This is a genomic window from Cupriavidus ulmosensis (assembly GCF_977008105.1).
The window spans coordinates 1,174,600-1,230,764 of the sequence record NZ_CDRMWP010000001.1 but is presented as its reverse complement, the minus strand read 5'-3'; the positions used below and the strand labels follow the sequence as shown (position 1 = coordinate 1,230,764).

Below are 56,165 nucleotides of genomic sequence, written 5' to 3'. Positions count from 1 at the left end.
GCCGGTGCGCCAGCGTGAGGAACACGTTGGGAACGAAGCCGGCCTTGTCCTGGACCTCCAGGATGCGCGCGCGGATGTCGTCGGGCAGATTGGCGAGCGCGGGCACGGGATAGCGGCTGATCGGGGAAACGGGCTGGCTCATGTCATCCTCTCGGCTGTGGTTTGCCTGCCATTCTAGCCAAGTCGGCCGGCGGCACCGGCAAACCCCGGCGGGAGGATGTGGCGCCGCCTGCCCGCGGCGCCGGTGCCGCGCTCAGTGCGTGGCGAACTGGATCTTGTGCAGCCCGGCGTAGAGCCCCTCGGCCGACAGCAGCTCCTCGTGGCTGCCGTGCTCGGCCACGCGCCCGTGGTCCAGCACCACGATGCGGTCGGCGTTCTCGATGGTGGACAGGCGGTGCGCGATCACCAGCGTGGTGCGGCCGACCATCAGCGCCTCCAGCGCGGCCTGGACCTGGCGCTCCGACTCCGAATCCAGCGCCGAGGTGGCCTCGTCGAGGATCAGGATCGGCGCGTCCTTGTAGATCGCGCGCGCGATCGCCAGCCGCTGGCGCTGGCCGCCCGACAGCTTCATGCCGTTGTCGCCGATATTGGTCTCGAGGCCCTGCGGCAGGCCCTTGACCATGTCGGTCAGGTAGGCCGCCGCCAGCGCGCGCTCGACGCGCGCGATGTCGATGTCCTGCGCGTCGTGCACGCCGTAGGCGACGTTGGCCGCCACGGTGCCGTTGAACAGCACCACGTCCTGGCTGACGAAGGCGATCTGGGTGCGCAGGTCCTTGAGCGTGAACACGTCGATCGGCTGGCCGTCGAGCAGGATGCGGCCCTCGGTCGGGTCGAAGAAGCGCGGCACCAGGTTGACCAGCGTGGTCTTGCCGCTGCCCGACGGCCCCACCAGCGCCACCACCTCGCCTGCGCTGGCGTGGAAGCTGACCTTGTCCAGCGCCGGCCGGCCGGCGTCGCCGTAGCGGAAGCTCACCTTGTCGAACACCAGGTCGCCGCGCGCGCGCGCCAGCGGCAGGCCGCCCTCCTGGCGCTCGACCGGCTCGTCGATCAGGCCGAAGATCATCTCGGCCGCGGTCAGGCCGCGCTGCAGCGGCTGGTTGAGGTCGGTCAGGTGCTTGAGCGGCGAGATCAGCAGCAGCATCGCCATCACGAAGCCGGTGAAGCTGCCCACCGTAGTCTGGTTGGACTGCGACTGGATCATGGCGATGGTCAGGATCACCGACAGCGCCAGCGAGGCCAGGAAGGCCGTGACCGGCTGGTTCAGCCCGCCCGCCACCGCCATGCGCATCGAATAGCCGCGCAGGCGCTCGGCCATCGCGGCGAAGCGCCGGGTCTCGTACTGTTCGCCGCCGTGCAGCTTGACCACCTTGTAGCCGCCCACCGCTTCCTCGACCACGTAGGCCGCGCTGTTGGTCAGCGCCTGGTGGTCGCGGTTCAGGCGGCGCAGGCGCCGGTTGACCTTGGACATCACGAAGCCGATCACCGGCAGGATCACCGCCACCACCAGCGTCAGCCGCCAGTTGGTGTAGAACAGGTAGACCAGCAGCGCCAGCACCGTCAGCGAATCGCGCACCAGCGTGATCAGCACGCCGGTCAGGATCTGCATGACCTGGTTGACCTCGAAGATCACCGCGTTGATGAGCGAGGCCGCGGTATTGCGGTGGAAAAACAGCGCCGGCGCGTGCAGCATGCGCTCGAACATCTGCATGCGCATCTTCAGCAGCACGCGGTTGGAGATCAGGCTCAGCAGGTAGCCGGAGGCGAACTGCGCCACGCCGCGGATCAGCGCCACGCCGGTCAGCAGTGCCGGCACGTGCCAGAGCTTGCCGACGTAGGCGCCGCCGAACCCCTTGTCGAGCAGGTCGTTGACGACCTTGGGGATCAGGCCTTCCGCGCCCGCCACCACCGCCATCGCGATGATGGCGACGACGAAGACGCGCATCTCCGGGCGCAGGTAGGCCCAGACGCGCTTCAGGGTATCGGCCTCGCGGCCGTGGGGGGCGTGTTGTTCTCGAACGTTCACAGGTTCTCCACCCCGCCGGCGCGGGGATGTCTTGCTTGTAGGGCAGCCAGGCCGAGCAGCAGCCCGACGATGCCGGCGTAGAACACGATGTTGGCCTGGTGCGCCATCGTCACCTGGGTCAGGCCGCTGATCAGGCTGGCCAGGACCACGCCGATGCCGGACGCGCTGAGGCTGACGCCAAGCCCGTTGGCGTTGCGGCAACTGGTGCGGAACAGCCGCCAGAACAGCATGCCCGGCACGAAAAACAAACCCAGCAGCGCCAACACCCCGGGCACGCCCATCGTGGCGGCCGCCTCGAATATGTCATTGTGCGCGTGCTCGAGCCGGCAGATCGGCGACGGGTGTTGCCGGCAGAACTCGGAAGCGCGCAGGACCCGGGCAAACTGCCCCACGCCGACGCCCATCCACGGATGGACACGAACCGAATCGATGGCGATCTCCCAGATCTTCAGGCGTGCGCCGACCGAAGTCTCGTTGTCGCCGTGCTGGAATCCCTTGATCTCGGTGCGGACCTGATCGACACGCTGCTCGACCGGACTGCTCGGCACGAGGTACAGGCCGATGCCCAGCAGCCCGATCAGCGAGATCGCAGTGACGAAGCGCCACGGCTTCAGGCCGGGGTAGCGCACCAGCAGCAGCGGCAGCATGGTGACGAGCAGCGCCAGCAGCGCGCCCCGCGTGCCGTTCAGGGCCAGGATGGCGATGGCCAGCGCCAGGTTGAGCCAGGCCACCACATGCGCGCGCCGGTCGGTGCCCGGCCTCACGAATCCGATGATGCCCAGCGCCGCCACCATGTTGGCGAACGCGATGGCCTGGGTCCAGGCCGCCGGGCGCGGCTCCTGCAGGACAAAGTACTGGTACGCCACGATGGCGAAGCCAGCCGCCAGGGCGATCGTGATGCCTCGCCAGAGCACGCGCGGGTCGGGCGCGGTGTGCAGGATGACCAGGCAAGCCAGCAGCGCCAACAGGCTCCGGGAGGGATTATCAATCACGTTCCACGGCACGCCGAAGACCAGCTTCGAGCCCAGGTAGACGATCGTCAGGGCTAGAATAGCGAGCCCCAGCGGATACAGCACACCGCGCCCCTCGGACCAGGTAGTGCGGATGCCATGCCCGCTCCACAGCGCGAGTCCTACCACGCCGGCGAGGAAGATCCCGGCCCCTTTGGGGATGCACAGCACCAGGATCGGAAATGCCAGGACGAGGACATTGGCAAATGAAGTCGGCTTTATCGCACGAAACACCATAAACAAGCTCTATGAAAATCTCAGTCGTACTGATTACGAAAAACGAGGCACACAACATCCGGGCCTGCCTGGAAAGCGTGTCCTGGTGCGACCGCGCGATTATAGTGGATTCGGGTAGCCGGGACGGCACGGTCGAGCTGGCCCGCGGCCTCGGCGCCGAGGTGTTCGAAACCGAGCACTGGCCGGGCTTCGGCGCCCAGAAGAACCTGGCCGTGTCCAAGGCCGACACCGAGTGGGTGTTCTCGCTCGACGCCGACGAGCGCGTCACGCCCGAGCTGCGCGACGAGATCCTGGCGGCGGTCGCGTCCGGCCAGGCCGACGCCTACGAGATGCCGCGCCTGTCGCGCTTCTGCGGCCGCTTCATCCGCCACGGCGGCTGGTATCCTGACTACGTCACACGGCTGTTCAGGCGCGGCCATGCCCGCTTTACCGACGACCTCGTGCACGAGCGCGTGGTCGCCGACGGCCCGGTCGGCAAGCTGGCCTCGCCGCTGCTGCACTACACCTACGACGACTTCTCGCAGGTGCTGCGCAAGGTCGACCAGTACTCCACGCTGGGCGCGCAGCAGGGCTTCGCGCGCGGCAAGTCGGCCTCGCCCGCCGGCGCCGTGCTGCATGGCGCCTGGGCCTTCCTGCGCACCTACCTGATGCGCCGCGGCTTCCTCGACGGCGCGCAGGGGCTGGGCGTGGCGCTGATGAACGGCCAGGCCAGCTATTACAAGTACATCAAGCTGTGGTACCTGCGGCAGAAGACGCAGCCGCAGGAGCCGCGGGGCTAGCGCCGGGTGCCGCGGCCGGCGGCGCGCCCAGCAGGTCGTCCACGCAGGCCGCAAAGGCGGCCGAGGTCGGGCCGAACCCCATCTGCTCGATGTGGGTGGCGGCGAAGGCCAGCAGCCGCGCGCGCAGCGGCGCGTCTTCCAGCCCGCGCCGGATCGCCTCGGCCAGCGCGTGCACGTCGCCGACCGGCGTGAGCAGGCCGGCCTTGCCGTCGGCCAGGATCTCGCGCGGGCCCACCGGGCAGTCGGTGCTCACCACCAGCTGGCCGAGCGCCATGCCTTCGAGCAGCACGTTGGGCAGCCCTTCCATCTTCGAGCTGAACGCCATCAGCCGCGCGTGGCGGATCCATGCGTAGGGATTGGCCTGGAAGCCGGCGAACGTCACCCGCTCGCTGACGCCCAGCTCGCGCGCCAGCGCCTCGAGCCGCGCGCGCGAGGCGCCGTCGCCCACCAGCACCAAGCGCTCGCGCAGGCCGGTGCCGCGCACCAGCGCGGCGTAGGCGTGCAGCAGCGTGGTGAAATCCTTCTGGCTTTCTTCCAGGCGCCCCACCGAAACGATGTAAGGATGGGCCGGCGGCGTGAACGGCGCGTTGCCGAGCGCGCGGATGCGGTCCAGGTCGGTGGCGTTGTACAGGCGCACGAACTTGGCCGCGGCCTCGGGAATCAGCGCGCGCGCGTCGGCCAGCATGCTGTCGTTGAGCACCACGATGCGGTCGTAGTGCTCGCGGCACTGGCGCCGCAGCTTGCGCAGCTTGCGCGGGTTGTCTCGCTCCAGGTGCGCCACGCTGAAGTGCTGGTAGCCGATCATCGGTATCGGCAGGCGGCCGGTCAGCCGCGACAGCGACATGTCGTAGTCGATGGCAAGGTCGTAGCCGCGCGCGATCGCGCGAAAGCGCCGGTTGACCAGCGGCTTGCGCACCGGCGGCAGCAACACTTCCTCGTAGATCTTGCCCAGCGGGCCGAGCTTGCCGGCCTTCTTCTTCTGCCGGAAATGCGACAGCCAGCGCTCCGGCGCCAGGATGTGGATCTTCACGTCCGGCGGCAGCATGGCGCGGAAATGCGTCTCCAGCGCCTCGGTCGGATAGGTCAGCGTCAGGCCGAGCTCGAAGCGCTCCCGGTCCAGCGAGGCCAGCAGCGACACCAGCGAGGTCTCGATGCCGCCGCGCAGGAAGTGGGTCAGGTGAAAGAGGATGCGTTGCTTGGCCATGCGGGGGCGTGGTGGATCCAGGGGATGACGGACTGCCGGCAACTGCGGATCAGCCGTACAGCATGCGCACGCTGTCGCCGGACAGCGCCGCGCGGAAGCTTGCGAGCGCGTCGTCCGACGGCGTGACCAGCCACTGCCGCCCGAGCTCGGCCTCGCAGCGCGCGCCGCTGGTAGCGTAGCTCACGCGCACGGGCAGGCCCGGCGTGTTGGCCACGGTGGCGAGATACGGCGTGAGCAGCTCGCGCAGCAGCTCGGTCGAGGCGTTGCCGTTGAAGGCCAGCCCCACGGCCTCGGCATAGCGGGCGCGCGCGGCCACCAGGTCCATCACCGATTCGGCGGTGAAGCGCACGCCGCCGGTGAAGGTGTCGTGGCGCGCGTTGCCCTGCACGATCACCAGCTCGTCGTCGCGGAACATGTGGCGGTTGGCGTCGAACAGCTCGTTGAACACCGTCATCTCGATCTGCGCGGTGCCGTCGTCGAGCATCACGATCAGCATCTTGCCGCGCTGCGTCATCTGCGTGCGCATGCCGGTGATGACGCCGGCGATGACCTTGCCGCGCACGTCGCGCCCGTAGCCGCCGCCATTGCCCTGCACTTCCTTTTCCAGCCCGGCCAGCGTGCCCTTGAGGAAGCGCCCGACCTCGTCGCGGTAGGCGTCGAACAGGTGGCCCGAGAAGTAGTAGCCGAGCGCCTGCTTCTCCTCCTGCAGCGTGCGCTTGGGCGGCCAGCGCGGCTCGTCGACCAGTTCGGGGCGGTGCGACGCGCCGGCGTCGGCCATCAGGTCGAACAGCGAGACCTGGTTGGCCGATTCGGCCTTCTGCTCGGCCGCTTCCATCGCGCGCGACACCGAGGCCAGCAACTGGCCGCGGTTGTCGTTGAGGCTGTCGAACGCGCCGGCGCGGATCAGCGCCTCGATGGTGCGGCGGTTGACCTGACGGCGGTCGACGCGCTCGCAGAAATCGAACAGGTCGGCGAACGGCTTTTCCTCGCGCGCGCGCAGGATGTCCTCGATGGCGCCCTGGCCCGAGCCCTTGATGCCGCCGAGGCCGTAGCGGATGGTCCTGGCGTCGGTCGGCGCGAAGCGGTATTCGCTGGCGTTGACGTCGGGCGGCAGCACCTTGAGGCCATTGAGCTTGCAGTCCTCGTAGAGGATCTTGACCTTGTCGGTGTCGTCCATCGCCAGCGACATGTTGGCTGCCATGAATTCGGCCGGATGGTGCGCCTTGAGCCACGCCGTGTAGTAGGCCAGCAGCGCATAGGCGGCCGCGTGCGACTTGTTGAAGCCGTAGCCGGCGAACTTCTCCATCAGGTCGAAGATGTCGTCGGCCTGCCCGGCGGTCAGCCCGTTCTTGTCGGCGCCCTCGCGGAACATGACGCGGTGCTGCGCCATTTCCTCGGGCTTCTTCTTGCCCATCGCGCGGCGCAGCAGGTCGGCGCCGCCGAGCGAGTAGCCGCCGATGATCTGCGCCATCTGCATCACCTGCTCCTGGTAGACCATGATGCCGTAGGTCTCCTTGAGCACCGGCTCGACGCGCGGGTCCGGGTACTCCACCTTCTCGCGGCCATGCTTGCGCGCGCAGAAGCTGGGGATCAGGTCCATCGGGCCCGGGCGGTAGAGCGCCACCAGCGCGATGATGTCCTCGAAGCGGTCGGGCTTGGCGTCTTTCAGCATGCCCTGCATGCCGCGGCTTTCCAGCTGGAACACGGCCACCGTGTTGGCGGTCTTGAGGATGTCGAAGGCGGGGCCGTCGTCGAGCGGGATGTGGCTGCAGTTCCAGTCCGCCCTGGACGGGTCGAGCCGGCGGATGTAGCGCTCGGCCCAGTCGAGGATGGTCAGCGTGGTCAGGCCCAAGAAGTCGAACTTGACCAGGCCGGCCGCTTCCACGTCGTCCTTGTCGTACTGGCTGACCACGCCGCTCATGCCGTCGTTCTGGCCGCCCTGGGTGTAGAGCGGGCAGAAGTCGGTGAGCTTGCCGGGCGCGATCAGCACGCCGCCGGCGTGCATGCCGACGTTGCGGGTCATGCCCTCGACGCGCTGCGCCAGCTCCAGCAGCTGGCGCACTTCCTCCTCGTTGTTCTCGCGCTCGGTCAGCAGCGGCTCTTCCTTCTTGGCCTCCTCGATGGTGACCAGCTTGCCGGGCTTGAACGGGATCAGCTTGGCGATGCTGTCGACGAAGCCGTAGCCGAGGTCGAGCACGCGGCCCACGTCGCGCACGGCGGCCTTGGCCGCCATCGTGCCGAAGGTGGCGATCTGCGAGACCGCGTCCTTGCCGTACTTCTCCTTCACGTAGGTGATGACACGGTCGCGCCCGTGCTGGCAGAAGTCGATGTCGAAGTCGGGCATCGAGACCCGTTCCGGGTTCAGGAAACGCTCGAACAGCAGCGCGTACTTGAGCGGGTCGAGGTCGGTGATGCCGAGCGCGTAGGCCACCAGCGAGCCGGCGCCGGAGCCCCGCCCCGGGCCCACCGGCACGCCGTTGTTCTTGGCCCAGTTGATGAAGTCCGCCACGATCAGGAAGTAGCCGGGGAAGCCCATCTTGATGATGGTGCCGGTCTCGAATTCCAGCCGCGCGTAGTACTCGGCGCGCCGGGACTCGCGCTCGGCCTCGTCCGGGAACAGCACGGCCATGCGCTTTTCCAGGCCTTCCTTGGCGAGGTGGACGAGGTAGTCGTCGAGCGACATGCCGTCCGGCGTGGGGAACAGCGGCAGGCGCGGCTTGCCCAGCTCGAGCGTGAGGTTGCAGCGGCGCGCGATCTGCACCGCGTTCTCGAGCGCGGACGGGATGTCGGCGAACAGCGCGCACATCTCGTCCTGCGTCTTGAAATACTGGTCGGTGGTGAAGCGCCGCGTGCGCCGCGGGTTGGCCAGCAGCTCGCCCTCGGCGATGCAGGTGCGGGCCTCGTGCGCGGTGAAGTCGTCGGCGGTCATGAACTGCACCGGGTGCGTCGCCACCACCGGCAGGCGCAGCTTGGCCGCCAGCTGCACGGCCTGCTGCACGTAGGCGTCGGTGCCGGGATGGCCGGCGCGCTGCAGCTCGACGTAGAAGCGCTGCGGGAACACCCGGGCCCAGTGCGCGGCGGCGCGCTCGGCCGCGGCGTCGTTGCCGTTGGCCAGCGCCATGCCGATGTCGCCGCTCATGGCGCCGGACAGCGCGATCAGTCCGGTGGCCAGCGGCAGGCCCTCCTCGCCGGGCTCGTCGAACCAGCCGTGCTCGATCTCGGCGCGGCCGCGGTGCTGGTTGGACAACCACGCGCGCGACAGCAGCATGCACAGGTTGAGATAGCCGCGCCGGTCCTGCACCAGCAGCAGCAGGCGCGCCGGCTTGTCGCGGTCTTCGGCGTTGGTGAGCCAGACGTCGGCGCCGACCACCGGCTTGACGCCGCCGCCGCGCGCTTCCTTGTAGAAGCGGATCAGGCCGAAGGCGTTGGCGAGGTCGGTCAGGGCGAGCGCGCCCATGCCGTCGGCCGCGGCGGCCTCGACGGCGGCATCAAGGCGCACGATCCCGTCGACGACGGAGTATTCGGAATGGAGGCGGAGATGAACGAAGCGAGGTGCAGACATGGACGTGATTGTACCGGCTCGGCATGGCCGCGCCTGCCTTCTTTGCAGGCGCGCCGCGCCGGCATGCCCGAGCGGGGCGCTCGGGCAAGGCCGCCGCGCGGCCTCCGAGGCGCTATAATTTCGCCTTTCCAATCAGGCAGTTACCGCGCGGCCGCAAGGCGCGCGGCCGGGCGCGCCTCCGCTATGCAGATCGTCAACATCTCCGCTTATAAATTCGTCACGCTGGACGATATTCCGGCCCTGCGCCCGGACATGCGCGCGCGCTGCGAGGCCCTGGGCCTGAAGGGCACCATCCTGCTCGCGCCGGAGGGCATCAACATGTTCCTGGCGGGCAGCCGCGCGGCCATCGACGGCTTCATGGGCTGGCTGCACGCCGATCCGCGCTTCGCCGACATCGCGCCCAAGGAAAGCCTGTCGGAGAGCCAGCCCTTCAAGCGCATGCTGGTGCGCGAGAAGAAGGAAATCATCACCATGAAGATGCCGCTGATCCGCCCCGAAGCCGGGCGCGCGCCGGCGGTGCGGCCGGTGGACCTGAAGCGCTGGCTCGACCAGGGCCACGACGATGCCGGCCGCCCCGTGGTGATGCTCGACACCCGCAACGATTTCGAGGTGGCGGTCGGCACCTTCACCCACGCGGTGGACTACGACATCGCCAAGTTCAGCGACTTCCCGCCCGCCATCGCCGCGCACAAGGCGGAATTCGAGGGCAAGACCGTGGTGTCGTTCTGCACCGGCGGCATCCGCTGCGAGAAGGCCGCCATCCACATGCAGGAAGCCGGCATCGAGCATGTCTACCAGCTCGAGGGCGGCATCCTGAAATATTTCGAAGAAGTGGGCGGCAGCCACTACCGGGGCGACTGCTTCGTGTTCGACTACCGCACCGCGCTGAATCCCAGCCTGGAGCCGGCCGGCCCCAAGCAGTGCTTCGCCTGCCGCGCCGTGGTCACGCCCGAGGAACAGCAGAGCCCGCACTACGTGGTGGGCAAGAGCTGCCCCCACTGCATCGCGCAGCGGCAGGCGGCGGCCTGAACCGAACGCGGGCGGCTTCAGGCCGCCAGCAGGTGGTAGAGATTGCGCAGCATGCCGGCGGTGGCGCCCCAGATGAAGCGGTAGCCGCCGTTCTCGCGCGGGAACGGCATGGCGTAGAACAGCCGTTCGCCGTCGACCCAGCGGAACAGGCGCCGCTGGTGATGGGATGGGTCCATCAGGAAGCCGAGCGGCACCTCGAACACGTCCGCCACCTCGCGCGCGTCGGGGCGCAGCGTGAAGCCGCTGCGGACCAGCCCGACCACGGGGCTGACGTGGAATCCGGTGCCCGTGATGTAGTCGGGCAGCGCGCCCAGCACCTCCACGTAGTCCCGCACCAGCCCCACTTCTTCTTCGGTCTCGCGCAGCGCGGTGTCCACCCGGTCGACATCCGACGGCTCGTGGCGCCCGCCCGGAAAGCTGATCTGCCCCGCGTGGGCGCTGAGGTTGGCGTTGCGCTGCGTGAGCAGCACCGTCAGGCCGTGCTCGCGCTCCACCAGCGGCACCAGCACGGCGGCGTCGCGCAGCGCCACGCTGCGGTCGTAGATGCGCGATTCGTCGGTCAGCTCGGGCGCCCACGCCGGCGGCGACTTGAGCCGGTGGCGCACGAAGTCCGGCCGCAGGCGCACCTCGGGCAGGGCCGGATGGCCGCTATCGGTGGAGACGATGGGTAGGGTTTCGGGATCGAAGGCGGGACGCATATCGCCTCGCAGTATGACAGATGACGGGCAAAACCGTCTTTGCGCGATGCAACAGGACGCTTTGCAACGCGGCTTGCGCGGACCCATGCAAAAAGGGCACCCGGAGGTGCCCTTCTTGCGCAGCCACGGCCGGCGGACCGGCCACGGCAACCGGCTTACTCGGCTGCTGCCGCCTTGGCGGGCGCTGCCTTGTATGCCAGCTTTTCCTTGATACGCGCGGACTTGCCCGAACGCTCACGCAGGTAGTACAGCTTGGCGCGGCGGACGTCGCCGCGGCGCTTCACTTCGATACCGGCGATCAGCGGCGAGTACAGCTGGAACGTGCGTTCCACGCCTTCACCCGAGGAAATCTTGCGCACGATGAAGGACGAGTTCAGGCCGCGGTTGCGCTTGGCAATCACGACGCCTTCGTAGGCCTGCACGCGCTTGCGGTTACCTTCCACCACGTTCACGCTGACGATCACGGTGTCGCCGGGTGCGAATGCGGGGATGGTCTTGTTCGCGGTCAGGCGCGCGATTTCGTCTTTCTCGATCAGCTCGATGAGGTTCATCGTTTCTTCTCCTTGTCCATCATGCCGGCGTTGTATGCCCCGGGCGTTGCCCGGGCCCCGGCAGAGGATGGGGTTTCACTTGACGGGAGCGAACTCCCGCCCTTCATTCGCCAGCCACGCCGACAGGAATTTCTCGTCGGCGCGGCTGAGCAAACCTGCGCTGCGGGCGGCCCCGATCAGGTCGGGGCGCTTCCTCGCAGTGTTGGCGAGCGCCTGCTGGCGCCGCCACTTCTCGATCTCGGCATGATGGCCCCCGAGCAGTATCTCGGGCACCCGCATGCCTTCGTATTCTTCCGGCCGCGTGTAGTGCGGGCAATCCAGCAGGCCGTTGACGAAGCTGTCCTGCACCGCCGACTGCGCGTCGCCGAGCACGCCGGGCAGATGCCTGACCACCGCGTCGATCACCGCCATCGCCGGCAGCTCGCCGCCCGACAGCACGAAATCGCCGAGGCTGATTTCCTCGTCCACGCGCCGCTCGATCAGGCGCTGGTCGATGGCCTCGTAGCGCCCGCACAGCAGCACCAGCCCGGGGCGCTGCGCCAGCGACATCACCTTCGCGTGCGTCAGCGGCGCGCCCTGCGGCGACATCAGCACCACGTGCGGCTTCACCGTATCCGCCGCATCCGCCTGGGCATCGGCCCGCGCCGCCTGCTGGGCCGCGCAAGCCGCGTCGATGGCGTCCTCGAGCGGCCTGGCCAGCATCACCATGCCAGGGCCGCCGCCATACGGGCGGTCGTCGATGGTACGGTAGTTGTCGGTGGTGAAATCGCGCGGATTCCAGGTGCGCAGCGCATAGCGCTGCTGCTTCGCCGCCCGGCTGGTAATGCCCCAGTCGGTCAGCGCGCGGAACATCTCGGGAAACAGCGTGATCACATCGAACTGCATCCGCCTCTCCCTTGGCTTGCCCACCGGGCCCGGCCCGGCGCCTGTCACCAGGCGCTCAGTAATCCAGCCCCCAGTCGACCACCACCTGCCGGGCCTTGATATCGACCGAGCGCAGGAAGGCATCGACAAACGGGATCAGGCGCTCGCCGGTCTTGCCGTCGGGCAAGGCATGCGCCACCTGCAGGATCTGGTGAGCCCCGTTGTCGATCAGGCCGGACACTTCGCCCAGCAGCTCGCCCTGTTCGTTGGACACGGCGCAGCCGATCAGATCGACCCAGTAAAACTCGTTCTCGTCCGGCGCGGGGAAATCCTCGCGGCGGATCCATACACGACGGCCCTTGAGCGCTTCGGAGTGGCTGCGGTCGGACACGCCGACCGCCTGCGCCACCACCGTACCGCTATGCTCGCGGGACTGCGCGATCTTCACGCACAGGGCTTCGGCGCTCACCGCGCCCGCCGCGCCCAGCACGCCGGCCGGCGGCTTGAGCAGCCACCAGCGGCGCGCGTGCAGCAGCGCGCTGGCATCGTCGGCGTGCGGCTGGATCTTGATCCAGCCCCGGATTCCGTATGCGGCGCCGACGTAACCGACTTCGATCAGGTCGTCCGGCAACGCGTCGGTGTACGCCAGCGCGGCCGGCAATCCGGCCTGCGGCCTGGGCGCCGGCTTCTGGCCGGCGGACTGCGGACGGGCCGCGGGTTCCAGCGGCACATTCAGCGGCCGCCGCGCCGGGGCGCCTTGCTTACGTTCGGTCACGTGTCGTCTGCCACGCGTCGCGAAACGCGCGTCACAGCAATCAGGCAGCGGCCTTGGCGGCGTTCTGCTTGACCAGGCGGGCCACGGTCGGCGACATCTGGGCGCCAACGCCGGTCCAGTAGGTCAGGCGGTCCTGCACCAGGCGCAGGCCTTCTTCGCTGGCGCCGGCCAGGGGATTGTAGAAACCGATACGCTCGATGAAACGGCCATCGCGACGGTTGCGCGAGTCAGCGGCGACGATGTTGAAGAACGGGCGCTTCTTGCTGCCACCGCGAGCCAGACGGATTACGACCATGGGTGTGATTCCTCAGAAAACTTGATGTTCGAACACGAAACGCAAGAGTATAGCCCAAATCCCGAGGCCAAACAAACACTTAGAGCGATTGACGCGACACCCCGCCACGGGCATCGTGGCGAAAACCCCGACAGGAGAGCATCGCATGCGTTCCTACCTTCACATTCGTGCCCGCCGCGCCCTGCTGGCGGGCTGGCTTGCCGCCGGCGCCTGGCTCGGGCATGCGGCCGCCGCCGGCGCCGCCGAGGCCTTGCCGCTGGACCGCATCAAGCTGCCGCCCGGCTTTCGCATCGAAGTGCTGAGCCAGGCGGTGCCCGAGGCGCGCGGCATGACCATGTCGCCGGCCGGCACGCTGTTCGTGGGCACGCGCGGCGAAGGCAAGGTGTACGCCATCGCCGCGCCACTCGCCGGCAACCCGCAGGTGCGCACCGTCGCCACCGGGCTGACCATGCCGGTCGGCGTGGCGTTCCGCGACGGCGCGCTCTATGCGTCCTCGACCTCGCGCATCGTGCGCATCGACGGCGTGGAGGCCCGCCTGGACAATCCGCCCGCGCCCGTCGTGGTGAGCGACCGCTTTCCCGGCGAAACGCACCACGGCTGGAAGTTCATCGCGTTCGGCCCGGACGGCTATCTCTACGTGCCGGTCGGCGCGCCGTGCAATATCTGCAAGCCGGACGAGAACCGCTACGCCAACATCATGAAGATGAAGCCCGACGGCAGCGACCTGCAGGTGGTGGCGCGCGGCGTGCGCAACACGGTCGGCTTCGACTGGCAGCCCGGCACGCGCGAGCTCTGGTTCACCGACAACGGCCGCGACAACCTCGGCGACGACGTGCCCGACGACGAGCTCAACCACCTCGCCCGCGCCGGCCAGCACTTCGGCTATCCGTACTGCCATGCCGGCGACATCGCCGACCCGGAATTCGGCAAGCAGCGCGCCTGCGCCGAGTTCGCGCCGCCGGCGGCCAGGCTCGGCGCCCACGTTGCCGCGCTCGGCATGCGCTTCTATGCCGGATCGCAATTTCCTGCCGAATATCGCAACAATATCTTTATTGCCGAACATGGCAGCTGGAACCGCAGCCAGCCGGTCGGCTACCGCGTGGTCCGGGTGGTGCTCGACGGGCGCGGCCAGGCCGTGCGCAGCGAGGTATTCGCGCAAGGCTGGCTGCAGGACGGCCGGCCGTGGGGCCGGCCGGTCGACGTGCAGGTGGCGCCCGATGGCTCGCTGCTGGTCAGCGACGACATGGCGGGCGCGATCTACCGCATCCGCTATGCGCCATGAAATGGGCGCCGCGAAATAAGCGCCGCCAAATGAAGCACGCCGGGGTTTCATCGCTGCGTCATGACGCGGCGGCGGGGGCGAAACAATCCGTTACACCGGTAACGGCTTTTGCATAGGCGCGCCGGATGCGCGTGCGTACCATGATTCCATCTTCCGACAACATCGCCGCGCGACAGGAAACTGGGATTCCGCATGTTCCCCCGCACTCTCCTGCGCGACCCGGTGGCGGGCATCCTGCTGGCCGTGCTTCTGCTCGGCCTCAGCGGCGCCGGCCATGCCCAGGTCGCGTTCTGGCAACATAGCCGACCCGACGGCCGGAGCCTGGCCAATGCCCGCGCGCAGGCGGGCCAGGGCGGCTGGGAAATGGCCAGCGTGCGCGCCGAACGGCAGGATCACGTGCGCGCCCAGATCGAACGCATGGAAGCGCGCGCGCGCGCCGACGACCGCCTCAGCGGCCGCGCGCTGCCGCCCCAGGAACGCGAGGACGAGCGCGCCCGCCCGTCCGAGCGCAGCGCGCAGGCGGACCCGGTGCGCGGCGAGCAGCGCAACTCCGGCGTCGGCCCCGGCTGGCAGGCGCGCGGACGCGACGGCGGCCGCTAGCCGGATCGCCGGATCGGGCGCCGCGCCCGGATTTTCCCGCTTTTGCGCCCGCTTTTGCGCCCTTCCCCCGATTGCCGATCCGCCCCGCGCGCGCCGCGGCGGCGGCGCGCCCGTGCGGCATCGTGCGCATTGCCGGCGTCATGCGGCGGCGTACAATGAGCGCCGGCGCCAGCACGGCTGGCCCGTGACCGCCCCCGCCGGCAGGTTCCGCCGGCCCTCACTTCGTCGCCGCCCATGCCCGTCGCCACCCAAGTCCCCGCCGCCGCCAAGACCGCCGCCACCGGCAAATCCAAGCTGGCCACGGTCGCCCTGGCCTTCCTGTGCGGCAGCCTCGGGCTGCACCGCTTCTACCTGGGCGGGCTGCGCGACAAATTCGGCTGGGCCCACCTGCTGGCCACGCTGGCCGGCGCCACCGGCGTGGCGTCGATGCAGACCGGGGCCGGCTCGCCCGCGCTGAACTGGACCTTCGCGGTGGCCGGCGGCGCCTCGCTGATCGCCGCCTTCCTCACCGCCATCGTGTACGGGCTGCGCGCCGACGACAAATGGGACGCGCGCTTCAACCCGCACGGCCAGCCCACCCGCTCGGGCTGGCCGGTGGTGATCCTGGTCATCCTGTCGCTGCTGATCGGCACCGGCCTGCTGATGGCCGGCCTCGCCATCAGCTTCCAGACCTTTTTCGAATCCCAGGTCGAGGCGGCGCGGGCGCTCTCGCAGTAACCGCGGCCACGCGGCCCGCCGCCCAACGCGGCCATGCGCCGCGCCTTCCCGTTCCAGCCAGCCACGCGGCGGCCCGCCGCCGCCATGACGCCGCCATGCCGTCGGTTCGCCACGGTTTGCGCCACATCAGCAAGCCGCCGCGCGATGCGCCTATGATGCCAACGCCGGCGCGCGACAGGCGCGCGCGTGGCTCAACCGAAAGGAGCGCCGCCGAATGGACCGTCACGAACCCGCGCAGGGCGAAACCCATCAGCACGTCCATCCGCCCCAGGACGGCGGCATGGGCGCCGGCGGCCATCCGCACGACCACGACCATCACCACCATCACGCCCATGCGCCGGCGCCCGGCCCCCGGCAATCCCCGGACGCCGCGCCGGCGCAGGAAGGCACCATCTACACCTGCCCCATGCATCCGGAGATCCGGCAGGATCATCCCGGCAACTGCCCGAAATGCGGCATGACGCTCGAGCCGCTGATGCCGGAACTGGAAGCGGAGGAGAACCCCGAGCTGGCTGACTTCCAGCGGCGCTTCTGGTGGACCCTGCCGCTGACCGCCGTGGTGTTCGTGCTGGCCATGTTCGGGCACCAGCTCGGCTGGATGGCGGCCGCGACGCAAAGCTGGGTCGAGCTGGCGCTGTCCACGCCGGTCGTGCTGTGGGCGGGGTATCCGTTCCTGGCGCGCTGCGTGCGCTCGTTCGCGCAGCGCAGCCCCAACATGTGGACGCTGATCGGCCTCGGCACCGGCGCGGCCTACGTCTACAGCGTCGTCGCCACGGTGGCGCCGGGGCTGTTCCCGCAGGACTTCGCCATGCATGGCCGCATCGGCGTGTATTTCGAGGCCGCCGCGGTCATCATCTCGCTGACGCTGGTCGGCCAGCTGCTGGAGCTCAAGGCCCGCTCGCAGACTTCGGCGGCGATCCGCTCGCTGCTCGGCCTCGCGCCGAAGACGGCGCGCCGCCTCAACGCCGACGGCAGCGAGGAGGATGTGCCGCTGGCCCACGTGCACGTGGGCGACCGCCTGCGCGTGCGGCCGGGCGAGAAGGTGCCGGTCGACGGCGTGGTGGCCGAAGGCGGCAGCTCGGTCGACGAGTCGATGATCACCGGGGAGCCGATGCCCGTGACCAAGCGCGCCGGCGACCACGTCATCGGCGCGACCATGAACGCCACCGGCAGCCTGGTCATCGTGTCCGAGAAAATCGGCTCCCAGACCGTGCTGTCGCAGATCGTGCAGATGGTGGCGCAGGCGCAGCGCTCGAAGGCGCCGATGCAGCGCATGGCGGACAAGGTGGCCGGCGTGTTCGTGGCCGTGGTCATCGCCGTCGCCGTGCTCACGTTCCTGGCGTGGGGATTGTGGGGCCCGCAGCCAGGCTGGGTGTACGGCCTCATCAACGCCGTCGCGGTGCTGATCATCGCCTGCCCGTGCGCGCTCGGGCTGGCGACCCCGATGTCCATCATGGTCGCCAGCGGCAAGGGCGCGTCGAACGGCGTGCTGTTCCGCGATGCGTCGGCCATCGAGAACCTGCGCAAGGTCGACACGCTGATCGTCGACAAGACCGGGACGCTCACGGAAGGCCGCCCGGCCTTCGAGCGCGGCCTCGGCATCAACGGATTCTCCGACCAGGAAGTGCTGCGCCTGGCGGCCAGCCTCGACCAGGGCAGCGAACATCCGCTGGCGGCCGCGCTGGTGGAGGCGGCGCGCCGGCAGAACCTGCCGCTCGACACGGCCGCGGATTTCGAGTCGGGCACCGGCATCGGCGTGCGGGGCACCGTGGCGGGCCGCAAACTCGCGCTCGGCAATACCGTGCTGATGGCGGCCGCGGGCGTCTCCGCCGCCGCCCTGAGCGAGGCCGGCGACGCCCTGCGCACGCAGGGCGCGAGCGTCATGTACCTGGCCGTCGACGGCACGCTGGCCGGCCTGCTGGCGGTGTCGGATCCGATCAAGGCGACCACGCCGGAAGCGCTGCGCAGCCTGCAGGCGCAGGGCATCCGCGTGGTGATGGCCACCGGCGACGGCGTGGCCACGGCCCGGGCCGTGGCCGGCAAGCTGGGGATCGGCGAATACCACGGCGAGGTCAGGCCGGCGGACAAGCTGGCGCTGGTCGCCCGGCTCCAGCAGGAAGGCCGCGTGGTGGCGATGGCCGGGGACGGCATCAACGATGCGCCGGCGCTGGCCAAGGCCGACGTCGGCATCGCGATGGGCACCGGCACGGACGTGGCCATGAACAGCGCCCAGGTCACGCTGGTGAAGGGCGACCTGCGCGGCATCGCCCGCGCCCGCAAGCTGTCCGAGGCGACCATCCGCAACATGAAGCAGAACCTCGGCTTTGCCTTCGTCTACAACGCGCTGGGCGTGCCGCTGGCGGCCGGCGTCCTGTATGGCGCGACCGGGATGCTGCTGTCGCCGATGTTCGCCGCGCTGGCCATGAGCCTGAGCTCGGTGTCGGTGGTCTCCAATGCGCTGCGCCTGCGGCGCGCGGCGGTGTAGGCCAGCGAGGGCGGACACCGCGCGCAGCGCTTCAGAACAGCAACTGCTGCGCGGACGGCGGCTCCGGCACGCGGAACAGGTCGGCCCGCAAGGGCGGGCGCTGCTGGTTGAGCCCGAAGCGGCGGCAAGCCTGCGCGAAGCGCTTGCCGACCAGCTCGGCGAAGATGCCGGTGCCGCGCATGCGCTGGCCGAATTCGGACTGGTTGTGCTTGCCGTCGCGGATCTGCTCGATCAGGCTCATGACGTGGCGGCGCCGCCCCGGGTAGTGCTGCTCCAGCCATTCGACGAAGAGGTCCCGCACCTCCAGCGGCAGGCGCAGCATGACGTAGCCGGCCGCCCCGGCGCCGGCCCCGGCGGCGGTCTCGAGCACGCGCTCGATGTCGAAGTCCGTCAGCGCCGGAATGATCGGCGCCACGATGACGCCGGTGGGAATGCCCTGCCCGGCCAGGCGCCGCACGCCCTCCATGCGCCTGGCCGGCGTATTGGCGCGCGGCTCGAGCCGCCGGGCGATGTCCGCGTCGAGCGTGCCGATCGAGACGTAGACCCGGGCCAGGCCCCTGGCCGCCATGCGGGCGAGGATGTCGGCGTCGCGCGTGACCAGCGACGATTTGGTCGTGATGGCCACCGGATGGTTGAATTCCTCCAGCACCTCCAGGATGGCGCGCGTCAGCCGGTGCTCCCGCTCGATCGGCTGGTAAGGGTCGGTATTGGTGCCGAGCGCGATCACCGAGGGCACGTAGTGCTTCTTGCTCAGTTCCCGCCGCAGCAGCTCGGCCGCGTTCGGCTTGGCGAACAGTTGCGTCTCGAAGTCCAGCCCCGGCGACAGCCCGAGGTAGGCGTGGGTCGGGCGCGCGAAGCAGTACGAGCAGCCGTGCTCGCAGCCGCGGTAGACGTTGATCGACTGGTCGAACGGGATGTCGGGCGACTGGTTGCGCGTGATGATCGATTTCGCCGCCTCGAGGACCACGATGGTCTTGCGCGGGGGCAGTTCGCCGTGGGCTTCCAGGACCGCCGCGAGGCCGTCGTCGTCGGGCTCGCGCGACCAGCCGTCGAAGCGGGATTCGACGTTGGAAAGCGCCCCGCGGCCGCGCTGGAAACCGGTCTTGAGTGACGCCATGACAACTCCTGCTGCGCGTTACGATGTACTGTATAAATATACAGTATCGAGGCGCCGCATGCAGGTTTTCCGGGGGCGTGGCGGCGCGCGGGAAAGCGCCGCGGGCTGGCGGGCCGCCCTCAGGCGAGCGGCGCCTTTTCGTCGACGGCGATCGCCAGTGTCTCCTTGATCTCCTCCATCACCACGTAGCTCTTGGACTGCGCGGCGCCGGGCAGCTGCAGCAGGATGTCGCCGAGCAGGCGGCGGTACTCGCCGATCTCGCGGATGCGCGCCTTGATGAGGTAGTCGAAATCGCCGGACACCAGATGGCATTCGAGCACTTCCGGGATGCGCGAGACCTCGCGGCGGAACTGCTCGAACATGTTGCCGGACTTGTTGCCCAGCGAGATCTCCACGAACACCAGCAGGCCGCTGCCCAGCAGGGCCGGATTGAGCCGCGCGTAGTAGCCCATGATCACGCCGTCGCGCTCCATGCGCTTGACCCGCTCGATGCAGGGCGTGATGGTCAGCCCGACGGCCTCGGCCAGCTCTTTCATCGACATCCGCCCGTCGGCCTGGAGCAGCGCCAGTATCTTGCGGTCCAGCCGGTCGAGGCTACGCACCGGTTGCCGGCTCGTTCTCATGAGTAGTTCCTGTTTCCTTGAAAATTACGATAACTATGACTGCATATATTTAAATAGTATAGAGAGAATTACTTTATCCACCCTCTTTTTTGGTTTCGAGCCCCCGACTATGCGAGTTCTCGTCCTTGGCAGCGGTGTAATCGGCGTGACAAGCGCCTGGTATCTGGCCCGCGCCGGCCACGAAGTCACCGTGATCGACCGCGAGGCCGCGCCCGCGCTCGGCACCAGTTTCGCCAACGCCGGGCAGATCTCGCCCGGCTACGCATCGCCGTGGGCCGCGCCCGGGGTGCCGCTCAAGGCCATCAAGTGGATGTTCCAGGAACACGCGCCGCTGTCGGTGCGCCCGGACGGCACGCTGTTCCAGCTGCAGTGGATGTGGCAGATGCTGATGAACTGCTCGGCCGAGCGCTACGCCACCAACAAGGAACGCATGGTGCGGCTGGCCGAGTACAGCCGCGACTGCATCCGCGCGCTGCGCGCCGATACCGGCATCGCCTACGAAGGCCGCCAGCAAGGCACGCTGCAGGTCTTCCGCACGCAGGAGCAGCTCGACGGCGCCGCCAAGGACATCGCCGTGCTCGAGCAGGCCGGCGTACCCTACCAGTTGCTGTCGCGCGGGGATCTCGCCGCCAGCGAACCGGCGCTGGCCGCGGTCAGCCACAAGCTGAGCGGCGGCCTGCGGCTGCCCAACGACGAGACCGGCGACTGCCAGTTGTTCACCACCCAGCTCGCGGCGATGGCCGAGGGCCTCGGCGTGAAGTTCCACTACGACCGCACCATCGACGGGCTGCTGACCCGCGGCGACACCGTCACCGGCGCGATGATCGGCGGCCAGCCGGTGACGGCCGACCTCGTGGTGGTGGCGCTGGGAAGCTGGTCGACGCCGTTCCTGAAGAACATCCTGCCGGGCCTCTCGAACCTGCCGGTCTACCCGCTCAAGGGTTTCTCCATCACCGTGCCGATGGCCGACGCGGAGCGCAGCCCGGTGTCGACCGTGCTCGACGAAACCTACAAGGTCGCCATCACGCGCTTCGACGACCGCATCCGCGTGGGCGGCATGGCCCAGATCGTCGGCTACGACCGTTCGCTGGACCCGTCCAAGCGCCGCACGCTCGAGCACGTGGTGACCGACCTGTTCCCGGGCGCCGGCGACGTCAGCCGCGCCACCTTCTGGACCGGCCTGCGCCCGATGACGCCGGACGGCACGCCCATCGTCGGCCCCACGCCGCTCAAGGGCCTGTGGCTCAATACCGGCCACGGCACGCTGGGCTGGACCATGGCCTGCGGCTCGGGCAAGCTGCTGTCGGACCTGGTGTCCGGCACCTCGCCGGCCATCCGCGCCGACGACCTGTCGGTGACGCGCTACCTCAAGCAGCCGGGCGCGCGCGCCGCGCACCGCCCCGCGGTGGCCTGAGCGGCCGGCCAGGCCGGCTTGCGGTCTTCCTTCTCCGGTCTGCACGCCGCGTGCGGGAAAGGGGAGCAACCCCTCGGCACGCGGCGCGTTAAACGGCGCTTTATCAGCAAAAAGGGCGACCCTTTCGGGGCCGCCCTTTTTGCCTCTGCTTCACTACCGTCAGAACTGCGCTTCGCTCAAGGCGTTGACCGGCGCCGCGCCGGCCACGATGGCATCGCGCAAACCCGACGCCTGCGACAGGATATGCTCGGCGAAGAAATGCGCCGTGGCGATCTTGGCGCCGTGGAACGCCGCGTCCTCGCCGTGCTTCGCCTGCGCGGCCAGCATCGCGCGGGCGAGCTGCCAGCCCGAGAACACGATGCCGCACAGCTTCAGGTAAGGCACGCTGCCGGCGAACACCGCGTTGGGGTCCGTCTTGGCATGGCCGGCCACGAACGCCACCGCGGCTTCGAGCGCTGCGCGGCCCCGCGCCAGTTGCGCCTGCACCGCCACGAAGGCCGCGCCGCCCTGCTTACCCAGCGCGGCCTCGGTCTCGGCGATCTGCGCGCAGATCGCGCGCGCGGTCGCGCCGCCGTCGCGCGCGGTCTTGCGCCCGACCAGGTCGTTGGCCTGGATGGCGGTGGTGCCTTCGTAGATCGGCAGGATGCGCGCGTCGCGGTAGTGCTGCGCGGCGCCGGTCTCCTCGATGAAGCCCATGCCGCCGTGCACCTGCACGCCGAGGCTGGTGACTTCGATCGACAGCTCGGTGCTCCAGCCCTTGACGACGGGAACCAGGAACTCGTAGAAGGCCTGGGACTGCCGGCGCACGGCCTCGTCCGGGTGCCGGTGCGCGGTGTCGCACGCGCCCGCGGCCACGTAGGCCACCGCGCGCGCGCCTTCGGTCAGCGCGCGCATGGTCATCAGCATGCGCTTGACGTCGGGATGGTGGATGATGGTGACCGCCTCGCGCGCGGAGCCGTCGACCGGGCGGCTCTGCACGCGCTCGCGGGCGAAGGCCACGGCCTGCTGGTAGGCGCGCTCGGACACCGCCACGCCCTGCATGCCGACCGAGAAGCGCGCCGAGTTCATCATGATGAACATGTACTCGAGGCCGCGGTTCTCCTCGCCCACCAGCGTGCCGATGGCGCCGCCGTGGTCGCCGAACTGCAGCACGGCGGTGGGGCTGGCCTTGATGCCGAGCTTGTGCTCGATCGACACGCAGTGCACGTCGTTGCGCGCGCCGGTGGAGCCGTCTTCGTTGACCAGGAACTTGGGCACGATGAACAGCGAGATGCCCTTCACGCCCTCGGGCGCATCGGGCGTGCGCGCCAGCACGAGATGGACGATGTTCTGCGCCATGTCGTGCTCGCCGTAGGTGATGAAGATCTTGGTGCCGAACACCTTGTAGGTGCCGTCGCCCTGCGGCTCGGCGCGCGTGCGCACCGCGGCCAGGTCCGAGCCGGCCTGCGGCTCGGTCAGGTTCATGGTGCCGGTCCACTCGCCCGAGATCAGCCTGGGCAGGAAGACGGCCTTCTGCGCGTCGCTGCCGGCGGTGAGCAGCGCCTCGATGGCGCCGTCGGTCAGCAGCGGGCACAGCGCGAACGACAGGTTGGCGCTGTTGAGCATCTCGTTGCAGGCGGTGGCGATCAGCTTGGGCAGGCCCTGGCCGCCGAAGTCCGGCGAATGCAGCACGCCCTGCCAGCCGCCTTCGGCGAACTGGCGGAAGGCTTCCTTGAAGCCGGCCGTGGTCGTCACCACGCCGTCCTTCCAGCTGCTGGGGGCGGTGTCGCCGATGCGGTTGAGCGGCGCCACCACCTGCTCGTTGAACTTGGCCGCCTCGTCGAGCACCGCCTGCGCCGTCTCCGGCGTGGCGTCCTCGAAACCGGGCAGCTTGCTGACTGCGTCGAGGCCAGCCAGTTCGTTCATCACGAACAGCATGTCCTTGAGCGGGGCACGATAGGTCATCGATGTCTCCGGGTATGTATGAAAAAGCCGTTCGCGGACGGACCCGGAACGGCTTGCACTTTCTGGCCGGGCCCTGCGGGCCCGCGCGATCAGCCCAGCGCCGCCACCAGTTCCGGCACGACGGTGTTCAGGTCGCCGACCAGGCCGTAGTCGGCCACCGAGAAGATCGGCGCCTCGGCGTCCTTGTTGATCGCCACGATCACCTTGGAGTCCTTCATGCCGGCCAGATGCTGGATCGCGCCCGAGATGCCGACGGCGATGTACAGCTGCGGCGCAACGATCTTGCCGGTCTGCCCGACCTGGTAGTCGTTCGGCACGAAGCCGGCGTCCACCGCGGCGCGCGAGGCGCCCATCGCGGCGTTCAGCTTGTCGGCCAGCGGCGTCAGCACCTTGGTGTAGTTCTCGCCCGAGCCCACGCCGCGGCCGCCGGACACGATGATCTTGGCGGCGGTCAGTTCCGGGCGGTCGCTCTTGGTGACTTCGCGCGAGACGAATTGCGAGATGCCCGTGTCGGCCACGGCCGGCAGGTTCTCCACGGCGGCCGAGCCGCCTTCGGCGGCGGCGGCGTCGAAGCCGGTGCCGCGCACGGTGATGACCTTGACCTTGTCCGACGACTGCACGATCGAGATCGCGTTGCCGGCGTAGATCGGGCGCTCGAAGGTGTCCGGGCTGTCGACCTTGGTGATGTCCGACAGTTGGGCCACGTCCAGCTTGGCGGCCACGCGCGGCAGGATGTTCTTGCCGTAGGCGGTGGCGGGCGCCAGGATGTGGCTGTAGTCGCTGGCGATGGCCAGCACCTGCTCGGCGATGTTCTCGGCCAGGCCGTCGCCGAAGTACGGCGCGTCGGCCAGCAGCACCTTGGCCACGCCGGCGATCTTGGCGGCGGCCTCGGCGGCGGCCTTGGCATTGGCGCCGGCAACCAGCACGTGGACGTCGCCGCCGCACTGGACGGCCGCGGTCACGGTGTTCAGCGTGGCCGACTTGATGGATTGGTTGTCGTGTTCAGCAATGACGAGTGCAGTCATGTTTTATCTCCTGGCGCTCAGATGACCTTGGCTTCGTTCTTCAGCTTCTGCACCAGCGTCGCGACGTCCGGCACCATCACACCCGCGCTGCGCTTGGGCGGCTCGACGACCTTGACGGTCTTCAGGCGCGGCGCGACGTCGACGCCGAGGTCCTCGGGCTTGACGGTCTCGAGCGGCTTCTTCTTGGCCTTCATGATGTTGGGCAGCGTGACGTAGCGCGGCTCGTTCAGGCGCAGGTCGGTGGTGACCACCGCCGGCAGCTTGAGCGACAGCGTTTCCAGGCCGCCGTCCACTTCGCGCGTCACCGAGGCCCGGCCATCGGCGACCGTCACCTTGGAGGCGAAGGTGGCTTGCGGCAGGCCCGCCAGCGCGGCCAGCATCTGGCCGGTCTGGTTGGAGTCGTCGTCGATGGCCTGCTTGCCCAGGATCACCAGTTGCGGCTGTTCCTTCTCGACCAGTGCCTTGAGCAGCTTGGCCACGGCCAGCGGCTGCAGGTCTTCGTTCGACTCGACCAGGATGCCGCGGTCGGCGCCGATCGCCATCGCGGTGCGCAGGGTTTCCTGGCATTGCGCCACGCCGCACGACACGGCGATCACCTCGGTCGCCACGCCGGCTTCCTTCAGGCGCACCGCTTCTTCCACGGCGATTTCGTCAAACGGGTTCATGCTCATCTTGACGTTGGCCAGATCCACGCCCGTGCCGTCCGACTTGACCCGGACCTTGACGTTGTAATCCACCACGCGCTTGACTGCGACGAGTACTTTCATGCGCTCACTCCACTGATAGTCGATAGTCAGAAATTTGGTTCGCCCGCCATTATAACCACCGGGTCGGCGGCCTTCTTGTTTTTCGAACGGTCGTACTATTTTATCGGCAAAGAATTGCCGGGCATAGCCCGGCAGCGTGAAAACCTCGCGCCATTGTGCCGCGGACTGCCCAGCGGCACGCCGGTCTGCGGGTTTTTCTCCAACTTACCAGGCGGTAATCACCGAATCCTTGTACGTGCTCAGCACGTACTGCTTGACCTCGGGCGAGTGGTAGGCCTTCACCAGCTTGGCCACCCACGGCTTGTTCCGGTCGGCCTCGCGGATGGCGATCAGGTTGGCGTAGGGGCCCTTCGGGCCTTCCATCGCGATCGCGTCCTTGGTCGGCGACAGGCCGGCGGACTCGGCATAGTTGCCGTTGATGGCGGCGGCGTCGAGGTCGTCCAGCGAGCGCGGCAACTGGGCCGCGTCGAGTTCCACGATCCTGATCTTCTTCGGGTTGGACACGATGTCCAGCGGCGTGGCCTTCAGGCCGGCATCCGGGCGCAGCTTGATGATGCCCTTGCTCTGCAGCAGCAGCAGGCCGCGGCCGCCGTTGGTGGGGTCGTTGGGCACGCCCACGCGCGCGCCGTCCTTGAGCTGGTCGAGCGACTTGAGCTTCTTCGAGTACACGCCCATCGGGAAGGTCACGGTGAAGCCGACGTGGGTGAACTTGTAGCCGCGGTCCTTGATCTGCGCTTCCAGGTACGGCAGGTGCTGGTAGCTGTTGGCGTCGAGGTCGCCCGCGGCCAGCGCGGCGTTGGGCTGGATGTAGTCGCTGAACTCCACCAGCTGGATGTTGAGGCCGTCCCTGGCCGCGACCTTCTTCACCTGCTCCATGATCTGGGCGTGCGGGCCGCCCGTGACGCCGACCTTGATCGGCTTTTCCTGCGCGATGGCGCCGGTGGCGAAGGCGGCGCCGATGGCGGCGCCGGCGATCCATTGCAGCACGTTGCGACGTTGCATGACTGGCTTCCTTGTTTCCCGAATGCTCTGATTGCCGGTTTTCTTCCGCGTGTCCCGGCGCTGACTTATTGCTTACTTATGGCTGATGCGCCGCACCAGCCAGTCGCCGAAGCTCTGCACCGCCTGCACGAAGACGATCAGGATCAGCACCACCGCCACCATCACCTCGGTGATGTAGCGCTGGTAGCCGTAGCGGATGCCGAGGTCGCCCAGCCCGCCGCCGCCGATGGCGCCGGCCATCGCCGAGTAGCCCACCAGGCTGACGAAGGTGATGGTCAGGCCCGCCACGATGCCGGGCATGGCCTCGGGCAGCAGCACCTTCATGACGATCTGGCCGGTGGTCGCGCCCATCGACTGGGCCGCTTCCACCAGGCCCTTGTCGACCTCGCGCAGCGCGCTTTCCACCAGCCGCGCGATGAACGGGATCGCGGCGATGGTCAGCGGCACCACGGCCGCCGTGGTGCCGATCGACGAGCCGACGATGAAGCGCGTAAACGGGATCACCACCACCAGCAGGATGATGAACGGAATCGAGCGCACCGCGTTGACCACCACGCCGATGGTGCGGTTGAACAGCGGGTGCGACAGCACGCCGCCGCGGTTGGTCAGGTGCAGCAGCACGCCCAGCGGCACGCCGAACAGCGCCCCGACCACGCCCGAGATGCCCACCATCAGCAGGGTCTCGTTGAACGAGGTCAGGAACAGGTCAAACATTTCAGACCACATGCTCGATCTCCTCCACTACCACGCCTTGCTCCTGCAGGAAGGCCATCGCGGCCTTGACGTCGGCCGGCTCGCCGGTGGCCATGATGGCCAGCGAGCCGAAGGCCTGCCCCTGGATCTCGTCGATGTGCCCGTGCAGGATGTTGAAGTCCAGCCCGTGGCGGCGGATGGCCTGGGCCAGCACCGGCTGGTCCACGCCGGCGCCGGTGAAGGCGAGGCGGTAGACGTGGTCGCGGCCGTTGCCGAGCCGGCTTTCCACGCGCTTGAGCACGCTCGCCGGCAGCTCCTGCGCGATCACGTCGCCGATCATGGCGCGCGTGACCTCGTGCTGCGGGCGCAGGAAGACGTCGATCACGCGGCCGCTTTCCACCACCTGCCCGGCTTCGAGCACGGCCACGCGGTCGCACACCTGTTTGATCACTTCCATCTGGTGCGTGATCATGACGATGGTCAGGCCCAGGTCGCGGTTGATCTGGCGCAGCAGTTCCAGGATGGCGCGCGTGGTTTCCGGGTCGAGCGCCGAGGTGGCCTCGTCGGACAGCAGCACCTTGGGCTTGCTCGCCAGCGCGCGGGCAATGCCCACGCGCTGCTTCTGCCCGCCGCTGATCTGGGCGGGATAACGGTCCTTCAGCGCCGACAGGCCGACCAGATCCAGCAGCGGCAGCACCGTCGCGGAGATCTCGCTCCTGGACTTGCCGGCCAGCTCCAGCGGCAGCGCCACGTTGTCGTACACAGTGCGCGACGACAGCAGGTTGAAATGCTGGAAGATCATGCCGATGTCGCGGCGGGCCTGGCGCAGCGCGCCGCTGCCGAGCGCGGTCAGGTCCTGGCCGGCGACGATCACGCGGCCGGCGCTGGGCCGGTTGAGCAGGTTGATGGCGCGCACCAGCGTGCTCTTGCCGGCGCCGCTGCGGCCGATGATGCCGAAGACCTCGCCGGGGGCGATGGACAGGCTGACATCCCGCAATGCATGCACTTCGCCCGACCCGCCGGGAAAGCGCTGCGATAGACCTTGCAGTTCGATCATGTGAAATGAAAACGGCAACAGGCGAGAAATGTCTCAAGCGCTGTTGCCGCATCTTGTTTTTTTTGGCGAAGCTCGCATTTTAAGCGATCCGCTTCATACCAGAAACGACTTTTTGCCGATGTCTTTATATGTTCACGGCATATGGAACGGCAAAAAGCTGCTTAGGCGCCCCGCCACGAAGGGGGCCGCTTGTCCAGGAAGGCCTGCACGCCTTCCAGTGCCGCGTCGTCCATCATGTTGCAGGCCATCGTCTGGCCGGCCAGCTGGTAGGCCGCCTCGATGCCCATCTCCAGCTGGCGGTAGAACAGCCCCTTGCCGGCGGCCACCGCCGCGGCCGGCTTGGCGCAGATGCTGGCGGCCAGGCGCACGACCTCGGCGTCGAGCGCGTCGGCCGGCACCACGCGGTTGACCAGGCCGCGCTCGCGCGCCTGTGCCGCATCGATCATGTCGCCGGTCAGCAGCATCTCCAGCGCCTGCTTGCGCGAGACGTCGCGCGACAGCGCCACGCCCGGCGTCGAGCAGAACAGGCCGAGGTTGACGCCGGACACCGCGAAGCGGGCGTCGTCGGCCGCCACCGCCAGGTCGCACATCGCCACCAGTTGGCAGCCGGCGGCGGTGGCGATGCCCTGCACGCGCGCGATCACCGGCTGCGGCATCTTGTGGATCGCCATCATCATGCGCGTGCAGCGGTCGAACAGCGCGCGGTAGTAGGCATGCGACGGGCTGGCGCGCATCTCGCGCAGGTCGTGGCCGGCGCAGAAGGCGCGCCCGGCCCCGGCCAGCACCACCACGCGCACGGCGGGATCGGCGGCGATGCGGGAGAAGGCGGCGGCGAGCGCGTCGAGCAGGCCCTCGGACAAGGCGTTGAAGGCCTCGGGGCGGTTCATGGTCAGCCGCAGCACGCCCGCGGCGTCCAGGCTCTCGGCCAGCAGCGGCGTGGCCGCGCGGTTGTCGGTTTCTGCCATGCCGGCGGTCTCCTGTATTTGCTGTTTCTTATTGTTCGAGCAGCACCTTGAGGTGCGCCAGCACGCTGCGCCCGAGCGCGCTGAGGTTGTAGCCGCCCTCCAGGCAACTGACGATGCGCCCGCTGGCGTGGGCGCGGGCCACTTCCATCAGTTGCGCGGTGATCCAGGCGTAGTCCTGCTCGACCAGGCCCATCTGCCCGAGGTCGTCCTCGCGGTGGGCGTCGAAGCCCGCCGAGATGAACAGCATCTGCGGCTTGAAGTCGTGCAGGCGCGGCAGCCAGATCGTCTCCACCACCTCGCGCACCGCCAGCCCGTTGGTATAGGCCGGCAGCGGGATGTTCGACATGTTGGCGGCGATGTGCTCGGTGCCGCTGTAGGGATAGAACGGGTGCTGGAAGAAGCTGCACATCAGCACCCGCTGGTCGCAGCGGAACGCCGCCTCGGTGCCGTTGCCGTGGTGCACGTCGAAATCGACGATGGCCACCCGCTCCAGCCCGTGCGCGGCCAGCGCGTGGCGCGCCGCCACCGCCACGTTGTTGTAGAAGCAGAAGCCCATCGCGCGGTCCGGCTCGGCGTGGTGGCCGGGCGGGCGCACGCAGCAGAAGGCGTTCTCGATCTCGCCGGCGATCACCGCGTCGGTGGCGGCCACGGCGGCGCCGGCGGCCAGCCCGGCGGCGGCCAGCGTGTGGCTGTTCATCAGCGTGTCGGGGTCGATCGGGTGATAGCCGCTGGCGGGGCTGGCGGCGGCCAGGCTGGCGACGTATTCCGGCCGGTGCACGCGCCCGATCTGCTCGGCCGTGGCGGGCGGGGCTTCGCGCCGGTCCAGCAGGCCATCCATGCCGTGCGAGATCAGCTGGTCCTCGATGGCCTGCAGGCGCTCCGGGCATTCCGGATGAAAATGCCCCATCTCATGCAGCAGGAATTCGGGATGCGTGTAGAAGCCTGTCGGCATGTCTTCTTGCTTTATGGTTGTCTCCAATCGCTACGTTAGCACATGCCGGCGCGGCCACCCAGCGGGGCGCCGCGCGCGCACCATCCGCTATACTCGCAGCGACTTGCAAAGGACACCATGACCGACATCCAGCGCTCCTTGCGCCGCCCCTTGCTGGGCGCCGCGCTTTCCGCTGCCGCATTGAGCTTGTGCGGCGTCTCCCCCGCCCTGCTTGCGGCCGGCAAGCGCCGCGTGAGCGTGCGCGAAGAAGAGATCGAGCCGGGCCGCTACCGCGACAACCCCAGGAGCCGCGCGTTCATCGACGACATGGTGGCGCGCCACGGCTTCCCGCGCGCCACGCTCGAAGACTGGTTCGGCCAGACCGTCTATTCGTCCACGGTGGCGCGCCTGATCATGCCGCCGGCCACGCCGGGGCGCAAAAGCTGGCGCGCCTACCGCTCGCGCTTCATCGAGCCGATCCGCATCAACGCCGGCGTGCGCTTCTGGCAGCAGAACCGCGACACGCTGCGCCGCGCCGAGGCCGAGTTCGGCGTGCCGGCCTCGGTGATCGTCGGCATCATCGGCGTGGAGACCATCTACGGGCGCGACATGGGCACGTTCCGCGTGATCGACTCGCTCTCCACGCTGGCCTTCGACTACCCCGACACGCCCAACCGCGAGGCCCGCACCACGCTGTTCCGCAACCAGCTCTCCGACTACCTGCTGTGGTGCCGCGACACCGGCACCGACGTGTTCTCGGTGCTGGGCTCCTACGCCGGCGCGATCGGCATCCCGCAGTTCATGCCCACCAGCCTGCGCGAGTACGCCATCGACTACGACGGCGACGGCCACATCGACCTGCGCAACAGCCCCACCGACGCCATCGGCAGCGTGGGCCGCTTCCTGCAGCTACACGGCTGGGAACAGGGCCGCCCGGTGGCGTGGCGCATCGCGCCCGACGAAGGCAGCCGCGGCATCGCCACGGCCGCGGCCGACGGCGAGCCCTGGCCGACCCGCACGCTCAGCCAGTTGCTCAAGGCCGGCCTGCGCGTGGACGAGCCGATCGACCTCGCGCGCGAAGGCGAGACCGGCGTGCTGGTGGTGGACCTGCCCACGCCGGGCGAGACCACCGACTACATGCTGGGCCTGCGCAATTTCTACGTGCTCACGCGCTACAACCGCAGCTTCTTCTACGCGCTGGCGGTGTACCAGCTCGGCGAAGCGGTCAAGGCGGCGATGGCCTGACGCTAGTCGCCGCCGCCGGCAAACAAAAAGCCCCGCTGCCATGAGCGGGGCTTTTTGCTGGCGCGCGCGATGCCTGTGGCGTGTGGCGCGGGCCTCAGGCCGGGAACACCCCGGTGGACAGATAGCGGTCACCGCGATCGCACACCACGAAGACGATGGTGGCGTTCTCCACTTCCTCGGCGATGCGCAGCGCCACGCACAGCGCGCCGGCGGCGGAGATCCCGCAGAAGATGCCTTCCTCGCGCGCCATGCGGCGCGCCATGTGCTCGGCGTCGCCCTGGCTGACCAGTTCGGTGCGGTCGATGTACTTGGGATCGTAGATCTTCGGCATGTACGCCTCCGGCCACTTGCGGATGCCGGGAATGCGCGAGCCTTCGGCCGGCTGCGCGCCGACCACCTGCACCGCGGTGCTCTGCTCCTTGAGGTAGCGCGACACGCCGGTGATGGTGCCGGTGGTGCCCATCGCCGAGACGAAGTGAGTGATGCGCCCTTCGGTCTCGCGCCAGATCTCGGGGCCGGTGGTCTCGTAGTGGGCCAGCGGGTTGTCCGGGTTGGCGAACTGGTCGAGGATCACGCCGCGGCCGTCGCGCTCCATCGAGTCGGCGAGGTCGCGCGCGTACTCCATGCCGCCCTTGACCGGCGTGAGGATGATCTCGGCGCCATACGCGGCCATGCTCTGGCGGCGCTCCATGCTCAGGTCCTCGGGCATGATCAGCACCATCTTGTAGCCGCGGATGGCGGCGGCCATCGCCAGCGCGATGCCGGTGTTGCCCGAGGTGGCCTCGATCAGCGTGTCGCCCGGCTTGATGCGGCCGCGCGCCTCGGCGCGGGCGATCATCGACACCGCCGGCCGGTCCTTGACCGAACCCGCCGGGTTGTTGCCCTCGAGCTTGCCGAGAATTACGTTGCCACGCGGGGCGCCGGCGGCGCCGGGGATGCGCTGCAGTTGCACCAGCGGCGTATTGCCGATGGTGTCTTCGATCGTCTTGTAGGCCATGATGAGCGGGATTCCGAATGTCGGCGGACATTGTAATCCAGCCGTAATACTCGCGCCGGCAGGCGCGCCGGGCCGCCGCGGCTGCGACAGCCCGCCTCATGGCAAGGCCGGCGGGACAGCAAGCGTCAGGCCTCGGCCTCGCCGCCCTTGCGCTCGCCCAGCAGGTGGTACAGCAGGATGGCGCCGAAGGTGGCGGTGCCGATGCCGCCCAGCGTCATGCCGCCGAGCTTGAGGGTCAGGTCGCCGGCGGCCACGGTCAGCGTGGCGCCTACCGTGATGAGGTTGCGCGAACTGGAGAAGTCCACCTTGTTCTCGACCCAGATGCGCCCCGCGGTGGCCGAGATCAGGCCGAACACGACGATGGTCAGGCCGCCGATCACCGGCCCCGGGATGGTCAGGATCAGCGCGCCGAACTTGGGCGAGAAGCCCAGGATGAGCGCCACCACCGCGGCCACCACGAAGATCAGCGTGGAGTAGATCCGCGTCACCGCCATCACGCCCATGTTCTCGGCGTAGGTGGTCACGCCGGTGCCGCCGCCGCCCGCCGAAATGATGGTGGCGATGCCGTCGCCGATGAACGCGCGGCCGATGTACGGGTCGAGATTGCGCCCGGTCATCACGCTGATGGCCTTGATGTGCCCGAGGTTCTCGGCCACCAGCACGATCGCCACCGGCGCGATCAGCAGCATGGCGCTGGCCTGGAACACCGGCGAAGTGAACACCGGCAGGCCGAACCAGCTCGCCGCGGCCACGCCGGAGAAGTCGATGGTCTTGCCCAGCCCCATGAGGTTGGTGCAGACGTAGTACAGCAGGTAGCCGAACAGCCCGCCGACCAGCACCGGCAGGCGGCGCAGCATGCCCGGCGCGTGCACCGCCACCAGGCCCACCGCCAGCACCGTGGCCAGGCCGACCCAGGTGTCGAGCGCCGCGCCGCTCACGGCCTTGACCGCCACCGGCGCGAGATTCAGGCCGATGGCCGCGACGATGGCGCCCGTGACCACCGGCGGCATCAGCCGCTCCACCCAGCGGTAGCCCACCGCCTGCACCACCAGCCCGATGACGAGGTAGAGCGCGCCCGCGGCGATGATGCCGCCGAGCGCGACCGGGATGTTCGGGTTCGGGCCGCTGCCGGCATAGCCGGTGGCAGCGATCACCACCGCGATGAAGGCGAAGCTCGAGCCGAGGTAGCTCGGCACCCGGCCGCGCACGCACAGGAAGAAGATCAGCGTGCCGATGCCGGAGAACAGGATCGCGATATTGGGATTGAAGCCCATCAGGATCGGCGCGATGGCGGTCGAGCCGAACATCGCCACCACGTGCTGGATGCCCGCCAGCACGGTCTGGCCGGCAGGCAGCCGCTCGTCGGGCGCGATCACGCCATGTGTCTTCAGCCGCCACCTGGGCAGGAATCCCGCGTCCTCACCATTTGCCATCGTCGAGCTCCCTTTCTTGTCCTTGGCCTGGAGATCCGGCCTGGGTTGGTTTGTCGTGGCCGCGCGGCCGGCTCGGTCCGCGCGGGCGTGCGCATGATACCGCGCGGCCGCATTCATGCGAAGCCACCGGGACTAGCACAAGCCGTACCAGCACATGCCAGCGCGGGCATGCGGCCTTGCCACGATCGTGGTGCATGAAGGCAGGAAGCCCCGGACGCGGCCGGGGCTTCGACGGTGCGCCGCGCGCCGCGCGCCGCGCGCGACGGCATACACGATGGCATGCGCGACGGCTTGCGCGATGACACGCGGCGCGGCGCTCCGGGGGCTCGGGTTACTTGAGGGCCTTGGCCGGCGCCTTCTCCGCGGGCCTGGCCTCCTTCTTCGCCACGGCCGCGGCAGCGGGCTTCGGCGCGGCGCCCGCGCCGATGGTCATGCCGGCTTCCTGCAGCCGCGCCACCGACTTCTGGCCCAGGCCCTTGACGCGGTCGGCGAGGTCGGCCGCATCCCTGAAGGGTCCGCCCTTGGCGCGCTCGGCCACGATGGTGCTGGCCGTGGCCGGGCCGATGCCCTTGAGCGTCACCAGCGTGGCCTCGTCGGCGGTGTTCACGTCGACGGCGGCATGGGCCGCGCCCGCCAGCGAAAAGCAGAGCGCAAGCGCAAGCACCGCATGCCTGGACACCAGCCTGACCGACTGCGCGAGCGAGTGCCTGATCGAGTGCGGAATCGACTGCTTGAGCGATTGCATGAGCGACCGCGTGCGTGACTGCACGAGCGATTGCATGAGCGACTGCCTGATTGCCTGATTGCGCATTGGAGATTCTCCTGTCCGTTGTGAAGGTTGCCGCGTCCTGACTGGACGCCGCAAGACCGAGGATAGAAGCGCGCGGCGCGCCTGGCGCATCCTGCAACCAAAGTTCACGTCGGCTACCAGGATGTGTCCGCGCGCGGCTCCAAAAGAAAAACGCGCGCCGAAGCGCGCGTCCAGGCTGTCAGGAAGATCAGCTTGCCGCTTGCGTTTTCCCCGCTCCCGCGTGCGGGAGAGGGGAGCAGACCGGCGGCAATCGAAGGTTCCGCGTCAATCCGGCCACGGGCCGCGGTGCGCGGCCTCAGCCCCGGCGCTGCAGCAGCCAGCGGCAGTAGCGCGACACGCCTTCCTCGACCGTGTAGAACGCATCCTTGTAGCCGGCCGCGCGCAAGCGCGACATGTCGGACTGCGTGTAGCACTGGTACTTGCCGCGCAGCGCGTCGGGGAACTTGATGTATTCCACCAGCCCTTCCTGCACCAGCTCGTCCAGGCTCAGGCGCGGCTTGTCCTCGGCTTCGCGCAGCGTGTTGACTACGGCGCTGGCGATGTCGTTGAACGGCTGCGCGTGGCCGGTGCCGAGGTTGAAGATGCCCGACTTGTCCGGATGCTCGAGGAAGAACAGGTTGACCTTCACCACGTCCTCGACCGAGACGAAATCGCGCGTGTGGCCGCCGGGGCCGTAGCCGCCGTATTCGCCGAACAGCTTGACCGTGCCGTCGGCGCGGAACTGGTTGAAGTTGTGGAACGCCACCGAGGCCATGCGCCCCTTGTGCGCCTCGCGCGGGCCGTAGACGTTGAAGTAGCGGAAGCCCACGATCTGCGACAGCGCCGACGGCAGCGTGCGCCGCACCACCTGGTCGAACAGGAACTTGGAGTAGCCGTAGACGTTGAGCGGCTGCTCGTGCTCGCGGTCTTCCCGGAACACCTGCGAGGCGCCGTAGGTGGCCGCCGACGAGGCGTAGAGGAACTGCGCGCCCTGCTCCAGGCAGGCTTCCATCAGCGCGCGCGTGTAGCGGTAGTTGTTCTCCATCATGTAGCGGCCGTCGTGCTCCATCGTGTCGGAGCAGGCGCCCTCGTGGAACACCGCGCGCACCTTGCCGAAGTCGCCGCGCGCGAAACGGGCCAGGAATTCGGTCTTGTCGACGTAGTCGCGGATGTCGCAGTCGACCAGGTTGTGGAATTTCTCCGCGCGCGTCAGGTTGTCGACGGCGACGACATTGTCCTCGCCGCGGTCGTTCAGGCCCTTGACGAGGTTGCTGCCGATGAAGCCGGCCGCGCCGGTAACGATGATGGTCATGTGCGTGAGGACTCGTGCGAGCCGGAAGACGGTGCCGCGCCCTGCGCCGGCGTACCGAACAGTTCAGGATAGGTGACCACGGCGGTGCCGAGCTTGCCCACCACGATGCCGCCGGCGCGGTTGGCGTGCTGCACGGCCTCCTTGAGCGGCACGCCCGCGCCGAGCATGGTGGCGAGCGTGGCGATCACGGTGTCGCCGGCGCCCGAGACGTCGTAGACCTCGCGCGCCTGCGCCGACACGTGCAGCACTTCGGCCTCGGTGTAGAGCGTCATGCCCTCTTCCGAGCGCGTCAGCAGCAGCGCTTCCAGGTGCAGCTCGCGGCGCAGGTTCTGGGCGCGGATGGTGAGGTCGGACTCGGTCTTCCAGGCCCCCACCACGTGGCGCATCTCGGCGCGGTTGGGCGTGATCAGCGTGGCGCCGCGATAGCGCGAGTAGTCGTCGCCCTTGGGATCGACCAGCACCAGGCAGCCGGCCGCGCGGCCCGCTTCCACCATGCGGCCCACGTGCGCCAGCCCGCCCTTGCCGTAGTCGGACAGCACCAGCACCTTGTATTCCTTGACCAGGGTCTGGAAGCGCTCCTGCACGGAAAGCAGCACCTCGTGCGCGGGCGGGTTCTCGAAGTCCACGCGCAGCAGTTGCTGCTGGTGCGCCACCACGCGCAGCTTGATGGTGGTGTTGACGCTCGCGTCGCGATGCAGGTAGGGCTGCACGTGGCTGGCCGCCAGCAGGGTCTCGAGCGTGCGGCCGGGCTCGTCGTCGCCGACCACGCCGAGCATGCCGACGCTGGCGCCGAGCGCGGCCGCGTTGCGCGCCACGTTGGCCGCGCCGCCGAGGCGCTCGTCGCTGCGCTTGATCTGCACGACCGGCACCGGCGCTTCCGGCGAGATGCGCTCCACGTCGCCGAACCAGTAGCGGTCCAGCATCATGTCGCCCGTCACCAGGATGCGGGCTTGATTGATCTGTTGCAGCGGAATGTGGTTCTTGCTCATGGAATCCTTGGCAACGCGGCCCGGTCCGTCAGCCAGCGCGTCGGCTTGTTCTTCCCGTTGGTTTCTCGGTTAGCGCGTCGTGGTCGGCCGCCCGATCGCATGATATTCGATGCCTGCTTCCTGCATGGCCTCGGGCTCGTACAGATTGCGTCCGTCGAAGATGACGGGCGCCGTCAGGCGGCGCTTGATCTGGTTGAAGTCGGGGCTGCGGAAGACCTTCCATTCCGTGACGATGACCAGCGCGTCGGCGCCGTCCAACGTGTCCATCTGCGCGTCGCTGAAATGCACGCGCGCGAAGCCGCCCTCGATGTCGGCGAGGTCCTCCTCCAGCACGCGGCGCGCCTCGGCCATCGAGATCGGGTCGTGCACGCGCAGCGCGGCGCCGCGCGACACCAGCGCGCGCGCCAGCACCCGCGACGGCGCCTCGCGCATGTCGTCGGTGTTGGGCTTGAACGCCAGGCCCCACACCGCGAAGGTGCGCCCCGCGAGATCCTCGCCGAAGCGGCGCACGATCTTGTCGGCCAGCACCTGCTTCTGCGCGTCGTTGACGGCCTCGACCGCCTCCAGCACGCGCATGGGCTTGCCGTGCGCGCTCGCGGTGCGCATCAGCGCCTGCACGTCCTTGGGAAAGCACGAGCCGCCGTAGCCGGCGCCGGCATAGAGGAAACTATAGCCGATGCGCGGATCGGAGCCGATGCCCATGCGCACCAGCTCGATGTCGGCGCCGACCTCGTCGGCCAGGTTGGCCAGCTCGTTCATGAACGAGATGCGCGTGGCCAGCATCGAGTTGGCGGCGTACTTGGTGAACTCGGCCGAGCGCACGTCCATGTAGAAGGTGCGCTCGTGGTTGCGGTTGAACGGCGCGTAGAGCTGGCGCATGATGGCCTTGGCGTGGCGGCCCGCGACGTCGGCGTCGCAGCCCAGCACGATGCGGTCGGGGCGCATGAAGTCCTCCACCGCGGCGCCTTCCTTGAGGAACTCGGGGTTGGACACCACCGAGAACTGCAGGTCTTCCAGGCTGCGCGCGGCCAGCTCGGCACGGATCGCCTGGGCGACGCGGTCGCCGGTGCCGACCGGCACGGTCGACTTGTCCACCACCACCTTGAAGCCGGTCATGTGGCGGCCGATGTTGCGCGCCGCCGCCAGCACATACTGCAGGTCGGCCGAGCCGTCCTCGTCGGGCGGCGTGCCGACCGCGATGAACTGCACGTCGGCGTGCTCGACGCTCGCCGCCACGTCGGTGGAAAAGGTCAGCCGGCCGGCCTCGCGATTGCGCAGGATCAGTTCCTTGAGGCCCGGCTCGTAGATCGGCACGCCGCCGGCGTTGAGCAGCGCGATCTTGCGCTCGTCCACATCCAGGCAGAACACGTCGTTGCCCAGTTCGGCCAGGCAGGCCCCGGTCACTAGACCGACGTAGCCGCTGCCGATAACGGTGACTTTCATAGCTTGTACTCCAGATAGGGATTGGCGTGCGACGCCGGGGCGTCAGCCGAGTGCCTCCGAACGGCGCGGCGCGTAGGTTTCCCAACGGTTGCAGCCGGGGCACTGCCAATAGAACAACCGCGCGCGGAAACCGCATTCACGGCAGGTATAGCGGGCCAGGTTGCGCGTACGATGCTGCAGCAGGTCGCGGATCGCCGCGACTTCCTGCGCCTGCGCGATGTCCTGGCCGGCGGCCGGCGACGCCACCGCCGCAACACCGGCGGGCACGTCGGCGGGCATACTGGCGGGCGCTTCCTGCGCCTGCGCCGCTTCGGCGGCCTGGGCCTCGAAATACTTGGTCAGCGCCAGCAGCGAAGGCTGGCGGCGCAACTGCTCGCGCATCAGCGTGGCGGCGGCCGGCGCGCCGTGCAGCTCGAGCTCGGCGCGGTAGGCGCTGTCGAGCAGCTCGGGCGCCAGGCTGGTCTTGAGCAGGCCGCGCAGCCATGCCAGGGCCTTGCCCTCGTCGCCGAGCTGGCGGTAGGCCTTGACCACGCGGTCGGCCACCAGCGGCAGGTAGGACGCATCCTGCTGCTCGATGCCGAACCAGTGGCCGAGCGCCCCGGCCACATCGCCGGCGGCCATCGCCACATCGCCGAGCAGCATCGGCGCGCGCACGTTGGCGGGATTTTCCTCGATGGCCTGGCGCAGCCAGCCGGTCGCCTCGTCGGGCTGCTTGCGCTGCAGCGCGTCCTGCGCCAGCTCGCAGCAGAACTGGGCGATCTGCACCTTGTAGTCCTTCTGCTCGAGCGGCTGCAGCTCGCGCGCGGCGTCGATGGCCTTCTTCCATTCCTTCTCGACTTCGTAGAGCTCGAGCAGCACGTGCTTGGCCGGCGCCGCGTAGGGGCCGGACATCAGCCGCCGCAGCGATTCCTCGGCGCGGTCCAGCAGGCCGGCGCGCAGGTAATCCTGGCCGAGCTCGTAGAGCGCGTGCTCGCGCTCGGCGTCGGGCAGGTCCTGGCGGCTGGCCAGGTTCTGGTGCACGCGGATGGCGCGCTCGGTCTCGCCGCGGCGGCGGAACAGCGCGCCGAGCGCGAAGTGGAGCTCGGTGGTCTCGGGATCCAGGCGCACCACTTCGATGAAGGCATCGATGGCCTGGTCGGGCTGCTCGTTGAGCAGGAAGTTCAGCCCCTTGAAATAGGAGCGGGGCAAGGCGCCCTGCTCGCTCAGGAGCTGGCGCGCGTCGAAGCGCGCGGCCATCCAGCCGAGGCCGAAGATGAGCGGCAGCGCAAGCAGCCACCAGGTTTCAAAAATCATGGCTCAGACTTTCGGGCCGACTACGTTGTAGGGAACGCCGGACGCGGCGGCCTGCGGATCGCGCGGGGCTTCCGGCGGCTGGCTGCGCGCCTCGCCGAGCGCGCGCCGCAGCCGGCCCATCTCGATGCGCTGGCGCATCAGCGCCGGCGCCACCGCAGCCAGCGCGGCGACGATGCCGAGCCCGAAGGCGGCCAGCAGGATCAGGATCAGCGGCGCGCGCCAGACGGCGTCGAAGAACAGCCGCAGCGAGGCGTCGGCGGTATTGCGCAACGCCAGCACGAACAGCAGCGCGAACAGGACAATGCGGATGATCCAGGCGACAAATTTCATGCGGACGTCAGGAGGATTTCATGCGGACTTCAGGCGGCAGGTAAGGCATCGGGCTCCGGCAATGCAGGCCGATGCGGACATCGGGCCAGCGGGCGGCGACGCCCCTCTGTGGATTTCCGGCATTGTAGCGGAATCGTCTCGCGCCAACGGTAACCTCTTGTATGCCCGCATAATGAAAAAGCGCCCCGATGCGGGGCGCTTTCTCGACTATCCAGGCATATTGCGAGCGAATCGCAGCAACTCAGGAACGGGCCAGCTTCAGCCCGGCATCGTCGTGCAGCACGCCGCCGGCGACTGCCGGCTTGGGCTGTCCGTGCGCCGTTGCCGCATGGACCGCGCCGTGGCCGTTGCCACTGGCATTGCTGCCATTGCCATTGCCATTGCCGACATGGTTGCCGCCGGCGATGGCACCAGCGCCACCGCCGCCGTTACCGGCGGCCTGTGTCACCAGACTGCGGTCGACCCGCTCGCGCAACTCCTTGCCCGCCTTGAAGTGCGGCACCCGTTTCTCAGGCACCAGCACCCTCTCGCCGGACTTGGGGTTGCGCCCCACGCGCGGCGGACGCCGGTTCAGACCAAAACTGCCGAATCCGCGAATCTCGATGCGGTGGCCATCGGCCAACGCTTCGGACATGGCATCGAGGATCGTCTTGACCGAGATGTCCGCGTCCCGCAGCAACAACTGCGGGAACCGGGCAGCCAGTTTTTCGACAAGCTCGGACTTGGTCATGGGCATCCGCTGGCAGGAGTGAACCGATGCTTACTGGTTGTCCTGGCCGAGCTTGGCCTTCAGCAGCGCGCCCAGGTTGGTCGTGCCGGCGGTGCCGGTATCGGCCTGGAACTTCTGCATCGCTTCCTGCTGCTCTGCGCTGTCCTTGGCCTTGATCGACAGGTTGATGTTGCGCGACTTGCGGTCGACGTTCACCACCAGGGCGGTGATCTGCTCGCCTTCCTTCAGCACGTTGCGGGCATCTTCCACGCGGTCGGCCGAGATTTCGGACGCGCGCAGGTAGCCTTCCACGTCGTCAGCCAGCTGCACCACGGCGCCCTTGGCATCCACCGTCTTGATGGTGCCGTTGACCAGGGAACCCTTGTCGTTGGCCGAGATGAAGTTGTTGAACGGATCGCCCGACAGCTGCTTGATGCCCAGCGAGATGCGTTCCTTGTCGACGTCGATGCCCAGGACCACGGCTTCCACGTCGTCGCCCTTCTTGTACTTGCGCACGGCTTCTTCGCCGGTTTCCTGCCAGGACAGGTCCGACAGGTGCACCAGGCCGTCGATGCCGCCGGGCAGGCCGATGAACACGCCGAAGTCGGTGATCGACTTGATCTGGCCGGCCAGCTTGTCGCCCTTCTTGTGGTTGCGGCTGAAGTCGTCCCACGGATTGGCCTTGCACTGCTTCATGCCCAGGCTGATACGACGCTTGTCTTCGTCGATGTCGAGCACCATGACTTCGACTTCGTCGCCGAGCTGGACAACCTTGGACGGGGCCACGTTCTTGTTGGTCCAGTCCATTTCCGACACGTGCACCAGGCCTTCGATGCCGGCTTCGATCTCGACGAACGCGCCGTAGTCGGTCAGGTTGGTCACCTTGCCGAACAGGCGGGTGCTTTGCGGGTAGCGGCGCGAGATGCCGACCCACGGATCTTCGCCCAGCTGCTTCACGCCCAGCGAGACGCGGTTCTTTTCCTGGTCGAACTTGAGGATCTTGGCGGTGATTTCCTGGCCGACCGACAGCACTTCGCTGGGGTGGCGGACACGGCGCCATGCCAGGTCGGTGATGTGCAGCAGGCCGTCGATGCCGCCGAGGTCCACGAACGCGCCGTAGTCGGTGATGTTCTTGACGATACCGTTGACGATGGCGCCTTCCTTCAGGGTTTCCATCAGCTTCTGGCGCTCTTCGCCCAGGGTCGCTTCGACCACGGCGCGGCGCGACAGCACCACGTTGTTGCGCTTGCGATCCAGCTTGATGACCTTGAATTCCAGGGTCTTGCCTTCGTACGGCGTGGTGTCCTTGATCGGACGCACGTCGACCAGCGAGCCCGGCAGGAACGCGCGGATGCCGTTGACCATGACGGTCAGGCCGCCCTTGACCTTGCCCGTGACCGTGCCCGAGATGATCTCGCCGTCTTCCAGCGCCTTCTCGAGGTTCAGCCACGATGCCAGGCGCTTGGCCTTGTCGCGGGACAGGATGGTGTCGCCATAGCCGTTCTCGAGCGCGTCGATGGCCACGGAGACGTAGTCGCCGGCCTGCACTTCGAGTTCGCCCTGGTCGTTCAGGAACTCCTCCACCGGCACAAAGGCTTCGGACTTGAGGCCGGCGTTGACGACCACGAAGTTGTGGTCGATGCGCACGACTTCAGCGGAAATCACTTCGCCAGCCTTCATATTGGAGCGGGCGATCGATTCCTCGAACAGTGCGGCAAAGGATTCGTTAGTTTGCAGGTCGGACATAAACTTGTTTAGCAATCCGCAGTACTCGGGCCGGCGCGAGGATCGCGCTCAGTCTGCCTGGGCAGCGGGGTCAGGTTGAACAACACCGGCGGTTCCGCGCATGCGGGCGCCACCGGCACTTCGGCGCGCAGCGGTCCGGGCGCGCGGGTCAGCAACCCTGCGCGGCGTACCACTCCAGCACCTGCGCCACTGCCTGATCCACCGTCATCTCGGAGGTGTCGAGCAGCCGCGCATCCGTTGCGGGACGCAGCGGCGCGGCCGTGCGGGTGCGATCCCGCAGGTCGCGCGACTCGAGGTCACGCAAAAGGTCTTCGATATTAGCAGAAATTCCCTTATCAATCAATTGTTTATAGCGCCTGCGAGCGCGCGCCTCGACACTTGCGGTCAGGAACACCTTCAGGCGGGCGTCCGGGAAAATCACGGTGCCCATGTCGCGCCCGTCGGCGACCAGCCCGGGCAGCTTGCGGAAACCGCGCTGCAGCGCCGTCAGCGCGTCGCGCACCGGCTGGTGCACGGCGATGGCGGAGGCGCGGTTGCCGGTGGCCTCGGCGCGGATGGCCAGGCTGACCTCCTCGCCGCCGAGCCAGACCCGGTCCGGGCCGAACTTGACATCGAGGCGGGTGGCCAGTTTTGCAAGCCCCTCGACATCCTGCGCGTCGATGCCCGCCCGCTCGCTGGCGAGCGCCACCAGGCGGTACAGGGCCCCGCTGTCCAGCAAGTGGAAGCTGAGCGCATCGGCCACCTTGTGCGCTACGGTGCCCTTGCCGGAGGCGGTGGGCCCGTCGATTGTGATGACGTCGACGATAGTCATTGCTTATTGAAACAGGACAAAAATCAATCTTCCTAACAAGAGTGCCAAGAGTGCCGGCCTGCGCCGCGCGGCGCATCCTCTTACTGTGGCGCATTACGCCGCCGGCCGCTACTGGGGCAGGCGCGCACAGGCACGCGCGGTGATCAGCGCGTCACAGAGGCGAATACCTCGAAATAATCGGGGAAGGTCTTGGCCACGCAACCCGGCTCGTTGATGCGCACCGGCAGCGGGCCGAACGCGGCCAGCGAGAAGCACATCGCCATGCGGTGGTCGTCGTAGGTGTCGATGCCGGCGGCCGGCGTCTGCCATTGCGACGGTGGCGTCACCTTCAGGTAGTCCGCGCCCTCCTCCACTTCCACGCCGAGCTTGCGCAGCTCGGTGGCCATCGCGGCGATGCGGTCGGTTTCCTTGACCCGCCAGCTCGCGATGTTGGTCAGCGTGGTCGGGCCGTCGGCGAACAGCGCCGCCACCGCCAGCGTCATGGCGGCGTCCGGGATGTGGTTGCAGTCGAGCTCGATGCCGCGCAGGCGGCCGTCGTCGCGCTCGGTGCCGCGCACCTCGATCCAGTTGGCGCCGGCCATGACGTTGACGCCCATGCGGTTGAGCGCCTCGGCGAACTTCACGTCGCCCTGGATGCTCGACATGCCCACGCCTTCCACGCGCAGCGGGCCGCCGCCGATGGCGCCGGCCGCCAGGAAATACGAGGCCGACGAGGCATCGCCCTCGACGAAGATCTCGCCGGGCGAGCGGTAGGCCGCGCGCGCCGGCACGATGAAGCGCGACCAGCCTTCGCGCCGGACCTCGATGCCGAAGCGCGCCAGCAGGTTGAGCGTGATCTCGATGTAGGGCTTGGAAATCAGCTCGCCGACCACCTCGATCTCGATGATGCCGGCGGCGGCGTCGGCCAGCGGCAGCGTCATCAGCAGCGCCGTCAGGAACTGGCTGGAGACGTCGCCGCGCACGCGGATCGGCGCGTCGATGCGGATCGGCGCCGGCGAGATCTGCAGCGGCGGATAGCCCTCGGTGCCGAGGTAGTCGATCTTCGCGCCGATCTGGCGCAGGCCGTCGACGAGGTCGCCGATCGGCCGCTCGTGCATGCGCGGCACGCCGGACAGCTTGTAGCTGCCGCCCTGCAGCGCCAGCGCCGCGGTGAGCGGGCGGATCGCGGTGCCGGCGTTGCCCATGAACAGGTCGGCCGACTTGTTGGGGAAGTTGCCGCCGGCGCCGCGCACCACGCACGCGCCGTCTTCCTGCCGCCACTCCACGCCGAGCGTGCGCAGCGCCTGCAGCATCACGCGGGTGTCGTCGGAATCGAGCAGGTCGCGTACGCGCGTTTCGCCTTCGGCGAGCGCCGCCAGCAGCAGCACGCGGTTGGAGATGCTCTTGGAGCCGGGCAGGCGGACCGTGCCGGAGGCGCGGGTGAGGGGACCGAGCGTGAGGTGTTCCATGATCTGCGAGCGGGTTGTGCGGCGCCCCGCCGGTGGCGGGCCGCCGCGGTGTGGGTGGCGGTCAGGGTTCGGCGTTGACGGCGGGCGCGCGCTGCGCGCCCCATTGCAGGCGCGCCCGGCTGGCGCGCTGGAAGATGCGCTCCAGGCCCGCGCCGTCGCTTTTCTCGATCAGGGTCTTCAGGTGGGCGAGCATGGCCTGGTAGGTCGACAGCTCGCTCAGCATGGCCTCGCGGTTGCCGATGCAGATGTCGCGCCACATTTCGGGCGAGGACGCGGCGATGCGCGTGAAATCGCGGAAGCCGCCGCCGGCGAAATCGAGCTTGAGCGCGGCATCCTCGGCATTGGCCACCTGGGCCACCAGCGCGTAGGACAGCAGGTGCGGCAGGTGGCTGACCGCGGCGAACACGGCATCGTGCTGCACGGCCGACATCACGTCGCAGTGCGCGCCCGCGGTTTCCCACATGGCGCGCACGGCGGCCACGTCGAGGCGGCTGTTTTCCTGCAGTGGGCACAGCACGGCGCGCTTGCCGTCGTAGAGATCGGCCAGCGCGGCCTCGACGCCGTTCAGCTCGCGTCCCGCGATGGGATGCGCCGGCACGAACTGCGCGGCCTTGTCGCCCAGCGCCGTCTTGGCGGCCACGATCACGTCGGACTTGGTGCTGCCCGCGTCGGTGACGATGGTGGCGGGCTCGATATGCGGCTCGAGTGCATGGAGCAGCGCAAAGGTCTGCGCCACCGGCGCGCACAGCACGATCACGCTGGCGCCCCTGGCGGCCTCTTCCAGCGTGGCGGCCTCGTCGATCACGCCGAGCTTGAGCGCGCGCTCGAGCGAAGCCTGCGAGCGGCCCACGCCGACCACCGTGCCGACCACGCCGGCACGCTTGAGCGCCAGCGCCAGCGAGCCGCCGATCAGGCCGACGCCGACGATGACGACACGGGAAAAATAGGGAGCGGACGCAGGATCGGTCACGGGAATACGCTGCCAGGCACGAAAGTTCGGGAATCCGGCATTGTATCCGCTCCGCCCGGCCGCGGCGGCGCCGATCGGGCGGGCACCGGCCGCGAAGCGGAGAAAAACGAGGGCGGGACCGGCTATCCGAGCGCTTTCTCGAGCGCCGCGATGAAGGCCGCGTTCTCTTCCGGCAGGCCGATGGTCACGCGCAGCCATTGCGGCAGGTTGTAGTTGCCGACCGGCCGCACGATCACGCCCTGCCGGAGCAGCGCCAGGTTGACGCGCGCGCCGGCGCCGTCGTCGCGGCCCACGCGCACCAGCACGAAATTGCCCGAGGACGGCACGTATTGCAGGCCGAGCCGGTCGAACGCGGCCACCAGCTGCGCCTTGCCGGCGCGGTTCAGCTCGGCGCTGCGCTTGAGGAAGGCGGTGTCGCCGAGCGCCGCGATGGCCGCCGCCTGGGCCAGGCTGTTGACGTTGAACGGCTGGCGGATGCGGTTGAGCAGGTCGGTCAGCGCCGGCTGCGCCACCGCGTAGCCGACGCGCAGCCCGGCCAGCCCGTAGGCCTTGGAGAAGGTGCGCGAGACCAGCAGGTTCGGGTATCGGCGCACCCACGCCACCGAGTCGTACTGCTGGGCGTCGTCCAGGTATTCGTTGTAGGCCTCGTCCAGCACCACAACCACATTGGCCGGCACCCTGGCCAGGAAGGCCTCGATGGCGGCCGCCGGCAGGAAGGTGCCGGTCGGGTTGTTGGGATTGGCGATGAAGACCAGGCGCGTGTCCGGCGCGATCGCGGCGGCCATCGCGTCCAGGTCGTGGCCGTAGTCGCGCGCCTTGACCTCGATCGCGCGCGCGCCGACTTCCTGCGTGGCGAGCGCGTACACCGCGAACGAGTGCTCGGCATAGACGATCGATTCGCCCGGCCTGACCAGCGCGTGCGCGGCGATCTCGAGGATGTCGTTGCTGCCGTTGCCCAGCGTGAGCCAGTCGGCCGGCACGCCGAAGCGGGCCGACAGCGCGGCCTTCAGCCCGAAGCCGTTGGCGTCGGGGTAGCGGCCCAGCTCGGCCACCGCGGCGGCGATGGCGGTGCGGGCGGACTCGGGCATGCCGAGCGGGTTCTCGTTCGAGGCCAGCTTGACGATGGCGGCTTCGTCCAGGCCGAACTCGCGCGCCACCTCGGAAATCGGCTTGCCCGCCACGTAGGGTGAAATCGCCCGCACGTACTCGGGACCGAACTGCCTGCCCTGCTCTGCCATGTCGACTCCTTGCCGGTCGCTGCCCGGCCGCTATGCTGCCATCTGCCTGCCGTCCCGGCCTTACTTGCTGGACGGGTACGAGCCCAGCACCTTGAAATAGGCCGCGTTGCGGCGCAGTTCCTCCAGCGCGCGCGCCACCGCGGCATCGTTCTGGTGGCCTTCCACGTCGACGTAGAAGTAGTACTCCCACGCGCCGCTGCGCGCCGGGCGCGACTCGAAGCGGCACATCGACACGCCGTTGTCGGCCAGCGGCGCGAGCAGCTGGTAGACCGCGCCGGCCTTGTTCGGCACCGACAGGATCATCGAGGTCTGGTCGCTGCCCGAGGGCTCGGTCTCGTAGCGCCCGATCACCGCGAAGCGGGTGCGGTTGTGCGGGTCGTCCTGGATATGCGTGCGCACCATGTGCAGGTGATAGCGGTTGGCCGCCGACTCGCCGGCGATGGCCGCGGAGGTCGGGTCCTCGCTGGCCATGCGCGCGGCCTCCGCGTTGCTCGACACCGCCTGGCGCTCGAGGTGCGGATAGTTGGCCGTGAGCCAGTGCTGGCACTGCGCCAGCGCCTGCGCGTGGGCGCGCACCACGGTCACGCCCTGCATGTCGGGCGACGACGCCATCAGGTTGTGGTGCACCTTGAGCGCGATCTCGCCGCTGATCTTGAGCGAGGTCTGCAGGAACAGGTCGAGCGTGCGCGACACCGCGCCCTCGGTGGAGTTTTCCACCGGCACCACGCCGTACTCGACGGTGCCGGCTTCCACCGCGCGGAACACCTCGTCGATGCTCGGGCACGGCACGCCGCTCACCTCATGGCCGAAATGCGCATACAGCGCCTGCTCGGAGAAGGTGCCGGCCGGCCCCAGGAAGGCCACTTCGAGCGGCTTCTCCAGCCCGCGGCAGGCCGACATCACCTCGCGCCAGATCGAGGCCACGCTGTCGTCGAGCAGCGGGCCCGGATTGGCGCCCTGCACCTTGCGGATCACCTGCAGCTCGCGCTCCGGGCGGAACACCGGCGCGCCGTACTTCTTCTTGACCTCGCCCACGTCGAGGGCAAGCTGCGCGCGGCGGTTGAGCATCGAGAGCAGTTCGCGGTCGAGCGCATCGATCTGCTCGCGCAGCGGCGTCAGCTCGACGCCGAGCGCCTTCTCGGCCGCGGCGTTGTCCTGCGGCGCCGCCGCCTGCGCACTGTGCTTGTCTTGGTTTGTCATCGTATGGATCCGCTGCGCCGCCTCCTTGCAAGGCGGCTCTGAAAAAGACCGGTTTGCGCCCGTTCGGCACCCTCCCGGCGCCCTCCCGGCTCGCGCCTGGGCGCGGCGGGCGCGCGGCAAGGCGCAGGCTGCGCCGCGCCAGGCCGGGGACAACGCTCAGGCCGCGCTGCGCTCGAACTCGCGCATGTACTCGATCAGCGCCAGCACGCCGTCGAGCGGCATGGCGTTGTAGAGGCTGGCGCGCATGCCGCCGACCGACTTGTGGCCCTTGAGCTGCACCAGGCCGTTGGCGCGCGCGCCCGCCAGGAAGGCGTCGTTGCGCGACTCGTCGGCGAGGAAGAACGGCACGTTCATGCGCGAGCGGCAGGCCGGGTCGATCTCGTTGCGGTAGAACGCGCTCTGGTCGAGGAAGCGGTACAGCGCGTCCGCCTTGGCGATGTTGCGCTGCTCGATCGCGTCCACGCCGCCCTGGGCCTTGAGCCACTTGAAGACCAGGCCAGCGATGTAGATGGCGTAGGTCGGCGGCGTGTTGTACATCGAATTGTGCTCGGCCACCAGGCGCCAGTCGAACGCGGACGGGCACAGCGGATGCGCGTGGCCGAGCAGGTCCTCGCGCACGATCACGATGGTCACGCCGGCCGGGCCGATGTTCTTCTGCGCGCCGCCGTAGGCCACCTGGATGCGCGACCAGTCCACCGCGCGCGACAGGATGTGGCTGGAGACGTCGGCCACCACCACCGGGCCGCCGTCGCGGCTCTGGCCGACGTCGGGCACGGCGTGGAACTCGACGCCGCCGATGGTCTCGTTGGTGCACAGGTGCACGTAGGCCGCGTCGTCGGACAGCTTCCACTCGGACACGTCGGGGATGCGCGTGAACTTCTGCGCGGCGCTGGTGGCGGCGATGTTGACCTCGCCATAGCGGCGCGCTTCCTGCTCGGACTTCACCGACCAGCTGCCGGTGACGACGAAATCGGCCTTGGGGCGCTCGGCATGCACGCGGCGCATCAGGTTCAGCGGCACGATCGCGTTCTCGCCGATGGCGCCGCCCTGCAGGAACAGGATGCGGAAGTTCTTCGGCACGCGCAGCAGCTCGCGCAGGCCGGCCAGCGCCTCGGCGTGGATGCTCTCGAACTCGCGGCTGCGGTGGCTCATCTCCATGACCGACACCCCCGTGCCGTGCCACGACAGCATCTCCTCGGCCGCCTGCAGCAGCACCTCGGTCGGCAGCGCCGCCGGACCGGGCGAGAAGTTATAGACACGCTCGGCCACGGCGCGCTGCATCATGGCGGCAAGTGCTGGATTCTGGGGTTCGTTCATGGAAGTAGAAATGAAAAATGGCTGCCGGTGTAAACCAAGCAGCCATTATCCCTCAAACCCGCACCGCGATGGGGAGACCGGGGCGGCGCCCCGCTCCCCGCGGCGCGGCTTGCCGGCTTACTTCGAAGCGGCGGCGATTTCCTTCTCGGCGGCGTCGCGCATCGACTTGCCGACCTGCGGGCCGTACTTCTGCATCATCGAGCCCCAGATCTCCTGGGTCGCCTTGCCCTGGTTGGCCATGAACTTCTGGCCGGTGGGCGACTTCAGGAAGGTGGTCAGGTCGCGGATTTCCTGCGCGCTGTAGTACTTGGCGAAGGCGTCGTAGTGCGCCTTGATGGCGTCGCTCTTGAAGCCGTCGGTGGTGAAGGCCTGGCCCGCGCCGTCCACCATGCGCTGCACCGCGCCGTTCTTCTTGAGCTTGTCGACGGCGGCCTGCTTCTGCTTGTCGTTGAGCGTCTTGTTCTCGACGAGCACCTGTTCCAGGACCATCGGCGCTTCCTGCTTGGCGCCCTGCTGCCAGTTGTCGGCCTGGCCCTTCACGGCCTGGTCGGCCTGCATCACCGTCAGCAGTTCCTTGATGGCAGCGGTCTTGTCCGCGTCCTGAGCCTGGGCATGCGCCGCGCCAGCCAGCATCATGGCCGGCACGAAGGCAGCCAGAACAGCGATACGTCGATAGGTCTTGAGCATTGTGACTCCCTTGAATATGTCCGTTTTAGTCCCGCAGCCGGCAATCGAGTTCCGGCGCCGCGGTCCAATGTTGCAACAATTTACGAATCCGATCCCGTGTCCGGCGTGCCCGCTTCGGTGCCGCCCGGCGCACCGGCCTGCTCGCCCTGCGCGGCACCTTCGGCGCCATCCGTCCCGGCCGCGTCGGATTCGTCACCCGCGACGCCATTGTCGGCATCGCTCTCGACGATCCGCTGCAGCCCCGACAGCTTGGTGCCTTCATCCACGTTGATCAGCGTCACACCCTGCGTGGCGCGGCCCATTTCGCGAATCTCCGCCACGCGAGTACGGATCAGCACGCCACCGGTCGTGATCAGCATGATCTCGTCGTCCGGCGATACCAGCGCCGCGGCCACCACGCGGCCGTTGCGCTCGCTCGTCTGGATCGCAATCATGCCCTTGGTGCCACGGCCGTGTCGAGTGTATTCGGAGATCGGCGTGCGTTTGCCGTAGCCGTTCTCGGTGGCGGTCAGCACGCTGCCGACCGAGCCGGCCTGCTCGCTGGTCTCGGCCGGCGCCACCAGCATGGCGATCACGCTCTGGCTGTCTTCCAGGTTCATGCCGCGCACGCCGCGCGCCTGGCGGCCCATCGGGCGCACGTCGTTCTCGTCGAAGCGCACGGCCTTGCCGGCGTCCGAGAACAGCATCACGTCGTGCTGGCCGTCGGTGACGGCGGCGCCCACGAGGTAGTCGCCCTCGTCGAGGTCCACCGCGATGATGCCGGCCTTGCGCGGATTGGAGAACTCGGTCAGCGCGGTCTTCTTCACGGTGCCGCGCGCGGTGCTCATGAAGATGAAATGCTCTGCGTCAAACTGGCGCACCGGCAGGATGACGTTGATCTTCTCGCCGTCGGACAGCGGGAACATGTTGACGATCGGCCGGCCGCGCGAATTGCGCGAGCCCTGCGGCACCTCGTACACCTTGAGCCAGTACAGGCGGCCGCGGTTCGAGAAGCACAGGATGTAGTCGTGGGTGTTGGCCACGAACAGCGTGTCGATCCAGTCGTCTTCCTTGGTGGCGGTGGCCTGCTTGCCGCGCCCGCCGCGCTTCTGCGCGCGGTACTCGGAGATCGGCTGGCTCTTCATGTAGCCGCTGTGCGACAGCGTCACCACCATGTCCTGCGGCGTGATCAGGTCCTCGGTGTCAAGCTCGGTCGCGTTGAGCTCGATGTGCGAGCGGCGCGCGTCGCCGAATTCGGCGCGGATCGCGGTCAGTTCGTCGACGATGATGGTGCTGATGCGCTCGGGCCGCGACAGGATGTCGAGCAGGTCGGCGATTTCCGCCATGATGTCGCGGTATTCCTGGACGATCTTGTCCTGTTCCAGGCCGGTCAGGCGCTGCAGGCGCATCTGCAGGATTTCCTGCGCCTGCGAGTCGGACAGGCGGTACAGGCCGTCGCCCTGCATGCCGAAGATGGCCGGCAGGCCGTCCGGGCGGTAGGACGCGCGGCCGCCCGGGGTCTCGCCCTCGGCGCGCGACAGCATCTCGCGCACCAGGCTCGAATCCCAGGCCTTGGCCATCAGGCCCTGCTTGGCGATCGGCGGGGTCGGCGCGGCCTTGATGATGGCGATGAACTCGTCGATGTTCGCCAGCGCCACCGCCAGGCCTTCGAGCACGTGGCCGCGCTCGCGCGCCTTGCGCAGCTCGAATACGGTGCGGCGGGTGACCACCTCGCGCCGGTGCGACAGGAAGCAGTCCAGCATCTGGCGCAGGTTCAGCAGGCGCGGCTGGCCATCGACCAGCGCCACCATGTTCATGCCGAAGGTGTCCTGCAGCTGGGTGTGCTTGTAGAGGTTGTTGAGCACCACCTCCGGCACTTCGTTGCGCTTGAGTTCGACCACCACGCGCATGCCGGACTTGTCGGACTCGTCGCGGATGTCCGAGATGCCCTCGACCTTCTTGTCGGTGACGAGTTCGGCGATGCGCTCGAGCAGCGTGCGCTTGTTGACCTGGTACGGCAGCTCGTCGACGATGATCGCCTGGCGCTGGCCGCGGTCGATGTCCTCGAAGTGCGTCTTGGCGCGCATCACCACGCGGCCGCGGCCGGTGCGGTAGCCCTCGCGCACGCCCTGGATGCCGTAGATGATGCCGGCGGTCGGGAAGTCCGGCGCCGGGATCAGCTCGATCAGCTCGTCCACCGTGGCCTGCGGATTGCGCAGCAGGTGCAGGCAGCCGTCGACCACTTCGTTGAGGTTGTGCGGCGGGATATTGGTGGCCATGCCGACCGCGATACCCGACGAACCATTAATCAGCAGATTCGGGATGCGGGCCGGCAGAATCAGCGGCTCATTTTCGGAACCGTCATAATTCGGCCCGAAATCGACAGTTTCCTTGTCGATGTCCAGCAGCATCTCGTGGGCGATCTTGGACTGGCGGATTTCGGTATAACGCATGGCGGCCGCGTTATCACCGTCCACCGAGCCGAAATTCCCCTGGCCATCGACGAGCATGTAGCGCAGCGAAAAATTCTGCGCCATGCGGACGATCGTATCGTATACAGCAGTGTCGCCGTGGGGGTGGTACTTACCGATCACATCCCCCACGATACGCGCCGATTTCTTGTACGGCCGGTTCCAGTCGTTGTTCAGCTCATGCATCGCATAGAGCACACGCCGGTGCACCGGCTTCAGGCCATCCCGGACGTCGGGAAGCGCGCGCCCGACAATCACGCTCATCGCGTAATCGAGATAGGAGCGGCGCATTTCCTCTTCGAGGGAGACCGGAAGGGTTTCTTTGGCGAATTGATCCATTGCGGCGTGGGTTATGCGGCGAATTTAAACAGAAGGCGCCCCGGTGAATCGCCATTCGCCGCGAGAGCGTCTGACAGCAGGGCAACGTGGCATTCTAACATGCCCGGCACCCCGCCCCCGCGGCCGCGGGGGCCCCGCGCGGCAGCCCTCGCGCGAGGCCCGGAACGGCCGCGCGGAGCCCGCGCCGAAAACCTGCAAGCCCGGCCAGGCAAGGGTTTGCGGGCATCGCAAGGGTCATGTTGCACAAACACCACAGGCCCAAAACCCATTGATTGAATCGAATATATTTACTTCTTAGGAAACGAGGCTTGTGGCACAATTCCCCAGCGAAGAGCCAGACATTGTTCGAAGTGGAGCATACACCGCATCGAGAATGTTATACTCCGAAGAATGTATGACTTGTTTCCGTCCATTTGCTCGCAGTAACCCTGCGGTGATCTCATCCTGAGAGGAGAAATATGAAAAAATTTGCCAAGCTCGCGCTCGTTGCAGCTACCGCAGTAATGGCTGCATCCGCTCAAGCCCAGTCCGTCCCCTACGAAAAGAAGGCTGTGAACGATAACTGGGGCAACGGTACGAGCGAGTACGTGTGGAAGAACGGCACGAACGAGCTCTGCTGGCGCGATAGCTCGTGGACCCCGGCCACCGCCAACGCCCTGTGCGATGGCGCCCTGGCTCCGGCGTCCGCTCCGGTTGCTCAACCGCAAGCTCCGGTTGCTCCGCCGGTCGTCTCCAGCGAAAAGGTCACTTTCGCTGCCGACACCCTGTTCGATTTCGACAAGGCCGTGCTGAAGCCCGAAGGCAAGGCCAAGCTGGACGACCTGTCCTCCAAGCTGTCCGGCATCACCCTGGAAGTCATCATCGCCGTTGGCCACACCGACTCGTTCGGTTCGGACAAGTACAACGATCGCCTGTCGATCCGTCGTGCCGAAGCCGTCAAGGCCTATCTGGTGAGCAAGGGCGTGGAAGCCAACCGTGTCTACACGGAAGGCAAGGGCAAGCGCCAACTGAAGGTCGATCCGAAGTCGTGCAAGGGTACCCGCAAGGCCCAGATCGCCTGCCAGCAGCCGAACCGCCGCGTGGAAGTCGAAGTGGTCGGCACCCGCAGCGCACGTTAATCGGATTCCTTCCGATGAAGAAAAGCCCAGCGCAAGCTGGGCTTTTTTTTTGATACAGTGCCGCAATACCCTCCGCTTTCACGCCGCCGCACCGGCCGCGCGCCAAACTCCATGACGCAGATCTCCACGCCGCACCACCCCACCCTGGAAACCACCCTGCTCGGCAAGAACGCCGACGCCCGCGAAATCGACAAGTTCAGCGAACTGGCCCACCGCTGGTGGGACCCGGAAAGCGAGTTCAAGCCGCTGCATGAGCTCAACCCGCTGCGCCTGGGCTGGATCGACGGCGTCGCCGGCCTGAGCGGCAAGCAGGTGGTCGACGTCGGCTGCGGCGGCGGCATCCTGGCCGAGAGCATGGCGCGCAGCGGCGCCACCGTGCGCGGCATCGACCTGTCCACCAAGGCGCTGCGCGTGGCCGACCTGCACAGCCTGGAGTCCGGCGTAGCCGTGACTTACGAGGAGATCGCCGCCGAAGCGCTGGCCGCGCGCATGCCCGCCGGCTTCGACGTAGTGACCTGCATGGAGATGCTCGAGCACGTGCCCGACCCGCAATCGGTCGTGCGCGCCTGCGCCACGCTGGTGCGGCCCGGCGGCACCGTGTTCTTCTCCACCATCAACCGCAACCTCAAGGCCTACCTGCTGGCCGTGGTCGGCGCCGAGTACGTGCTCAAGATGCTGCCGCGCGGCACGCACGACTACGACAAGTTCATCACGCCGTCGGAACTGGCCCGCTACGCCCGCAACGCCGGGCTCGAACTGATCGAGATGCGCGGCATGACCTACAACCCGCTGACCCGCGTCTACGCGCTGGGCTCCGACACCGACGTGAACTACCTGATGGCATTGCGCCGGCCCGCCTGACCATGCAGACCTTCGACGCAGTCTTCTTCGATCTCGACGGCACCCTGGCCGACACCGCCCCGGATCTCGCCGCGGCCGCCAACCGCCTCGTCGTCGAGCACGGCCACCCGCCGGTGGCCTATGAAAAGCTCCGCCCGGTGGCCTCGCACGGCGCGCGCGGCCTGATCGGCGCGGCCTTCGGCAAGAGCCCGGCCGACCCCGAGTTCCCCGCCCTGCGCGACACCTTCCTCGACTACTACGAGGCCGACATCGCCGTGCACACGCACCTGTTCGACGGCATGGGCGAAGTGCTGGACGCGCTCGAGGCCGCCGGCATCCGCTGGGGCATCGTCACCAACAAAGTCACCCGCTTCACCGCGCCGCTGGTGGCCGCCATCGGCCTGGCGCCGCGCGCCTCGGCGGTGGTCAGCGGCGACACCACGGCGCACGCCAAGCCCCACCCCGCCCCGCTGCTGCACGCCGCCGAAGTCAGCGGCGTGGCCCCCGCGCGCTGCGTGTACGTGGGCGACGACCTGCGCGACATCCAGGCCGGCAAGGCAGCCGGCATGGCCACCATCACCGCCGCCTACGGCTACTGCGGCGACGGCGAGCCGCCCGAGGAATGGGGCGCCGACTACCTCGTGCGCCATCCGAGCGAGCTGATCGCGCTGCTGACGCCGGCCGCGCGGCGCTAGCCTGCGGGTGGCGCCGGGACGCGGCCTACCCTTCGGGGCGCCAACGGAGTACAATTCCATCTCTTGACACTGTTCAAGCAGTTCACACGGGGCCGACCTGGTTTCGACGTGGGTTACAAAGCAGTGGAGGGCATACCGAGGACCCGTCACCTCGTTAATCAATGGGAATGCAATAACTGCTAACGACGAACGTTACGCACTGGCCGCTTAATTGCGGCCGTCCTCGCACTGGCTCGCTGACGGGCTAGAGTCGCAAGACTACGCGAGGTCATTTACGTCAGATAAGCCCCGGGTGAGTCACGAACCAGGGGACGAAAACCTAGTGACTCGCCGTTGTAGAGCGTGTTCGTCCGCGATGCACCGGTTAAATCAAATGACAGAACTAAGTATGTAGAACTCTCTGTGGAGGGCTTGCGGACGCGGGTTCGATTCCCGCCGGCTCCACCAATTACCCGTTTCAGGATAATCCTGGACGTTCCAGAAGCCCGGTATATCCGGGCTTTTTCTTTGGTTTCACGGGATTTAACGTCCCACGGCGTTCCGGGGTGTTTCTTTGCAGCCCAAACATTTTGAGGGTAACTTTCGGGGTAGCTTTCGGACCTCCAAAAACTTACCCCCAGATGCCGCTCACCGACACCGCCATCAAGAACGCCAAGCCCGGCGACAAGACCATCAAGCTGTATGACGCGGACGGCCTCCTGCTGTGGGTGGCGCCCAGCGGCGGCAAGTGGTGGCGGCTGAAGTACCGCATCGGTGGCAAGGAAAAGATGCTGTCCCTGGGCACCTATCCCGAGGTGGGGCTACGCGAGGCCCGTGACCGCCGCGACGAGGCCCGCCGGCTGCTGGCCGAAGGCATCGACCCGAGCGCCCACCGCAAGGCCGCCAAGAGCACCAGGGCGCAGCGAGAGGCGAACAGCTTCGAGCTGGTGGCGCGGGAGTGGCACGCCAAGTACGCCGGCACCTGGTCGCCCAGCCACGGCGATCGCATCCTGCGCCGCTTGGAGGCGAACGCCTTCCCCTGGATCGGCGGCAAGCCCACCGCCGACCTCAAGCCGGCCGAGGTGCTGGAGGTGCTGCGCCGGGTCGAGCGGCGCGGCACGCTGGAGACCGCCCACC

General features: G+C 68.3%; 50 protein-coding genes and 1 other RNA gene (2 of these 51 only partly in view). 13 read left to right on the top strand and 38 right to left on the bottom strand.

The features are described from left to right. The 3 genes from ACWTPI_RS05635 to ACWTPI_RS05625 all read right to left on the bottom strand — a co-directional run. Positions 1-142: the 5' end (the start) of a peroxidase-related enzyme gene (locus ACWTPI_RS05635; protein ID WP_020201021.1), read on the bottom strand. Its footprint begins 449 nt before the window's first position; only the first 142 of its 591 coding nucleotides appear in the window; the start codon lies at positions 140-142; its stop codon lies off the left edge, out of view. Positions 143-253: 111 nt separating this feature from the next. Next, a complete protein-coding gene (gene msbA / locus ACWTPI_RS05630) occupies positions 254-2,023 on the bottom strand; it encodes a lipid A export permease/ATP-binding protein MsbA (protein ID WP_020423652.1) in 1,770 nt (589 codons plus the stop codon). Next, positions 2,020-3,270 (bottom strand): O-antigen ligase family protein, encoded by a 1,251-nt coding sequence (locus tag ACWTPI_RS05625; protein ID WP_059410810.1) that lies wholly within the window; start codon positions 3,268-3,270, stop codon positions 2,020-2,022. The genes msbA and ACWTPI_RS05625 overlap by 4 nt, the downstream gene beginning before the upstream one ends. Before the next feature lie 11 nt (positions 3,271-3,281). Here ACWTPI_RS05625 and ACWTPI_RS05620 point away from each other — a divergent pair, with 11 nt between their 5' ends. Next, positions 3,282-4,049, top strand: a complete 768-nt coding sequence (locus ACWTPI_RS05620) for a glycosyltransferase family 2 protein (RefSeq protein WP_454731155.1) — start codon at positions 3,282-3,284, stop codon at positions 4,047-4,049. Here the strand turns inward: ACWTPI_RS05620 and ACWTPI_RS05615 are convergent. Together ACWTPI_RS05615 and dnaE are read right to left on the bottom strand one after the other, a co-directional pair. Beyond that, positions 3,997-5,253 carry a glycosyltransferase gene (locus ACWTPI_RS05615; RefSeq protein WP_020201017.1) on the bottom strand — a complete coding sequence of 419 codons (1,257 nt, stop codon included), beginning with the start codon at positions 5,251-5,253 and terminating at the stop codon, positions 3,997-3,999. The two genes, ACWTPI_RS05620 and ACWTPI_RS05615, sit on opposite strands and share 53 nt — an antisense overlap. 49 nt (positions 5,254-5,302) lie before the next feature. After that, entirely contained in the window at positions 5,303-8,815 is a 3,513-nt protein-coding gene (gene dnaE / locus ACWTPI_RS05610; RefSeq protein WP_454731154.1) for a DNA polymerase III subunit alpha, read from the bottom strand. Positions 8,816-8,998: 183 nt separating this feature from the next. Between dnaE and ACWTPI_RS05605 the strand changes: the two genes are divergently transcribed. Further along, complete coding sequence (locus ACWTPI_RS05605) at positions 8,999-9,844, top strand: sulfurtransferase (RefSeq protein ID WP_020201015.1); 846 nt, start codon at positions 8,999-9,001, stop codon at positions 9,842-9,844. Positions 9,845-9,861: 17 nt separating this feature from the next. Here the strand turns inward: ACWTPI_RS05605 and ACWTPI_RS05600 are convergent, their stop codons facing one another. From ACWTPI_RS05600 to rpsP, 5 genes are all read right to left on the bottom strand, one after another. Further along, positions 9,862-10,542 carry an NUDIX hydrolase gene (locus ACWTPI_RS05600; RefSeq protein WP_454731153.1) on the bottom strand — a complete coding sequence of 227 codons (681 nt, stop codon included), beginning with the start codon at positions 10,540-10,542 and terminating at the stop codon, positions 9,862-9,864. A gap of 155 nt (positions 10,543-10,697) precedes the next feature. Next, positions 10,698-11,093 carry a 50S ribosomal protein L19 gene (gene rplS, locus ACWTPI_RS05595; RefSeq protein ID WP_020201013.1) on the bottom strand — a complete coding sequence of 132 codons (396 nt, stop codon included), beginning with the start codon at positions 11,091-11,093 and terminating at the stop codon, positions 10,698-10,700. A 75-nt stretch (positions 11,094-11,168) separates the two neighbouring features. Further along, complete coding sequence (gene trmD / locus ACWTPI_RS05590) at positions 11,169-11,978, bottom strand: tRNA (guanosine(37)-N1)-methyltransferase TrmD (protein ID WP_454731152.1); 810 nt, start codon at positions 11,976-11,978, stop codon at positions 11,169-11,171. Between the two features lie 55 nt (positions 11,979-12,033). After that, entirely contained in the window at positions 12,034-12,732 is a 699-nt protein-coding gene (gene rimM, locus ACWTPI_RS05585) for a ribosome maturation factor RimM (protein WP_454731151.1), read from the bottom strand. 40 nt (positions 12,733-12,772) lie between these two features. After that, a complete protein-coding gene (gene rpsP / locus ACWTPI_RS05580; RefSeq protein ID WP_020201010.1) occupies positions 12,773-13,027 on the bottom strand; it encodes a 30S ribosomal protein S16 in 255 nt (84 codons plus the stop codon). A 145-nt stretch (positions 13,028-13,172) separates the two neighbouring features. On the opposite strand from rpsP, the gene ACWTPI_RS05575 reads away from it, so the two are divergent. The 4 genes from ACWTPI_RS05575 (at position 13,173) to ACWTPI_RS05560 (ending at position 18,111) form a co-directional block, all read left to right on the top strand. Beyond that, the gene (locus ACWTPI_RS05575) at positions 13,173-14,309 is read left to right on the top strand and encodes a PQQ-dependent sugar dehydrogenase (RefSeq protein ID WP_454731150.1); all 1,137 of its coding nucleotides are present in this window, start codon (positions 13,173-13,175) and stop codon (positions 14,307-14,309) included. A 192-nt stretch (positions 14,310-14,501) separates the two neighbouring features. Continuing rightward, a complete protein-coding gene (locus ACWTPI_RS05570) occupies positions 14,502-14,909 on the top strand; it encodes a hypothetical protein (RefSeq protein WP_020201008.1) in 408 nt (135 codons plus the stop codon). Positions 14,910-15,143: 234 nt separating this feature from the next. After that, positions 15,144-15,626, top strand: a complete 483-nt coding sequence (locus ACWTPI_RS05565; RefSeq protein ID WP_454731149.1) for an NINE protein — start codon at positions 15,144-15,146, stop codon at positions 15,624-15,626. A gap of 214 nt (positions 15,627-15,840) precedes the next feature. Then, positions 15,841-18,111, top strand: a complete 2,271-nt coding sequence (locus tag ACWTPI_RS05560; protein ID WP_454731148.1) for a copper-transporting P-type ATPase — start codon at positions 15,841-15,843, stop codon at positions 18,109-18,111. Between the two features lie 31 nt (positions 18,112-18,142). Here the strand turns inward: ACWTPI_RS05560 and ACWTPI_RS05555 are convergent, their stop codons facing one another. Both ACWTPI_RS05555 and ACWTPI_RS05550 read right to left on the bottom strand, forming a co-directional pair. After that, positions 18,143-19,228 carry a PA0069 family radical SAM protein gene (locus ACWTPI_RS05555; protein WP_454731147.1) on the bottom strand — a complete coding sequence of 362 codons (1,086 nt, stop codon included), beginning with the start codon at positions 19,226-19,228 and terminating at the stop codon, positions 18,143-18,145. 119 nt (positions 19,229-19,347) lie between these two features. Next, positions 19,348-19,851 (bottom strand): Lrp/AsnC ligand binding domain-containing protein, encoded by a 504-nt coding sequence (locus tag ACWTPI_RS05550; RefSeq protein ID WP_029043186.1) that lies wholly within the window; start codon positions 19,849-19,851, stop codon positions 19,348-19,350. Between the two features lie 109 nt (positions 19,852-19,960). Between ACWTPI_RS05550 and ACWTPI_RS05545 the strand changes: the two genes are divergently transcribed. Beyond that, the gene (locus ACWTPI_RS05545) at positions 19,961-21,265 is read left to right on the top strand and encodes a D-amino acid dehydrogenase (RefSeq protein WP_059410802.1); all 1,305 of its coding nucleotides are present in this window, start codon (positions 19,961-19,963) and stop codon (positions 21,263-21,265) included. Between the two features lie 159 nt (positions 21,266-21,424). Here ACWTPI_RS05545 and ACWTPI_RS05540 read toward each other — a convergent pair whose 3' ends face one another. From ACWTPI_RS05540 to ACWTPI_RS05505, 8 genes are all read right to left on the bottom strand, one after another. Further along, positions 21,425-23,209 (bottom strand): acyl-CoA dehydrogenase, encoded by a 1,785-nt coding sequence (locus tag ACWTPI_RS05540; protein WP_020201002.1) that lies wholly within the window; start codon positions 23,207-23,209, stop codon positions 21,425-21,427. An 89-nt stretch (positions 23,210-23,298) separates the two neighbouring features. Then, positions 23,299-24,234 (bottom strand): electron transfer flavoprotein subunit alpha/FixB family protein, encoded by a 936-nt coding sequence (locus ACWTPI_RS05535; RefSeq protein ID WP_059410801.1) that lies wholly within the window; start codon positions 24,232-24,234, stop codon positions 23,299-23,301. 17 nt (positions 24,235-24,251) lie between these two features. Next, a complete protein-coding gene (locus ACWTPI_RS05530) occupies positions 24,252-25,001 on the bottom strand; it encodes an electron transfer flavoprotein subunit beta/FixA family protein (protein WP_020201000.1) in 750 nt (249 codons plus the stop codon). A gap of 204 nt (positions 25,002-25,205) precedes the next feature. Continuing rightward, positions 25,206-26,003, bottom strand: a complete 798-nt coding sequence (locus ACWTPI_RS05525; RefSeq protein ID WP_020200999.1) for a MetQ/NlpA family ABC transporter substrate-binding protein — start codon at positions 26,001-26,003, stop codon at positions 25,206-25,208. 72 nt (positions 26,004-26,075) lie between these two features. Then, entirely contained in the window at positions 26,076-26,729 is a 654-nt protein-coding gene (locus ACWTPI_RS05520; RefSeq protein ID WP_029043184.1) for a methionine ABC transporter permease, read from the bottom strand. Continuing rightward, entirely contained in the window at positions 26,719-27,753 is a 1,035-nt protein-coding gene (locus ACWTPI_RS05515; RefSeq protein WP_020200997.1) for a methionine ABC transporter ATP-binding protein, read from the bottom strand. Before ACWTPI_RS05515 ends, ACWTPI_RS05520 begins: the two co-directional genes overlap by 11 nt. 161 nt (positions 27,754-27,914) lie before the next feature. Then, entirely contained in the window at positions 27,915-28,718 is an 804-nt protein-coding gene (locus ACWTPI_RS05510; protein WP_454731146.1) for an enoyl-CoA hydratase, read from the bottom strand. Positions 28,719-28,746: 28 nt separating this feature from the next. After that, on the bottom strand, positions 28,747-29,670 hold the full coding sequence (locus ACWTPI_RS05505) for a histone deacetylase family protein (RefSeq protein ID WP_020200995.1): 924 nt from the start codon (positions 29,668-29,670) through the stop codon (positions 28,747-28,749). A 117-nt stretch (positions 29,671-29,787) separates the two neighbouring features. Between ACWTPI_RS05505 and mltB the strand changes: the two genes are divergently transcribed. Further along, positions 29,788-30,894: a lytic murein transglycosylase B gene (mltB, locus tag ACWTPI_RS05500; protein ID WP_020200994.1), complete on the top strand. Its 1,107-nt coding sequence runs from the start codon at positions 29,788-29,790 to the stop codon at positions 30,892-30,894. 94 nt (positions 30,895-30,988) lie between these two features. Here mltB and cysM read toward each other — a convergent pair whose 3' ends face one another. From cysM to gyrA, 18 genes are all read right to left on the bottom strand, one after another. Next, positions 30,989-31,891, bottom strand: coding sequence for a cysteine synthase CysM (gene cysM / locus ACWTPI_RS05495; protein WP_454731145.1), 903 nt, complete (start codon positions 31,889-31,891; stop codon positions 30,989-30,991). Between the two features lie 125 nt (positions 31,892-32,016). Next, positions 32,017-33,324: a solute carrier family 23 protein gene (locus tag ACWTPI_RS05490; protein ID WP_454731144.1), complete on the bottom strand. Its 1,308-nt coding sequence runs from the start codon at positions 33,322-33,324 to the stop codon at positions 32,017-32,019. A 331-nt stretch (positions 33,325-33,655) separates the two neighbouring features. Next, positions 33,656-34,135, bottom strand: coding sequence for a helix-hairpin-helix domain-containing protein (locus ACWTPI_RS05485; protein WP_020200991.1), 480 nt, complete (start codon positions 34,133-34,135; stop codon positions 33,656-33,658). A 295-nt stretch (positions 34,136-34,430) separates the two neighbouring features. Next, the gene (gene rfaD / locus ACWTPI_RS05480) at positions 34,431-35,426 is read right to left on the bottom strand and encodes an ADP-glyceromanno-heptose 6-epimerase (protein ID WP_020200990.1); all 996 of its coding nucleotides are present in this window, start codon (positions 35,424-35,426) and stop codon (positions 34,431-34,433) included. Further along, positions 35,423-36,415: a D-glycero-beta-D-manno-heptose-7-phosphate kinase gene (gene rfaE1, locus ACWTPI_RS05475; protein ID WP_020200989.1), complete on the bottom strand. Its 993-nt coding sequence runs from the start codon at positions 36,413-36,415 to the stop codon at positions 35,423-35,425. Before rfaE1 ends, rfaD begins: the two co-directional genes overlap by 4 nt. A gap of 69 nt (positions 36,416-36,484) precedes the next feature. After that, entirely contained in the window at positions 36,485-37,858 is a 1,374-nt protein-coding gene (locus ACWTPI_RS05470; RefSeq protein ID WP_020200988.1) for a UDP-glucose dehydrogenase family protein, read from the bottom strand. 42 nt (positions 37,859-37,900) lie between these two features. Continuing rightward, complete coding sequence (gene lapB, locus ACWTPI_RS05465; protein WP_454731143.1) at positions 37,901-39,151, bottom strand: lipopolysaccharide assembly protein LapB; 1,251 nt, start codon at positions 39,149-39,151, stop codon at positions 37,901-37,903. Between the two features lie 3 nt (positions 39,152-39,154). After that, positions 39,155-39,481, bottom strand: coding sequence for a lipopolysaccharide assembly protein LapA domain-containing protein (locus ACWTPI_RS05460; protein WP_454731142.1), 327 nt, complete (start codon positions 39,479-39,481; stop codon positions 39,155-39,157). Positions 39,482-39,722: 241 nt separating this feature from the next. Next, on the bottom strand, positions 39,723-40,211 hold the full coding sequence (locus ACWTPI_RS05455) for an integration host factor subunit beta (RefSeq protein ID WP_454731141.1): 489 nt from the start codon (positions 40,209-40,211) through the stop codon (positions 39,723-39,725). A gap of 30 nt (positions 40,212-40,241) precedes the next feature. Then, positions 40,242-41,936: a 30S ribosomal protein S1 gene (gene rpsA, locus ACWTPI_RS05450; protein ID WP_020200984.1), complete on the bottom strand. Its 1,695-nt coding sequence runs from the start codon at positions 41,934-41,936 to the stop codon at positions 40,242-40,244. Positions 41,937-42,084: 148 nt separating this feature from the next. After that, positions 42,085-42,747 (bottom strand): (d)CMP kinase, encoded by a 663-nt coding sequence (gene cmk, locus ACWTPI_RS05445; RefSeq protein ID WP_020200983.1) that lies wholly within the window; start codon positions 42,745-42,747, stop codon positions 42,085-42,087. A gap of 143 nt (positions 42,748-42,890) precedes the next feature. Beyond that, the gene (gene aroA / locus ACWTPI_RS05440; RefSeq protein WP_454731140.1) at positions 42,891-44,195 is read right to left on the bottom strand and encodes a 3-phosphoshikimate 1-carboxyvinyltransferase; all 1,305 of its coding nucleotides are present in this window, start codon (positions 44,193-44,195) and stop codon (positions 42,891-42,893) included. A gap of 61 nt (positions 44,196-44,256) precedes the next feature. Continuing rightward, positions 44,257-45,165, bottom strand: coding sequence for a prephenate dehydrogenase (locus ACWTPI_RS05435; RefSeq protein WP_454731139.1), 909 nt, complete (start codon positions 45,163-45,165; stop codon positions 44,257-44,259). A gap of 122 nt (positions 45,166-45,287) precedes the next feature. Beyond that, positions 45,288-46,403, bottom strand: coding sequence for a histidinol-phosphate transaminase (gene hisC, locus ACWTPI_RS05430; RefSeq protein WP_059410789.1), 1,116 nt, complete (start codon positions 46,401-46,403; stop codon positions 45,288-45,290). A gap of 60 nt (positions 46,404-46,463) precedes the next feature. Next, the gene (gene pheA / locus ACWTPI_RS05425; protein ID WP_454731138.1) at positions 46,464-47,603 is read right to left on the bottom strand and encodes a prephenate dehydratase; all 1,140 of its coding nucleotides are present in this window, start codon (positions 47,601-47,603) and stop codon (positions 46,464-46,466) included. 156 nt (positions 47,604-47,759) lie between these two features. Further along, positions 47,760-48,920, bottom strand: coding sequence for a 3-phosphoserine/phosphohydroxythreonine transaminase (gene serC / locus ACWTPI_RS05420; RefSeq protein ID WP_454731137.1), 1,161 nt, complete (start codon positions 48,918-48,920; stop codon positions 47,760-47,762). A gap of 117 nt (positions 48,921-49,037) precedes the next feature. Beyond that, on the bottom strand, positions 49,038-49,607 hold the full coding sequence (locus ACWTPI_RS05415; RefSeq protein WP_029043181.1) for a DUF2059 domain-containing protein: 570 nt from the start codon (positions 49,605-49,607) through the stop codon (positions 49,038-49,040). Between the two features lie 80 nt (positions 49,608-49,687). After that, on the bottom strand, positions 49,688-52,396 hold the full coding sequence (gene gyrA, locus ACWTPI_RS05410; protein ID WP_029043180.1) for a DNA gyrase subunit A: 2,709 nt from the start codon (positions 52,394-52,396) through the stop codon (positions 49,688-49,690). 458 nt (positions 52,397-52,854) lie between these two features. On the opposite strand from gyrA, the gene ompA reads away from it, so the two are divergent. The 5 genes from ompA to ACWTPI_RS05385 all read left to right on the top strand — a co-directional run. Next, positions 52,855-53,514, top strand: a complete 660-nt coding sequence (gene ompA, locus ACWTPI_RS05405) for an outer membrane protein OmpA (protein WP_029043179.1) — start codon at positions 52,855-52,857, stop codon at positions 53,512-53,514. 111 nt (positions 53,515-53,625) lie between these two features. Continuing rightward, positions 53,626-54,375, top strand: a complete 750-nt coding sequence (gene ubiG / locus ACWTPI_RS05400) for a bifunctional 2-polyprenyl-6-hydroxyphenol methylase/3-demethylubiquinol 3-O-methyltransferase UbiG (RefSeq protein WP_454731136.1) — start codon at positions 53,626-53,628, stop codon at positions 54,373-54,375. A 2-nt stretch (positions 54,376-54,377) separates the two neighbouring features. Beyond that, entirely contained in the window at positions 54,378-55,049 is a 672-nt protein-coding gene (gene gph / locus ACWTPI_RS05395) for a phosphoglycolate phosphatase (RefSeq protein WP_020200972.1), read from the top strand. Positions 55,050-55,137: 88 nt separating this feature from the next. Beyond that, positions 55,138-55,496: a transfer-messenger RNA gene (gene ssrA / locus ACWTPI_RS05390) on the top strand. Positions 55,497-55,669: 173 nt separating this feature from the next. Then, a protein-coding gene (locus tag ACWTPI_RS05385; protein ID WP_454731135.1) for a tyrosine-type recombinase/integrase crosses the window boundary here: on the top strand, positions 55,670-56,165 show its start. The gene runs 749 nt beyond the window's last position; only the first 496 of its 1,245 coding nucleotides appear in the window; it begins with the start codon at positions 55,670-55,672; its stop codon lies off the right edge, out of view.

Excerpts from the sequence above, each read along its gene's own strand:
- ACWTPI_RS05565 (WP_454731149.1), top strand. The coding sequence starts at position 15,144 with ATGCCCGTCGCCACCCAAGTCCCCGCCGCCGCCAAGACCGCCGCCACC.
- ACWTPI_RS05470 (WP_020200988.1), bottom strand. The coding sequence starts at position 37,858 with ATGAAAGTCACCGTTATCGGCAGCGGCTACGTCGGTCTAGTGACCGGG.
- ACWTPI_RS05560 (WP_454731148.1), top strand. The coding sequence starts at position 15,841 with ATGGACCGTCACGAACCCGCGCAGGGCGAAACCCATCAGCACGTCCAT.
- ACWTPI_RS05520 (WP_029043184.1), bottom strand. The coding sequence starts at position 26,729 with ATGTGGTCTGAAATGTTTGACCTGTTCCTGACCTCGTTCAACGAGACC.
- aroA (WP_454731140.1), bottom strand. The coding sequence starts at position 44,195 with ATGGAACACCTCACGCTCGGTCCCCTCACCCGCGCCTCCGGCACGGTC.
- ACWTPI_RS05485 (WP_020200991.1), bottom strand. The coding sequence starts at position 34,135 with ATGCGCAATCAGGCAATCAGGCAGTCGCTCATGCAATCGCTCGTGCAG.
- ACWTPI_RS05490 (WP_454731144.1), bottom strand. The coding sequence starts at position 33,324 with ATGGCAAATGGTGAGGACGCGGGATTCCTGCCCAGGTGGCGGCTGAAG.
- dnaE (WP_454731154.1), bottom strand. The coding sequence starts at position 8,815 with ATGTCTGCACCTCGCTTCGTTCATCTCCGCCTCCATTCCGAATACTCC.
- ACWTPI_RS05600 (WP_454731153.1), bottom strand. The coding sequence starts at position 10,542 with ATGCGTCCCGCCTTCGATCCCGAAACCCTACCCATCGTCTCCACCGAT.
- ACWTPI_RS05555 (WP_454731147.1), bottom strand. The coding sequence starts at position 19,228 with ATGGCGTCACTCAAGACCGGTTTCCAGCGCGGCCGCGGGGCGCTTTCC.
- gyrA (WP_029043180.1), bottom strand. The coding sequence starts at position 52,396 with ATGGATCAATTCGCCAAAGAAACCCTTCCGGTCTCCCTCGAAGAGGAA.
- ubiG (WP_454731136.1), top strand. The coding sequence starts at position 53,626 with ATGACGCAGATCTCCACGCCGCACCACCCCACCCTGGAAACCACCCTG.
- ACWTPI_RS05415 (WP_029043181.1), bottom strand. The coding sequence starts at position 49,607 with ATGCTCAAGACCTATCGACGTATCGCTGTTCTGGCTGCCTTCGTGCCG.
- rfaD (WP_020200990.1), bottom strand. The coding sequence starts at position 35,426 with ATGACCATCATCGTTACCGGCGCGGCCGGCTTCATCGGCAGCAACCTC.
- ACWTPI_RS05570 (WP_020201008.1), top strand. The coding sequence starts at position 14,502 with ATGTTCCCCCGCACTCTCCTGCGCGACCCGGTGGCGGGCATCCTGCTG.
- ACWTPI_RS05525 (WP_020200999.1), bottom strand. The coding sequence starts at position 26,003 with ATGCAACGTCGCAACGTGCTGCAATGGATCGCCGGCGCCGCCATCGGC.
- ompA (WP_029043179.1), top strand. The coding sequence starts at position 52,855 with ATGAAAAAATTTGCCAAGCTCGCGCTCGTTGCAGCTACCGCAGTAATG.
- rpsA (WP_020200984.1), bottom strand. The coding sequence starts at position 41,936 with ATGTCCGACCTGCAAACTAACGAATCCTTTGCCGCACTGTTCGAGGAA.
- hisC (WP_059410789.1), bottom strand. The coding sequence starts at position 46,403 with ATGGCAGAGCAGGGCAGGCAGTTCGGTCCCGAGTACGTGCGGGCGATT.
- pheA (WP_454731138.1), bottom strand. The coding sequence starts at position 47,603 with ATGACAAACCAAGACAAGCACAGTGCGCAGGCGGCGGCGCCGCAGGAC.
- ACWTPI_RS05510 (WP_454731146.1), bottom strand. The coding sequence starts at position 28,718 with ATGGCAGAAACCGACAACCGCGCGGCCACGCCGCTGCTGGCCGAGAGC.
- ACWTPI_RS05605 (WP_020201015.1), top strand. The coding sequence starts at position 8,999 with ATGCAGATCGTCAACATCTCCGCTTATAAATTCGTCACGCTGGACGAT.
- ACWTPI_RS05620 (WP_454731155.1), top strand. The coding sequence starts at position 3,282 with ATGAAAATCTCAGTCGTACTGATTACGAAAAACGAGGCACACAACATC.
- serC (WP_454731137.1), bottom strand. The coding sequence starts at position 48,920 with ATGAACGAACCCCAGAATCCAGCACTTGCCGCCATGATGCAGCGCGCC.
- cmk (WP_020200983.1), bottom strand. The coding sequence starts at position 42,747 with ATGACTATCGTCGACGTCATCACAATCGACGGGCCCACCGCCTCCGGC.
- ACWTPI_RS05540 (WP_020201002.1), bottom strand. The coding sequence starts at position 23,209 with ATGACCTATCGTGCCCCGCTCAAGGACATGCTGTTCGTGATGAACGAA.
- trmD (WP_454731152.1), bottom strand. The coding sequence starts at position 11,978 with ATGCAGTTCGATGTGATCACGCTGTTTCCCGAGATGTTCCGCGCGCTG.
- ACWTPI_RS05515 (WP_020200997.1), bottom strand. The coding sequence starts at position 27,753 with ATGATCGAACTGCAAGGTCTATCGCAGCGCTTTCCCGGCGGGTCGGGC.
- ACWTPI_RS05455 (WP_454731141.1), bottom strand. The coding sequence starts at position 40,211 with ATGACCAAGTCCGAGCTTGTCGAAAAACTGGCTGCCCGGTTCCCGCAG.
- rplS (WP_020201013.1), bottom strand. The coding sequence starts at position 11,093 with ATGAACCTCATCGAGCTGATCGAGAAAGACGAAATCGCGCGCCTGACC.
- ACWTPI_RS05460 (WP_454731142.1), bottom strand. The coding sequence starts at position 39,481 with ATGAAATTTGTCGCCTGGATCATCCGCATTGTCCTGTTCGCGCTGCTG.
- lapB (WP_454731143.1), bottom strand. The coding sequence starts at position 39,151 with ATGATTTTTGAAACCTGGTGGCTGCTTGCGCTGCCGCTCATCTTCGGC.
- ACWTPI_RS05550 (WP_029043186.1), bottom strand. The coding sequence starts at position 19,851 with ATGAGAACGAGCCGGCAACCGGTGCGTAGCCTCGACCGGCTGGACCGC.
- rpsP (WP_020201010.1), bottom strand. The coding sequence starts at position 13,027 with ATGGTCGTAATCCGTCTGGCTCGCGGTGGCAGCAAGAAGCGCCCGTTC.
- ACWTPI_RS05625 (WP_059410810.1), bottom strand. The coding sequence starts at position 3,270 with ATGGTGTTTCGTGCGATAAAGCCGACTTCATTTGCCAATGTCCTCGTC.
- ACWTPI_RS05505 (WP_020200995.1), bottom strand. The coding sequence starts at position 29,670 with ATGCCGACAGGCTTCTACACGCATCCCGAATTCCTGCTGCATGAGATG.
- ACWTPI_RS05615 (WP_020201017.1), bottom strand. The coding sequence starts at position 5,253 with ATGGCCAAGCAACGCATCCTCTTTCACCTGACCCACTTCCTGCGCGGC.
- ACWTPI_RS05535 (WP_059410801.1), bottom strand. The coding sequence starts at position 24,234 with ATGACTGCACTCGTCATTGCTGAACACGACAACCAATCCATCAAGTCG.
- ACWTPI_RS05530 (WP_020201000.1), bottom strand. The coding sequence starts at position 25,001 with ATGAAAGTACTCGTCGCAGTCAAGCGCGTGGTGGATTACAACGTCAAG.
- ACWTPI_RS05575 (WP_454731150.1), top strand. The coding sequence starts at position 13,173 with ATGCGTTCCTACCTTCACATTCGTGCCCGCCGCGCCCTGCTGGCGGGC.
- mltB (WP_020200994.1), top strand. The coding sequence starts at position 29,788 with ATGACCGACATCCAGCGCTCCTTGCGCCGCCCCTTGCTGGGCGCCGCG.
- cysM (WP_454731145.1), bottom strand. The coding sequence starts at position 31,891 with ATGGCCTACAAGACGATCGAAGACACCATCGGCAATACGCCGCTGGTG.
- rfaE1 (WP_020200989.1), bottom strand. The coding sequence starts at position 36,415 with ATGAGCAAGAACCACATTCCGCTGCAACAGATCAATCAAGCCCGCATC.
- gph (WP_020200972.1), top strand. The coding sequence starts at position 54,378 with ATGCAGACCTTCGACGCAGTCTTCTTCGATCTCGACGGCACCCTGGCC.
- ACWTPI_RS05545 (WP_059410802.1), top strand. The coding sequence starts at position 19,961 with ATGCGAGTTCTCGTCCTTGGCAGCGGTGTAATCGGCGTGACAAGCGCC.